We start from the raw sequence: 41,395 nt of genomic DNA, 5'->3' as shown, positions 1-41,395 counted from the left end.
CCACGAAACCCACCTCGCGGACCGCCAAGACCACATCACGCGCCACCAGATCCACATCACGCGCCGCAGGCACCACCTCGCGGACCGCCAGGACCACGTCACGCGCCGCAGGCACCACCTCACGGACCGCCAGGCCCACGTCACGCGCCGCAGGCACCACCTCACGGGCGACGACATCCCGGACCACGAAACCCACCTCGCGGACCGCCAAGACCACATCACGCGCCACCAGATCCACATCACGCGCCGCAGGCACCACCTCGCGGACCGCCAGGACCGCGGCGCGCGCCACCGGATCCGCGTCGCGGACCTCGGCGCCCGTTTCCCGTGCCGCGAGCTCCACCTCCAGGTCCACCAGGTCGGCCGCCCGCCAGAAGACCTCGACCCGCAGGAGCAGCTCCAAGTGATCACAGTGATGGGGCCGATCGGGCCACGTGTAACCACGGCCTGATCGGCCTTGTCATCTCGTCTACTGGAGACCCGGATGTTCGTACCCCGTCTGCTCTCGCTTCCCGCGGAAACTCTCTGGGGTGCCATGCCCGAGGTGATCCGCAACGCCCTGAGGCATTCCCGAGGGAGGCGAATCTGTCCCGGCGGGCTCCGTATCGACCTGTACGTGATCGGCGGTCCTGGCAGCGGGCGGGCGGCGCGACGGCTGGAGAGCTCGCTGCTGAAGGTGGAGGGGATCGAGCGGGCGGAGGTCAACGGCGCCCTCGGGACCGTGTTCGTGGGGTGCGACCCCGACTCGGTCGACCTGGAGGAGCTGGTGGCGGTCGTCGATTCGTTCGACAACGCTGACGGCGACGGCGACGGCGACGAGCCGGAGGTGGACGAGGACGCCGAGTTCGACGACTCACTGCCGGGCCCGGTGTCCCTCGCCTCCGAATACGCGGAGCACCGCATCGCCAACCCGGTGCGGAGCCACACGCGCATGGGCATCCGGCTCGGCGGGAGCCTGGTCGGAACGGGAATGGCGCTGGCCGGGCGTGTGATGCACGTGCTGCCGCTCACTCCGATCGTTCCCGCCCTGCTGAGCCTGGCCGAGTCCACCCCGAAGGTCCGCACCGAGCTGGACCGCCACCTCGGCGTCCCGACCGCCGCCGCCCTGCTCGAAACGGCGGACATCGTCGCCTACACGCTGGCGCTGCGTCCGCTGGGAATGCTCGTCCAGTCGGCCACCGCGGTCGGCCGCTACCTCGAGACGCGCGACACGCGACGGGCCTGGGAGAGGCACGAGCACGAACTGGGTTCGTGGGAGGGCTCCTACCACCACATCCGGGTGGCCAGGAAACCACGCCCGGCCCCCATGACCACCAGCCCCGTACGACGGTTCGAGCACGTCGCGAGCCAGGTGACGGTGGGCGCCACCGGGCTGACGTACCTCCTCGGCAAGAACCGGGAACGGACCATCGCCATGCTCACCGCGGCGACCCCCAACGCCGCGAAGCTGGGCCGTGAATCCTTCGCCTCCGCGATCGGGCGCGCCCTGGCGCGGCGCGGGGCGGTCGTCCTCAACAGCCGCGCCCTACGCCACATGGACGGCGTCGACACGGTCATCCTCGACGCCGACGTGCTCGACACGGGTTCCTGGGAGATCGACCGCATCGTGTCCCTCGGCGACGCCGACACCGACGGGCTGCACGCGCGGCTCTACGCCCTGCTCGACCTCACCGACCCCGGCGCGCGGCGGGAGCACGAGGAGTGGACCGCCGAGCCGGTGCCGGGCCCGGCCGGGCTCATCGCGGCGGACACCGAGGAATGGGAGGCTCGGGGACTCCGGGCCGTCCGCGTGGCGAGGCGGGGCGAGCCCGTCGCCCTGGTCGGCATGGCACCGCAGGTGGACCCGCTGGCCGACGCGATCGTCACCGCGGCCAAGGCCGCGGGCACCGTGCTGCTGGCGGGAGGCGATCCGGGGCTCGGTCGGCGGCTCGGCGTCGACGAGTTCGTACCGGACGCCTCCCGGCTGACCCGGTCGGTCCGCGCGCTCCAGGCGGACGGCCGCGGGGTCGCCGTGGTGTCGGGACGCCACATGACCGCACTGGCCCACGCCGACCTGGGTATCGGCGTGCTGTCCCGCTCGGCCCGGGTGCCCTGGGACGCGGACGTGATCGGCGAACTCGAGGAGATCCACCTGCTGCTGAGCTGCCTGGCGCCGGCGAGGAGGACAAGCGAGCGGTGCGCCTGGCTCGACGCCACGGGAGCGACCGCCGGAGGCGTGCTGACCGCCCTCGGGCCGCCGTCGCGGTCACTGGGCAGGGCGCAGCTCTCAAGTGACTGCACGGCGATGGCCGCCATCGTCACGGGTGTGTGGACAGGCTGGCACGCCGGGCAGGAGACGCCGCCGGTCCGGGTGGACCAGACCCCCTGGCACGCGATGTCGACCAAGGACGTCCTGTCCCTGCTGGGATCCTCGCCCAGCGGAATCACCGAGGCCGAGGCCGTCCGGCGCAGGACCTCGGCGGGAGCCTCGGAGTCCGAGCGTCCCGCCTCGCTGCTCCGCGCGTCCGCCGAGGAACTGGCCAACCCGCTGACCCCGGTCCTGGCCGCCGGGGCGGGCCTGTCGGCCCTGGTCGGCTCGATCTCCGACTCGGCGATGATAGCCACCGTGGTGCTCGCCAACGCGCTCATCGGAGGAGGCCAGCGGTTCAGCGCCGAACGGGCGTTGCATCGCCTGACCGAGTCGGTCGCGATCCGGGTCCGGCTTCGCCGCCCCAACGAGGGCGTGAGCGTGACGGCCGAGGACCTGGTGCCGGGCGATGTGCTCGAATTGCGCGCGGGCGACACCGTGCCGGCCGACTGCCGGGTGCTCAGGGCGACGGGCCTGGAGATCGACGAGGCCGCGCTGACCGGCGAGTCCCAGCTCGTCACCAAGTCACCGGCGCCCGTCGACGCGCCCGCCGTCGCCGACCGGAGCTCGATGGTCTACGAGGGTACGACCGTCGCGGCCGGTAGCGGGCTGGCCGTGGTGGTCGCGGCGGGCGAGGCGACCGAGGCCGCCAGGACCGCCAGGCTCGCCAAGGAGCGGCCACCCGTCTCGGGCGTGCAGCTGCGACTGCGGAAGCTGAGCCGCCGGATCCTTCCGGTCGCGATCGGCTCCGGCTTCGTCCTGCTCGCCGCCGACCTGCTGCGCGGCAGGTCGATGATCGAGGCGCTCGCGCCCGCGGTGAGCCTCGCCGTCGCGGCCGTGCCCGAGGGGCTGCCTTTCGTCGCCTCGGTCGCGGAACTCGCCGCCGCCCGGCGGCTGTCGACCCGCGACACCCTGGTGCCCAACCCCTCCACGATCGAGGCCCTCGGCCGGGTGAACGTGCTCTGTTTCGACAAGACCGGGACGCTCACCGAGGGGCGCATCAGCCTGCGGTGCGTCTCGGACGGGCAGGACGAACGTCTCGTCGAGGCGTTGACACCCGAGATGAGGCACATCGTGGCCGCGGGGCTGCGCGCGTGCCCGCGGCACGATGAGGGGCGTCCCATCGCGCACCCCACCGATCGCGCCGTGGTGAACGGGGCCGAGCGGCTGGGCGTGGTGCCCAGGGAGGGCGCGGGAAGCTGGGAAAGGGTCGACGAGCTTCCCTTCGAGCCCGGACGCGGCTACCACGCGGTACTCGGCGCGAACGACTCGGGGCCGCTGCTGAGCGTCAAGGGCGCTCCGGAGGTCGTGGTCACCCGCTGCACGTCCGTACTCCGCGACGGCGAGGTGGTCCCCCTCACGGATTCCCTCGAGGCGGAGCTGGAGAAGGAGCTCGACCAGCTCGCCCGGCAGGGCTACCGGGTGCTCGCGGTCGCGGAGCGCGCCGCCTCCGACCGTCGCGACCTCGACGAGTCCCGTATCCAGAGCCTGTGCTTCCTGGGCTTCCTCGGCCTGGCCGACCCGGTGAGGCCCACGGCGGCCGAAAGCGTCGGCCGGCTGACCCGGGCGGGCGTACGCATCGTCATGATCACGGGTGACCATCCGAGCACGGCGGAGGCGATCGGCGTCGAGCTGAACGTGCTGAACGGCGGGCAGATCATGACGGGGCCCGAGCTGGACGGGATGGACGACGACACCCTGCTGGAGGCGCTGCCGGACGTGACGGTCTTCGCCAGGACCACTCCGGCCCACAAGGCCAGGATCGTCGGCTGTCTGCGCCGGGCCGGCAAGGTCGTGGCGGTCACCGGGGACGGCGCCAACGACGCCCCCGCGATCCGGCTCGCGGACGTGGGGATCGCCCTCGGCTCCCGCGCGACCCCGGCGGCCAGGGCAGCGGCCGACATCGTGGTGACCGACGACCGCATCGAGACGATCGTCGACGCGATCATCGAGGGCAGGGCCATGTGGGGGTCGGTCCGCGACGCCCTGAGCATCCTGCTGGGCGGCAACATCGGTGAGATCGTCTTCGCGGTCGGATCCAGCCTGATCAGCGGCCGGAACGTGCTGAACGCCCGGCAGCTGCTGCTGGTCAACCTGCTCACCGACATGCTGCCCGCGATGGCGGTGGCCTCCCGGCCGCCGGCCGCGGCCAGTCCGGAGAAACTGCTGGAGGAGGGCCCGGAGGCCTCGCTGGGGGCCTCCCTGACCCGGGACATCTACCTGCGGGCCGCCACCACGGCGAGTGCGGCGGGCGCGGCCTGGGCGATCGGCCGGATGACCGGCACGCGTGGGCGGGCGGACACGATGGGACTGGTCGCGCTGGTGTCGACGCAGTTGCTGCAGACCCTGGCCCTGGGCAGCCGGGACCGCACCGTGGTGCTGGCCTCGCTCCTGTCCCTCGGCGTTCTGGGCATGAGCGTCTCGGTTCCCGGGTTCTGCCACTTCTTCGGCTGCCGTCCCCTCGGGCCGGTGGGGTGGTTCATCGCCCTGAGCAGTGCCGCCGCGACCACGGCCGCCGGAGTCGTCTTCCAGGCATCCAACCGACAGGTGTCACCCAACGTTCACCAAACGGTAATCTCCTAGAGGGTGACTTAGTCCTGTTTGGTATGGATTATCGCATTAAGCGATCCTTCTCCCTATGAGGTTGTTATGTACGGATTCTTCTCCACGGTGCTCGCCAAGGCGACGGTCATGCTGATCGAGGCCCTTCTCACGCGCGTCATCCAGTCGCTCGTCGTCTCGCTGGCCAGGACCGGCAGCCTCCAGGCCGCCTGACCCGGTCCTGCGGCACGGGCCCGGCCGTGCCGTGAGCGGATCATGACCGGGAACGCGACCACGGTGACCGGGGCCCAGGCCACGGTCACGACCGGAAGCCCGCTCAGCGGGCCCGCGAGTTGATGAGCCGGGCGACCTTGAGGTGCCCGGCCGAACGCAGTACCCGCTCAGCCTTGGCCGGGTCGGCGACCGGCGCCCTCTCCAGCAGGCCACGGGCGGCCTTCAGCTTCAGCAGGCGCCGGACGGACTGGTCGAGCCGCGCCTCCGAGATCTTCCCGGACTTCACGGCGGCCAGCAGCGCCCCACGGGCCTCTCGGTAGTCCGGCGGCATGAGCAGCAGGTCGACCCCGGCCTGGATCGCCCGTACCGCCACCTCACCGTCGTCATACCTCTTGCGCACCCCCGCCATGTCCAGCGCGTCCGTCGAGACGACCCCGTCGAAGCCGAGCCTCTCCCTGAGCAGCCCGGTCAGGATCGGCCTGGAGAGGGTGGCCGGGTCGCCGGAGGGGTCGAGCTTCGGCATGACGACGTGCGCACTCATGATCGCGTCGACGTCCCTGCCGATGGCGGCGGCGAAAGGCGGGGCGTCCAGCCTTTTCCACTGGGACAGGGAGTGCCTGATCACCGGCAGACCGGTGTGGCTGTCGACGTTGGTGTCACCATGGCCGGGAAAGTGCTTGGCGGTGGCCGCGATCCCCGCGTCGTGGAAGCCGCGGACCGCGGCGGCGACCATCGGCGCGACCTTGTTCGGATCGGAGCCGTAGGCACGCGGGCCGATCACCGGGTTGCGCGGGTTGATGTTGACGTCGGCGACGGGGGCGAAGTCGAGGTTGATGCCCAGGACGCGCAGCTCGCTACCGGTCACCTCCGCGGCCCGGCGGGCCAGCGAGGGGTCGCCGGTCGAGCCGATGACCGAGGCTCCCGGCAGGTTGGTGACCAGCGGGGCGAGCCGGGAGACCTGGCCGTTCTCCTGGTCCGCGCCGATCAGCAGCGGGATCTCCGGCGACGCCTTCTGCAGCCCGTTGGTCAGTGCCACGACCTGCCTGACGTTCTTGACGTTGCCCGCCCAGGGGAACAGGATCACCCCACCGGGGCGGTAGCGGGCGACCATCTTCGCCGGGGTGTCCACGCCGAACCGCGCCTGGTTCTCCCCCGACACCGTGTCGGCCGCCTGACCGTAGAGCACCGGCATGAAGAGCTGGCCGACCTTCTCCTCCAGGCTCATCGAGGCGAGCACGGCCTCCACATCGGCCGGCTTCGCCGTTCCCGGTCTCGCCGTCCCGGGCGTGGCCGTCTCGGCGCGCGTGGCCGCCGGGCTCGCGCTCGCGGAGGACTCCCCGCCCCCGACCGCGCCGGACGCCGGTGGAGCGGCCCTTCCGGTGCCGACACACCCGGCCGCCATCGTCGCGATCACTGCGATCCCCGTCACACACATCCACCGAGCCATGCCCCTTACGCTATCCGGGCGGACGCCCCGGTGCCCGCGCGGCGAACCGGCCGGTGAATCAGAGGCACCTCGGCTCACGGCGCCGACGCGATGCCCGCCAGCTGGTCGAGAAGCTCCTCGGCGCCCTCACCCTCGGCCCTGATCACCACCACGTCCCCTCTCCTGACGTCGAGTGCGAGGACCGACAGGATGCTCTTGGCGTTCACCGGCGAGCCGGCCCCCTTGGCGATGGTGACGTCCAGGGACGCCTTGGTCGCCGCCTGCACGAACGTCGCGGCGGGCCGGGCGTGCAGACCGACCTCCGCCGTGACGGTGACATGGCGCTCGGCCACGTGCTCCTCCTTGAGAATCGACGCTGCGGTCTAGACCACACGGCGTGTTTGCCGGCCTTTGGCCATCCGATGGCTCAACACCATTTCACATTCTTCGCCATCTCCCGGCCCCGCGGGCCGTCAGACCGGATCGCTCCACTCGAAAAGCCGGTCACCGGCGTCCACGGTCCCCTCGGCGAGGCCGGTCACGGCGCCCGCGGTGGCGTCCAGCGCCACGACCGGGCAGATCGGGCGGCGCCCGCCCGCTTCGATCCCGGCCGGGTCCCACGCCACCACCGGCTGCCCGGCGCTCACCCGATCACCCTCCGCGACCAGCAGCTCGAAGCCCTCGCCCCTGAGCTGAACCGTGTCGATGCCCAGGTGGACGAGGACTCCCCTGCCGTCGTCGCCGACGACCACGAACGCGTGCGGGTGCAGCTTGACGATGGTGCCCGCGATGGGAGAGAAGGCCCGGCCGGGCGCCCTGTCCGGCTCGATCGCCATGCCGGGCCCGACCAGGCCCTCGGAGAAGACCGGGTCGGGTACCGAGTCGAGTCTCACCGCCACCCCCGCGACCGGTGCCAGAACCGTGGTCACCGCACTCCCCTCGGCATGCCCCCGTCCGCGAGAGCACCTCCCTCAGCCGATGATGTCCTCGATGTCGCCGGCGATCATGTCGGCCTCGGGGCCCACCACCACCTGCACGACACCGCCGGCCACCATCACGCCGTGCGCGCCGGCCGCCCGCAGGGCCACCTGATCGACCTTGGAGGCGTCACGCACCTCGGTGCGGAGCCGGGTGATGCACGGTTCGATCTCGATGATGTTGTCCGCACCACCGAGTCCAGCGATGATCGCGTCGGCGTCGGCCGCCATGTCGCCCTCCAGTTGTGATCACCCTGTCCCCAGGGCTATGGGCAGGCTAGAGGAGGTATCGCGATCATTCGGTCTGGGTCACCTTGTTGAGACCACGCGGAGCGTCCGGGTCGATCCCCAGTCTGCGCGCGAGCGCCTCGGTGAGCAGCTGACCGGGGACGATCAGGCCCAGCGGCGCGACCCACTCGGGCAGGTCGGGGCCGTTCAGCGCGGCGGTGGAGACCGAGGAGAGCGCGGTACCGCCGCCGACCGTGTAGGCCGAAGCTCCCGCACCGGTCACCCGCTCGGCGAGCGCCACGGTGCCGGCCAGGGTCGGGCCCTCACCCGCCGCGACCAGGATCGCCGGGGTGTCCGCGTCGACCACGGCGATCGGGCCGTGCAGCAGGTCCGCGTACGACAGGCCCATGGCGTGCAGGTAGCACGCCTCCTTGAGCTTGAGCGCCAGCTCCAGCGCGGTGGAGAAGGCCAGCCCCCGGCCGGAGACCACGACACCGGGCTTGTCCGCCAGCCCTTCGACGATCGCCTCCAGGTCGCCCGGGTCACCCACCAGCTTCTCCACCGCGTCCGGAACCCGCCGCAGGTCGCCGGGGTCGACGTCCGCGCCGAGACCGAGGGCGAGCACGGCGAGGGCGGCGAGCTGGGTGGTGTAGGTCTTGGTGGCGGGGACGGCCTTCTCCTCGCCCGCCACCGTGCACAGGGCGAGGTCCGCGGCCTGTGCCAGCGGGCTCTGCTCTCCGCCGTTGGTGATGGCCACGGTCCGGGCGCCACAGTCCTTCGCCCAGGCGAGGGTCTCGACGATCTCCTCGGTCCTGCCCGACTGGGAGAGGGCGACGGCCAGCACGCCGTCGAGGTCCAGCCTGCGCCGGTAGGTGGTGGCGATCGAGGGGGCGGCGAGCGTGGAGAGCCTGCCCGTGTGCGCCTCGGCCAGGTAACGGCCGTAGACTGCGGCGTTGTCGGAGGTGCCACGGGCGATGAACAGCAGCTGGCGAGTCTGCCCCGCGAGCCGCTCCACCTCCCCGGTTCTGGGGAGAAGGGCGTCGAGCGTGGCTCGCAACGCGGCGGGCTGCTCGGCTATCTCGCTGCGCATCTTGGTCGTCATCTCGCGCTCATCCTTCAGCTCGGACGGACGAGATCGGGCCGTTATCGATCCGTCTCCGGTCCGTACGTTGACACCCTTTTCCGGCCTGTGGTCTAGTCCGGACTAGACCAGTACGAACCATAACTCATCAGACACCTCAGATCGAGGGGGGAGGATCCCGTGGCCCAGATCGACCCGGACAGCCCGGTGCCCAAGTACTTCCAGCTGCGGGAGATCCTGCTCGACCTCATCGAGAACAACGAGCTGGCGATCGGCACCGCGATCCCGTCCGAGCGCGAACTCTGCCAGCGCTTCGGCCTGTCCCGCATGACCGTCCGGCAGGCCGTCGACCACCTGGTCTCCGAGGGCAGGCTCCAGCGGGTCGCCGGCAAGGGCACCTTCGTGGCCCGCCCCAAGATCGAGATGGCCCTGCGGCTGACCTCCTTCAGCGAGGAGATGCGCGCCAGGGGCATGGAACCCGGCTCCCGCGACCTGGACCGCCGGGTGGTCAGGGCCAGCGCGCACCTGGCCAGGGAACTCGGCATCCAACCGGGCGACGAGGTCCACTTCATCGAACGGCTGCGGACCGCGGCGGGCGAGCCCATGTGCATCGAGCGGGCACACATTCCCGTCTCCATCGCACCCGACCTCGACACCCACGACCTGACAGGCCGCTCCCTCTACGCCCTGCTGGAGACCCGCTACGGCCTGGTGCTCGACGCCGGTGAGCTCACCATAGACGGCGGCATCGCCGATCCCGGCGACGCCGATCTGCTGAAGCTGCCCCGCGGCGGGGCCGTGCTGCTGCTGCAGCGACGCTCCTACGCGGGAGGCGTCTGCGCCGAACTCGGGGTCTCCACCTATCGCGCCGACCGCTACCAGCTCCGTACGATCCTGGAGCTACCGACCCGCCGCGCCTGACCCCGCCCTTCGCCGCACTCCTCCCCCTCACCCCCTGGAGGAAAGCCCGATGAGTCCCCCCTCGGCGGACGCGGGCCTGTCCGCCGTCCACCGGCCCGGATCCGCCGCGATGAGCGTGCTCCAGCGCCTGGGACGTTCTCTGATGCTGCCGATCGCGGTCCTGCCCGCCGCGGGCCTGCTGTTCAGGCTCGGACGGGACGACCTTCTCGGCCGGACCGACAGCGCCCTGCTCGACGATGTGGCCCGCGTCGTCGGCACCGCGGGCGGCGCGCTCTTCGACAACCTGCCCATCCTGTTCGCGATCGGTGTCGCCATCGGGTTCGCCCGCAAGGCCGACGGCTCCACCGCCCTGGCGGCGCTCGTCGGCTATCTGGTCTTCCACGCCGTCAGCATGAACATGTTCTTCATCCTGTTCGACGCCGACCTGAGGGAGTCCATCACCACCGAGGTGTTCGAGCGGGCCACCCCCGGCGTTCCCAGCGTGGTACTCGACCTCGGCGCGCAGAACCCGACCAGGGTGCTCGGCGGCATCATCATGGGCCTGGTCTCGGCGCTGCTCTGGCAGCGCTACCACCGCACCAGGCTGCCGACCTGGCTGGCCTTCTTCGGCGGGCGCCGTCTGGTGCCGATCCTCACCGCCTTCGCCGGACTCGTGATCGGGGTGTTCCTCGGCTTCGTCTGGCCGGTGCTCGGCGGCTGGGTCCGCGCCTCCGGAACCTGGCTCGCCTCCAACAGCGAACTCGGCGCCGGGATCTACGGCATGGTCAACCGCGCCCTGCTCCCCCTCGGCATGCACCACATCGTCAACAACGTGATCTGGACCCAGGTCCCCGAGTGCGTGGTCGACGGCAAGAAACTCGCCGGGGACATGATCTGCTTCAACAGCGGCGCCGTCGGCTACGGCGGCTTCGAGGCCGGCTTCTACCCGGTCCTCATGTTCGGCCTGCCGGCCGCCGCGATCGCCATCTGGCGGGCCGCACCGCCGCACCGGCGTACCGCGGTCGGCTCGATCATGATCTCCGCGGCGCTCACCGCCTTCCTCACCGGGATCACCGAGCCGATCGAGTTCGCCTTCATCTTCGTGGCTCCGGTGCTGTTCGTGATCCACATCGTGCTGACCGGCATCTCCATGGCCCTCGCCTCCGCCCTGGGCGCCAAGCTCGCCTTCAGCTTCTCCTCAGGGCTGATCGACCTGGGCCTGTACGGGACCGCGCCCAACGCCCGGGGGATACCGATCGTCATCGTGATGGGGCTGGTCTACGCGGTGATCTACTACTCCGTGTTCAGCTTCCTGATCAGGAAGCTGAACATCATGACCCCCGGCCGCGAGCCCGAACCCGACATCGACTCCGGCGAGCCGGCCGCGCCCCCCGGCGCGGCGCCTGGCGGCCCTGACTCCGGACCGCCCGGCTCCTGAAGTGGTTTCGGCCGTCCAGCGAAGATCACAGCTCGGGCCGTAACCCGCTCCCCTCGGGGATGGACCACTCCAGCTCAAGGTCACCTTCTCCGCCCGAAGGGACGAACCAACCGGGATTTTCAGAAAGTTGGCGGACCGCGTATCTGGGCAGTGGGCCGGAAACTCCTTCATGTGTCAGTCTCTCCGCCCGCAAGCCGAGCCCCATCGGAGTCACCCATGTCGCCCCCACGACGTCCGGCGCCGCTCCCCCGGATCGCGCCGTCCCCCGCCGCCGAGCCCCCCTACGACGAGGACCGCCCCGCGACGGACATCCCGGCCATGCCTCCGTACGTGCAGGGAACCCTCGCCCTCTCCCTCGAACCCGAGACTCCGGCACCTCCGACCGGGAGGCCACTGATCTGGGGCCCGCCGGGGGCGATCCCCGACGAGCGGCGGCTGCGCGCCCTCGCCCAGGCCGTCGCCGAGATCCTGTCCGGCAGGCGGCCGCCGGCGAGCGTCTCCTGTCACCTGACCGGCAGGGCCCAGGCCGAGCTGGCCAGGAGCGGGAAGATCATCAACAGCGCGCGCCCGCCCCGGGCGGGCAGGGCCCACATCTCCCAGCCCGAGGACGGGGTGGTGGAGATGTGCGCCGTGGTCGACTGCGGCGACCGTTCGCGCGTCCTGGCACTCAGGCTGGAGCGCAGGGGCGTGCGGTGGCTCTGCACCGAGTTCGAGACGACTCCCTGACACGCCGGAGGGCCCGCACCCATGGGTGCGGGCCCTCCGATCAGCGATCAGACCTCGACGTTCTTGGGGTCGCCGTGGCAGCGCTTGTACTTCTTGCCGGAACCGCAGGGGCACGGCGCGTTGCGCTCGACGTTGCCGTACGCGTCACGCTCGGCCTTGGTCCTGATCCGGGTGTGCTCCACCTCACCGCTCTCCCCCGGAGCCGTGTACTCCAGCTCGGCGGGGCGCTGCGGGCCACGCAGGCCACGGGCGATGATCGAGCGGGTCTCCGCGATCGCCACGTCCTCGGAAGGCTCGGCCTCCTCGACGATCGGGTTGCTCTGCACCTCGACCTCGAGGTTGAACAGGTAGCCGACCGACTCCTCCTTGATGCCCTCGAGCATCTGGGAGAACATCTCGAAGCCCTCACGCTGGTATTCGATCAGCGGGTCGCGCTGGGCCATCGCGCGCAGGCCGATGCCCTCCTGGAGGTAGTCCATCTCATAGAGGTGCTCGCGCCACTTACGGTCGAGAACCGACAGGATGACGCGGCGCTCCAGAACCCGCATGCCCTCCGGGTTCATGGCCTGCGCGTTGATCTCCTCCTCGCGACGGTCGTAGGCGGCCATCGCGTCGGCCTTCACCCGCTCGTTGAGGAACTGGGCGGTGAGCTCCTCGCGGCCCCCGGCCTCCTCGATGAGCTCGTCGGCGGTGATGCTGATCGGGTAGAGCTGGCCGAGCGCCTTCCACAGCTTGTCGAGGTCCCACTCCTCGGCGAAGCCCTCGGCGGTGGCACCCGCGATGTACTCGTCGATCACGTCGTTGACGAAGCCGCGGATCTGCTCGTGCAGGTCCGCGCCCTCCAGCACCCGGTGACGCTCGGCGTAGATCACCTTGCGCTGCCGGTTCATGACCTCGTCGTACTTCAGAACGTTCTTGCGGATCTCGAAGTTCTGCTGCTCGACCTGGTGCTGCGCGGAGGCGATGGCCTTGGAGACGATGCCCGACTCGATCGGCACGTCGTCCGGGATGTTGAGGCGCGTCATGATCATCTCGACCCTGGCCGAGTTGAACAGGCGCATGAGGTCGTCCTCGAGCGAGAGGTAGAAGCGCGACTCACCCGGGTCTCCCTGACGGCCGGAACGGCCGCGGAGCTGGTTGTCGATGCGCCGCGACTCGTGCCGCTCGGTGCCCAGGACGTAGAGGCCGCCGAGTTCGGTGACCTCGTCGTGCTCGGCCTTCACGGCCTCCTTGGCCTTCTCCAGCGCCTCGCCCCAGGCCTTCTCGTACTCTTCCGGGGTCTCGACCGGGTCGAGGCCGCGGCTGCGCAGCTCCAGGTCGGCACGGAAGTCGGGGTTGCCGCCGAGCATGATGTCGGTGCCTCGACCGGCCATGTTGGTGGCCACGGTGACGGCGTGCTTGCGGCCCGCCTCGGCGATGATCGCGGCCTCACGGGCGTGGTTCTTCGCGTTGAGGACCTCGTGCTTGATGCCCTTGCGCTTGAGCTCCTTGGCCAGGCGCTCGGACTTGGCGACGCTCGTGGTGCCGACCAGGACCGGCTGGCCCTTCTCGTAGCGCTCCTTGATGTCCTCGACGCTGGCCAGGAACTTGGCGTCCTCGGTCTTGTAGACCACGTCGGCCTGGTCCTTGCGGATCATCGGCCGGTTCGTCGGGATCGGGACGACGCCGAGCTTGTAGGTCTGGTGGAACTCGTTGGCCTCGGTCGCCGCGGTGCCGGTCATGCCGGAGAGCGTCTCGTAGAGGCGGAAGTAGTTCTGCAGCGTGATCGTGGCGAGAGTCTGGTTCTCGTCCTTGATCTTGACGCCTTCCTTCGCCTCGATGGCCTGGTGCATGCCCTCGTTGTAGCGGCGGCCGTGCAGGACGCGACCGGTGAACTCGTCGACGATCAGGACCTCACCGTCGACGACGATGTAGTCCTTGTCCTTCTTGTAGAGCTCCTTGGCCTTCAGCGCGTTGTTGAGGAAGCCGACCAGGTGGGTGTGCTCGGGCTTGTAGAGGTTCTCGATGCCGAGCCAGTCCTCGACCTTCTCCACGCCGGACTCGAAGATGCCGACCGTGCGCTTCTTCTCGTCGACGGCGTAGTCGCCGGTGTTCTCCTCGCCGTCCTTGCCCTCGGTGCCCCTGCGGAGCCGAGGAACGATCTTGGCGAACTCGGAGTACCACTTGCCGGACTGCTCACCGGGCCCTGAGATGATCAGCGGCGTCCTGGCCTCGTCGATGAGGATCGAGTCGACCTCGTCGACGACGGCGAAGTGGTGGCCGCGCTGGACGCACTCCTCCAGCGACCATGCCATGTTGTCGCGCAGGTAGTCGAAGCCGAACTCGTTGTTCGTGCCGTACGTGATGTCGGCGTTGTACTGCTTGCGGCGCTCGTCGGAGGGCATGTTGGCCAGGATCACGCCGACCTCGAGACCGAGGAAGCGGTGGATGCGGCCCATCTCGTCGCCGTCGCGCTTGGCCAGGTAGTCGTTGACCGTGATGACGTGGACGCCCTTGCCCGAGATGGCGTTGAGGTAGGTGGGCAGCGTACAGGTGAGGGTCTTGCCCTCACCGGTGCGCATCTCCGAGATGTTGCCCATGTGCAGGTTGGCCCCGCCCATGATCTGCACGTCGAAGTGGCGCTTGCCCAGCACCCGCCGGGACGCCTCGCGAACGGTGGCGAAGGCCTCGGGAAGCAGGTCGTCGAGAGACTCGCCGTCGGCGTAGCGCTGCTTGTAGTCGGCGGTCAGTGCGCGAAGCTCGGCATCGGTCAGGCTCGTGAAGTCGTCTTCAATGGAGTTGACCTGGTCGGCGATCCGCTTGAGCTTACGCAGAAGCTTGCCTTCGCCGGCGCGAAGAATCTTATCGAGAAAGGCTGGCACTTTAGGTAAAGCTCCTCGCAGGTCTTCCGCGGCCGGACCGGCCCGGCTGAGGACGAGACATGGTTCTCCGCTGCCATCGTAGGCGGTTCCGCCACCAGACACAGCCACCCTGAAAGACGCTCTTGTGGCCTGTGGAGTTCCTTGCCCGCTTCTTTGAGAGAGTACGGCCAACTTCAAAGGGTATGTCGTCTTTTGTCATGTTCGTATCAGGTGATCATGTGAATTCGACACAGCCCTCTCGGAGGGAGAGGCCGTGACGGCGAGGGATGACCACTGGGGCAGGGCGTCGTCCTGGCTGGCGGTGACCGTGATCATGTTGGGTTCCGCCATCGCCGGAACCGGCCTCTGCACGGGTCCCAACTGGTTTCTGCTGTGGGCGGGCGCGGCGGTCTGCGTCATCGGGGCCATCCTGGTGCTGGTCTTCCGGGTCTTCCAGGACGTCGTCGTGGACAGGCCCCGCACGACGCGCGACCGGACCGCCCGGGGCGTCCTCGGCTGACGCCGGCCGGAGTCGCCGTCACCGGATCCGGGTCCCCCTGCCCGGCGACGCCCTGACACCGGCATAGCATTTTTGTCGGTGTCAGGCGCTAGCCTCAGCCGCACACCGTGTTGTCTCCTCCCGGGGCGGTCATGAAGCTCTCCCTCTCCTCAGACGAGGCCCGTCGTATCATCCTCCGTGCTCAGGGGTTCCTCGGCGCGGAGTCCCGACGCGGCGGCGCCCCCGCGGCCCTGCGCCGCCTGGGTGCCGTCCAGCTCGACACGATCTCCGTGCTGGCCCGCTCCCACGAACTGGTCGCGTACGCCCGCCTCGGCGCCGTCGGCAGGCGGGAGGTCGAGCGGGCCTACTGGGACGAGCCCGCGAGGGCCTTCGAGTACTGGTGTCATGCCGCCTGCGTCCTGCCGATCGACGACTGGCCGCTGTACGCCTTCAGGCGGAGGTACTTCCGGGCCAGGAAGTTCCGCTGGCACGAGGTGCCCGACAGTGTCGAGGCGGTGCTGCAGCGGGTCCGCGAGAGCGGCCCGATCACCACCGCCGACATCGGCGGAGCCAAGAAGGGCGGCCCGTGGTGGGACTGGTCCGACTCCAAGATCGCCATTGAGTGGCTGCTCGACACCGGCGAGGTCGTCTGCACGCGCAGGGTGGGCTGGCGCCGTGTCTACGACCTGGCCGAGCGCGCGGTCCCCGGGCACCTGCTGGCCGAGGAGCCGTCCGACGCCGAGTGCGTCACCCGGCTCGCCGGCATCGCCGGGCGCGCGCTCGGGGTGGCCACCCGCGCCGACCTCGTCGACTTCCTGCGGCTGAAGGCACCCGAGGCGCTGCTGCTCGACAGCTGCCTGCGCGACGGGTCCGCCGGGCTGGTCCCCGTCCGCGTCCCCGAATGGCCCGAGCGTGCCGCGGACGCCTGGGCCGATCCCGCCGCGCTGGAGACCGAGCCCAGAGGCCGGCACCGCACGACCCCGCTCTCCCCGTTCGACTCCCTCGTCTGGGATCGCGCGCGCACCGCCCGCGTGTTCGGTTTCAACCACCGCCTTGAGGCGTACGTTCCCAGGGAGAAGCGCGTCCACGGCTACTTCACGATGCCGGTCCTGGCCGGAGGCCGGCTGATCGGGCGCGTCGACCCCGCCCGCGAGGGTGCCACCCTGGTGGCCCGCCAGGTGAGCCTTGAACCCGGCGTCACGCCCGGCAGGGGCGCGGCCTCGCTGGCCGGGGCGCTCTGGGAGGCGGCGAGCTGGGTCGGCTGCGACGCCGTCCGGGTCGAGCGGGTGGATCCCCTGCTGGCCGGCCCCCTTCAGGACGCCCTGAGCCGGGTGCCCTGAGCACGGACGCACCGAGTCGATCTCGCCGAGCCGCGACGCCGGACCGTGACGCCGGACCATGACGCTGAGCCCCGCTGGGCCGCCCGGGCGCCGCAGGGCCCCGGCCGCCGCACCCGTACGGCGGCACGGGTGCGGTGACCGTCCCGCGGTCACCGCACCGGGGGCGGGTCAGGTGATCTCAAGCATCCGCTCGCGGACCGCGTAGACCACCGCCTCCATCCGGGAGTGGAGCTGCAGCTTGTCCAGGATGTTCCGGACGTGGTTCTTCACCGTGTTCTCGGAGATGAACAGCTGCTTGGCTATCTCGCGGTTGTTCATCCCCTTCGCGACCAGGCGAAGCACTTCCATCTCCTGGTCGGTCAGGCGCGGGACGGGGAGCTGCGGGGGCCGCTCGGCCTCCTTGCGGCTCATGCTGGCGAACTCGCTGATGAGTTTGGCGGCCATCGCCGGATTGATCAGCGACTGTCCTTCGTGGACACCGCGTACGGCCTCCGGCACCTCGTCGAGCTGGACGTTCTTCAGCAGGTAGCCGGTGGCGCCCGCCTTGATCGCCTCGAAGAGGTCCTCTTCCTCGTCACTCACGGTCAACATGATGATCCGCGTGCTCGGCACCGAGGCCTTGATCTCACGAGTGGCCTCGATACCGCTTCTCCGTGGCATCCGGACGTCCATGAGCATGACATCCGGAGTGAGGCGGTCGGCGAGCTCGACCGCCTCTTGTCCGTCGCTCGCCTCGCCGACAACCTCGATGTCCGTCTCCGCGGCCAGCGCCATCTCCAGGCTGCGGCGGATCAGCGCGTGATCGTCAACGATCAGCACGCGGATCGGTTCGCCGCGTCCGGTCGGGCTGGTTGCGTCGTCGGGTTCCGTCACGCCTCCTCCTCGGGGGGCCAGAGCCGGTGGACCGCCATGATTACACGGGTTTCATGGTCCTCGGTTGGTCGGAGAGGATCTTTGAGCGCGTTCGTCAGGGCTCGACGAGCCGCAGCACGCCGTAGTTGTACCCCTGACGCAGGTATACGACGCTCGGCTGCCCGCTCTCCTTGTCACGGAACAGGTAGAAGTCGTGCCCCACCAGTTCCATCTCCAGAAGTGCCTGGTCGATCGTGATCGGATCGGCCTTGTGGAACTTCTCCCTGACCATCAGCGGCCCATCCCCGTCCATCTGGATCGGGATGATGGTCTTGTCCTCGGAAAGGTCGGTCTCGGCCTGCTCGGTGAGCGACCGGTCCGGGGCGCTCTCGAACGTCTCCGCGAGCGCGGTGGCCGTCAGTTCGGCGACCGAGGGGGGGCAGTGGTTGCCGTGGTGGATCTTTCTCCGGTCGGCGAGACGCCGCAGCCGTCCTTCGAGCTTGCCGAGTGCGATGTCAAGGGCGGCGAAACGGTCGTCGGCCGAGGCCTCCGCCCGGACCGCTGGACCACGTGAATGAATGGTGAGCTCGACACGCTCTCGCTGATCGACGATACGGGGATTACGTTCTTTGGACACCTCCACGTCAACGCGAATGAGCTTGTGGTCCAAACGCTCGATCCTGGCCAGCTTGGTGTTCACGTGGTCACGGAATCGGTCACTCACTCCGGTGTGCCGACCCTTGACGATGATCTCCATGCACGGCCCCCCTTCGAATCTCGACGGTGGTACTGCGGCACCCGCTCGGCCGACCTGGTCTTCGTCCCCACATCCGCCTGCTGAGGGTTTCGCAGCTCTTTGCCACTACATGCCCTTCTCTTCTGGCGAGGAACATCTGGCTCCCCGGGAAGGCAGGACTTACCTCTAAGCCGCACCGTGATCGATCGACGAAAAGTCGTCTTACGTGGACCGTTTGGCCTGCGGCTGGCATCGGCTAGCCGTGCCGGCCCCCTGTCGGGGGTCGGTCCGGCGCAACCACGGACCCGAGCGGGTGCCATGGCTCAGACGCTATCCGCATCCCGGCCGAATGTCAGCTTGGCGATCGTGTCAAGGATCACTTTGTGTGCTTCACCGCCTGGCGGCCGATCACCGAAGACCCTGTCCCACGGGTGGGCGGCGCCGGAGGCGAGGGCCGTTCGCCACCGTTGAGCAGCCCAGAAGGCACGATGGGGACAGTGAGGTGTGGCCTCGGAGTGAGGTGGGGCGCCGAGACCGTTCTTTACCCTCCGTCACGTTCACCGGTTCGGACTCTCCGGCGTGTCGCGGCGAGGGCCGGCCTGGCGGAGGCGACCGGCCACCGGCTCCGCGAGCCTCTCACCCTCCGTCGCGTCCGCCGGTTCGGACTCTCCGGCGTGTCGCGGCGACCGTGGCGGCGAAGGACGGCGTCACGCCGACCTCGCGCATCGCCCTCGCGGCCTCCGCGAGCGTCGCTCCGGTGGTGACGATGTCGTCGACCAGCACAATCGCCTCTGTGCCACCCCAGGAACGCGGCACAGGCGCGTTGCGGCCGATCGTGACAGAGAAGGCCGTGGACAGATTCGCAGCCCGCTGGAGCGAACTCAGCCCCGCCTGGTCGGCGACCCGCCGCCGCTGGGCGAGGACCCTCGCCACGGTCGCGGGCCAGCCGGCCTGGCGGAGGCAACCGGCCGCCAGCTCCGCGAGCCTGGCCACCGGATCGTGCCCGCGGCGCCGGTGGGCCGGCCGGGCGCTGGGCACCGGCACGAGCAGCACCGGCCGCTCGCCGGCCGCCGTGGCGACGGCCAGGGCCAGGGCCCCGGCCAGGGGAGGTGCCAGGACCGTGCGGCCGCGCTCCTTGTAGGCGATGACCGCCCGCCGTACGGCGGGGGTGTATTCGGCCGCCGACCAGCACTCCGGCAGGCCCGGCGGGGCGGGGTCGGGCATCCGGCGCGCGGGCGTTCCGTGCAGCTCCGCCGCGCAGCGGGGACAGACGAGGGAGCCCGGCGCGTCGCATCCGGCGCAGCGGGGCGGCAGGATCAGGTCGAGCATGGCGGTCGTCACCACCCCAATGTGTCATCTCGCACCGACAAAAAGCCCAGCCCAGAGCATCGGCCGGGAGCCCGCCCCCGCCGCGGGAGGCCCGGGGCGGCCCGGGACCGGCCCGCGGTCAAGGCGGCTCAGCCCAGGGGGAAGGCCGGCGCGGACGGGCCGTTCTCGGTGAAGTCCGTCGAACCGGTCTCGTTCTTGACCAGTGGCTCCCACTTGGTGGAGGTCCAGTAGAGGACCTGCCGGTTGCCCTGGTCGTCCTTGGCCCCGGCCAGCAGGATGCTGTCCAGCGCGGTGATGCTCTCTATCCCTATCCGCGAGTCGAAGGCCAGGGGTTTCGGCTCCGCGGTGACCGACGCCTCCAGCAGTTCCGACTTGCCGGTGAGCGCGTAGAGGGTCTTGCCGTCCTTCCAGGCTATGTCCTTGATCGTCCGCTTGCCCTCACTGTCCACCACGGTCTGGAGGTTGGCGATGCGCGTGTTCTCCCGCTCACCGATGACGGTGCCGATGTGGACCTGCTCGCCCAGCCCGTCCTTGACGACCACCGCGACGTGCACGCCGTCCCGCGCGACCTTCAGCGACTTGACGTAGGCCGTCTCCAGGTCGGGGGCCGACACCCGGTAGCGGTGCTTGTTGTCACCGTCGTGCCTGGTCACGATCGAGGTGTGGTCGTTGGGCCGGTCGACGGTCCAGAGCGTGTTGTAGCGGTCCCAGGACGGCTGGATGAGGGATTCGCCGGTGGCCCACACCCGCCATTCGCCGCCCGCGGCGAGCGGCGCGACGGAGACGCTCCTGCCGTCCTGGGCGAGCGCCGCCACCTGCTGCACCGGCTGGCCGCTGATCGCCGGGCGGGTGAGCGCGTTCTTCTTCTGGCCGGCCCTGCCCGGCACCGGCCGTCCGACGTTCTCCTTGTCCAGCAGCCACAGGGCGCCGTCGGCGAGATAGAACGAGGTGACGGTGTCGGGGGTCGTCCACGGGTCGAAGTTCGACTGCTCCTGGGCGTCGATCTGCAGCGGCGTGTCGGCGTAGTACGACTCGCCGTTGACCTTGACCTCGAAACCCCAGCCGCCCTTGGTGAGCGCGGTGAGCGTCGCGGCGAGCTGGGCCGACATCGGGTCGATCAGGTCGGGGTCCACCCGCCTGGTGAGGTCGACGACGACCCGGTTGTTCTCGGTGGTGACGTCGATGAGCTCGGTGTCGGCGAGGGCGGAGCGCACCGAGCCCTTGAGGGAGCTGCTCGGTCCCTGAAGCAGCCGCTCCACGGTCGTCTTGGCGAAGTTGGCGGCCGGGTCGATCGGTACCCGCACCTGATCGACCACCAACCCCTTCCAGTGGGAGTCGAGGAAATAGAGATCCACGGGGAGGTAGCCGCGGGCGACGTCGGCCTCGGAGAGCAGGAGCCCGTCGGGGGCCGCGCTGATGCGCCACTCCCCGCCCGCTTCCTTGGCGAGCGTGAAGGGTTGGTTCAGCGGGCCGCCGCTCGGACGGTAACGGCCGTCCTGATCGATGATGGCGGTCTTGGTGCCCTTGAGTGTGACCTGGGCGTGCTTGTCCCCCTCCCGGAGCGGCGCGAACTTCTCGTAGTCACCCTGCCGGTAGACCGTGACACCGCTGTGCGGGTTCCAGTTGTTCGCGAAGTCGCCGGTGAGGTATTGCCGGGCGATCTGGAAGTCGGGGTCGTCGGGGCTCGCCATCGCGGCGCGGAAGCCGGTGACGACCTCCTCCGGCGACCAGGCGGCCTTCGGCGGCATGGCGATGACCCGCGCGTACGGGTCGCCCAGCGGGTTGCCCTTGCGCTCGTTGTCGACGGCGACGACGGACTTGCCGCCGGTGGGGATGACCGAGCAGGCCGACGCCCCACAGACCAGGGTGACGGCCAGGATCGCCGTCCCCGCCTTCCGCGCGCGCTCAGTCGGCATCGCGTCCCCCGTCGGCCACCGCCGGCGACAGCACCGGCGTCATGTGCCCGCGCCACGTGCGGCGCATCTCCACCTCCGGCGGTACCAGCGGCAGCGGCGAGCCCCGCAGGACCGCCCCCGCCACCCTGGGCAGCGAGAGCCGGAACTGCGACCCCTCCCCGTGCGAGCCCCAGGCCTGCAGCCAGCCGCCGTGCAGGATGGCGTCCTCCCTGGAGATCGCCAGGCCCAGTCCCGTACCGCCGATCGTGCGCGCCCTGGACGGGTCGGCCCGCCAGAACCGGTCGAAGACCAGGTTCTCCTCGCCGGGTTTCAACCCCACCCCGTGGTCGCGTACGGCCACCGCCACCGCGTCCCTGTCGGCGGCGACCGAGACGACGATGTCCCGGCCCTCGCCATGCTCTATCGCGTTGAACAGCAGGTTGCGCAGGATGCGCTCGACCCTGCGGCTGTCCATCTCCGCCATGCAGGGCTCGCCGGGCAGGCGCAGGTCGAAACGGGTGGAGTGGCGCTCGGCCAGCGCCTCGGAGTCGGCGACGGCGCGGAGCACCACATCCCTGACGTCCACGGAGTCGACGTCGAGATCGGCCGCGCCGGCGTCGTAGCGGCTGATCTCCAGGAGGTCGGCGAGCATCGCCTCGAACCGGTTGAGCTGGTTCTGCATCAGCTCGGCCGACCTGGCCGCCATCGGGTCGAAGTCCTCGCGGGCGTCGTAGAGCAGGTCGGCGGCCATCCGCACGGTGGTCAGCGGGGTGCGCAGCTCGTGTGAGACGTCCGAGACGAACTGCCGCTGGACCTGGGAGAGCTCCTCCAACTGGTGGATCTTCAGTGCCAGGTTGGCGGCCATCTCGTTGAAGGAGGTGGCCAAGCGGGCCAGGTCGTCCTCGCCGCGGACCTTCAGGCGCTCGTCCAGGCGCCCTGCGGCCAGCCGCTCGGCGGCCTGCCTGGCCAGCCGCACCGGCGTGACGACCTGGCGGGTGACCAGGGAGGAGATCGCGGCCAGCAGCAGCACGAGGCCGGCGCCGACAAGGATGATCATCTGCTGGACGGAGGCGAGCGTCTTCTCCTCCTTGTCCAGCGGGACGAGGTGGTAGATCTCATACGACGAGTCGAGCCTGGTCCCCCAGGTGTCGAGGCGGGTGCCGATGATCATCCCGGGCACCGGCTGGTCGGGCTGCCCCTTGTAGTACAGCGGGGTGTACCAGGTGCTGTCCTCGCCCGCCTCCTTCTTGAACAGCTCGTCGCGCTGCCTGGCCGGGATGCTGACGGGGTCGATGTTCGTGGTGCCGTAGAACTCCCCCGACAGCCCCTCGTTACGGATGATCACCGAGTAGCGGCTGGCCGACCCGGCCCGGCGGGCGAGCGCCTCGGTGGCCTGGCTGAGCGGGCTGCTTCCCCCCGGCTGGAGCGCCTGGCCCGACTCGACGGGCTGCTTGGCGGCCTCGGCCGGCTGGTTGAGATAGCCGAGCACCGCGTTCCGGTCGGCCTGGGCCTCGCTCTTCGCCGCGCTCTCCCTGGTCTCCAGGGTGGTCCTGACGATCTGCTGCATGAGGAAGACGCCGAGCACGGCGACGACCACGATGGAGATGACCATCGTGCTGGTGACCACGCGCAGCTGGAGCGAGCGCCAGAAGACGCGGCGCACCCTTCCGGCCGCCCGCCGGGTACGACGCCGGACACCCCGCAGCAACTGGCGCGGGGTGCGGCGGCGTTTCTTCGGCGCGGGAGGCATCTCGGGCTCCGGGGGGAGTCTCGGCTAGGCCGGGCCGGCCTTGTAACCGACCCCCCGGACCGTCACCACGATCTCGGGATGCTCCGGGTCCTTCTCGATCTTCGCTCGCAGTCGCTGGACGTGCACGTTGACCAGGCGGGTGTCGGCCGCGTGGCGGTAGCCCCAGACCTGTTCGAGCAGGACCTCGCGGGTGAAGACCTGGCGCGGCTTGCGGGCGAGGGCGACCAGCAGGTCGAACTCCAGCGGGGTGAGGTTTATGGTCTCCTCCTCCCGCTTGACCGAGTGTCCGGCGACGTCGATGGTGATGTCGCCGATCTGCAGGATCTCCGGCGTCGGCTCGTCGGTGCGGCGCAGCCTGGCCCGCACCCTGGCGACGAGTTCCTTGGGCTTGAAGGGCTTGACGATGTAGTCGTCGGCCCCGGACTCCAGGCCGAGCACCACGTCGATGGTGTCGCTCTTGGCCGTCAGCATGACGATCGGCACCCCGGACTCGGCCCGGATCCGGCGGCAGACGTCGATCCCGTCGGCGCCGGGCAGCATCAGGTCGAGCAGTACAAGATCCGGCCGAGTGTCGCGGAACGCGTCGAGCGCCTTGTCACCATCGGAGACGAAGGAAGGTTCGAAACCCTCCCCGCGCAGCACGATACCGAGCATCTCGGCGAGAGCGGCGTCGTCGTCGACGACCAGCACGCGTCCTTTCATGGCCCCTCATTCGTTTTACGCAGTTCGGGAGTTATTGGGATAAACCGCTCGGTCGTCGAAGATTACCCTTGCCCGTCGAGTAGATGACACCGGCCAACGACCAGCCTTCCAAATGACGAACTTTAGGCGTACACAACGCGAAGCGCGCAATGGTGCCCCCGCACGATCACCACCGGTCCCGGCGACTGCGAACGCCGGGCGGCGATGACCACGCTCCCAGTCTGCGGTAAACGACGGCGTCTCGGCCATCCCTCTGGCATCTCCGCCGCTCTTCGGGGAGATGAAACGTCCGCGTGATCACCCGATCACCACGAACGGTGTGACCACATGCCAGGATTGGGATATGTCAGACGGTCACGGCTCCGCTCCCGGTACGCCCCCGGGCTGGGCGTCCAACCAACCTCCGCCGTACGGCGATGCCCCGGGATCGCCGTGGACCGCACCCGGCTCGGCCCCCGGCTCCCCCGCAGGCCCGCCGCCTCCCGGGCCACCCCACGGCCAGGCACCGCACCAGCAGGGCCCCTACGGCCCGCCGCCCCATGGCTCGCCGCCCTACGGCTCGCCGCCCTACGGCGTGCGCCAGGAGCCCCCCGCGATGCGCCCCGGGATCATCCCGCTGCGCCCGCTCGGCCTGGGCGACATCCTGGACGGCGCGATCAAGCTGATCCGCTCCAACCCCAAGAGCGTCCTGGGCCTGTCCGCGATCGCCGCGGCGCTGAGCGCGATCCCCGTGGCGATCGGGCAGGCGCTCCTGCTGGGCGACACCGCGGTGACCCTGGAGAGCCTGAGCGACCCGGAAGCGTCGGCGAACCTTCCGGAGATGAGCTTCCTCTCCCAGTACGGCGGCACCCTGCTCTCCTACGCGGTGCAGCTCGTGGCGGTGACGCTGCTGACCGGCGTGCTGACGCGCATCCTGGGCCGCGCCGTCTTCGGCGGCAAGATGACGACGGGCGAGGCCTGGGCGCTGACCCGGAGCCGGGTGCCCACGCTGTTCGGGCTGGTGATCGTCAGCACGGTGGCCGTACTCGCCCCGATGCTCCTGTTCGTCGGACTGTTCGCCGCGCTCGACGCGGCCGGTGCCGGACTCCCCGCGGTGGTCATCGTGGGCCTGCTGGCGCTGCTGTCCTACGTGGCGTACGCCTTGTTCATCACCACCCGGCTGGCGCTCGCCCCCGCGGCCGCGGTGCTGGAACGGCGCGGCGTCGTCGACTCCCTGCGCAGGTCCTGGAACCTGGTCTCCGGCGGCTTCTGGCGGACACTCGGCATCCTGCTGCTCACCCAGATCCTCGCCGGTCTGGTCGGCACGTTGCTCTCCTTCCCGTTCACCCTGGGCGGGAGCCTCCTGGGCCTCCTGGGCGGAGGCTCCCTCGGGGCGCAGATCGCCACGGCGGTCCTCATCGCCGTGGGCGCGACCGTCGGCGCGATGATCACCTACCCCTTCCAGGCCGCGGTCAACGGCCTGCTCTACGCCGACCGGCGGATGCGCACCGAGGCGTTCGACCTGGTGCTCCAGACCGCGGCGATCGAGCAGCGACGGCAGGGCTGGGTGCACGCCTCGGCCGACGATCTGTGGGATCCCTCCGTCACGCCCCCCGGCCCCGCGCGGCACGGGTCCCCCGATCAGGGAGCTCCGTGGTCCCACTCCTGACGTTCCCGTTCCCGGCGTCCCCGATCGACATCGGGCGCGAGGAGGCTCGACGCCGGGCGATCCAGGAGCTGCTCGGAGCCGAGTACGCCAAGGAACCCCTGGTCGACCGCCTGTGGCGAGGGGTGAACCAGTTCCTCGGCGACCTGCTCGACCAGGAGTCCGCGGGCGTCGTCGGCAGCCTGGCGGCGCGGGCCGTCCTCATCGTGATCGTGATCGGGATCGCCGTCGCGGTGTTCCTGGTCGCCCGCAGAACCGCCAGGAGTACCTCCACGCGCGCGGAGGGTCTCTTCGGTGACCGCCGCCTCACCGCCGCCGAACACCGCGAGGCCGCCGAGCGGCTGGCCGCGGAGGCGCGGTGGGCCGAGGCGGTCCGCGAGCGGCTCCGGGCCGTCGCCCGCGACCTGGAGGACCGCGTGATCGTCGACTCCACGCCCGGCCGCACCGCCGGGGAGCTGGCGGCCGAGGCCGGGCTCGCGCTACCCGCGCTCGCCGCCGAACTGGCCGCGGCGGCCCGGGTGTTCGACGACGTCACCTACGGCGAGGTGCCCGGCACGCCCGAGGCGTACCGGGTCATGTGCGCTCTCGACGAGCACCTGCGCGCCGCCCGCCCGGCGTCGCCCGTACGGATGGGGACACCATGAGCCTGGCCGCGCCCGAGCGAGCCGGGTCGACCTCCACCTCGCCGACCGCCCGCGGCCTCTGGCGCGGCGGCAGGGGGGCCCTCCTGGTGGCGATCCTGGTGGTCGCCGTCGCCGTCGTCGGCGTGCTGCTCGGCGGCTCCGGCCCGGCGGGAAGGCCCCTCGACCCCGCCGACACCTCACTGTCCGGCGGCAAGGGCCTGGCCCGGCTGCTACAGGCGCGGGGCGTGCGGGTCGCGCGGGTCACCTCGGTCGCCGAGGCCGAGTCCCAGGCCGGGCAGGCCGGTTCCACCGGCAGCACCCTGCTGGTGAGCGACGCCTTCCCGCTCGACGAGGCGAAGGCGGATCGGCTCGCCGCGACACCGTCGGACCTGCTGCTGGTGGGCGTACGGTCACATCTGGAGCGGCTCGCACCGGGGGTGGGCCCGGCGCGGGAGGTGCGGGCGCGCTCCCGCGAGCCCCGGTGCGCGCTGCCCGCCGCGGCGAGGGCGGGCAGCGCCTACCTCGGCGGCACGGCGTTCACCCTGCCCGCCGGGGCGACCGGCTGCTACCCCGCCGACGGGCGGCCCACCCTGGTCTTCCACCCCACAGGGGACCGGAAGGTCACCGTCACGGGCGACGGGCAGTTCATGACCAACCTGCGGCTCGCCGAGGACGGCAACGCCGCGCTGGCGATGAACCTCGCCGGCGGGCGCCCCACCCTGATCTGGCTGACGCCCCCCGAGACCACCTCGGCGGCACGTGGTGAGGCGGATTTCTACGATCTGATCCCCGCCGGGGTCAAGTGGGCCGTGGTGCAGGTGCTCGTCGCGGTGCTGCTGCTGGCGCTCTGGCGGGGCCGCAGGCTCGGGCCCGTGGTGGCCGAGCGGCTGCCCGTCGTCGTCAGGGCGGCCGAGACCGTCGAGGGACGTGCCAGGCTCTACCGTGCGAGGCGTGCCCGCGATCGGGCCGCCGCGGCCCTGCGCGCCGGCTTCATCGACCGGGTGACCCCCCGTCTCGGGCTGCCCTCAAGGGCGGGAGCCGACGCGCTGGTGAACGCGATCGCCGAGCGGACCGGCCAGCCGGCGCCACATGTGGGCGCCGCCCTGTACGGACCTCCGCCACTCGACGAGGCGGGGCTGGTAGCCCTGGCCGAATACATGGACATCGTGGAAAGGCAGGTCGGAAAGTCGTGACCACACCACCGGGGAACGGCGATCTCGCCGAGGCGACCTCCGTCGTCAGGACCGCGCCCGGCGCACCCGCCGCACAGAGCGCGGACGGCGCCAGGGAGGCGCTGGGAGCCCTGCGCGCCGAGGTCGCCAAGGCGGTCGTCGGCCAGGACGCCGTGGTCACCGGGCTGGTGATCGCGCTGCTCTGCCGGGGCCACGTGCTGCTCGAAGGCGTGCCGGGCGTCGCCAAGACCCTGCTGGTGCGCACCCTGGCGGCGGCGCTCTCTCTCGACTTCAAGCGCGTGCAGTTCACCCCCGACCTCATGCCGGGCGACATCACCGGTTCGCTGATCTACGACGCGAAGACCTCGGAGTTCGAGTTCCGCGAGGGGCCGGTCTTCACCAACCTGCTGCTCGCCGACGAGATCAACAGAACCCCTCCGAAGACGCAGGCCGCGCTGCTGGAGGCGATGGAGGAGCGCCAGATCAGCGTGGAGGGGACGGCGCGCGGGCTGCCGGACCCGTTCATCGTGGCCGCCACCCAGAACCCCGTCGAGTACGAGGGCACCTACCAGCTGCCCGAGGCGCAGCTCGACCGGTTCCTGCTCAAGCTGACCGTCCCGCTGCCGCCCCGCGACCAGGAGATCGCGGTGCTGGAGCGGCACGCACTCGGCTTCGACCCGCGCGACCTGTCGCACATCAGGGCCGTGGCCACCGCCGCCGACCTCGCCGCGGGACGCACGGCGGTCAGCCAGGTGCACGCGGGCCCCGAGGTGCTCGGCTACATCGTGGACATCGCCAGGGCCACCCGCCAGTCGCCCTCGCTCCAGCTCGGCGTCTCACCGCGTGGCGCGACCGCGCTGCTGGCCGGGGCGCGGGCCTGGGCATGGCTGTCGGGCCGCGCCTACGTGACGCCCGACGACGTCAAGGCACTGGCCAGGCCCGCGCTGCGGCACCGGATCCAGCTGCGCCCCGAGGCCGAACTGGAGGGCGCGACCGCCGACGGCCTCATCGACGCCGTCCTCGCCTCCGTCCCCGTACCCCGCTGACCCATGGCGCTGACAGGACGGGCCGCGCTGCTGGCCCTGCTGGGCACCCTGGTCGTGCTGTTCGCCCCCCGCGGGGGGCCCGCCGTGGCCGGGGTGGCGCTGCTGATCGCGGTGCTGGTCGTGATCGACCTGCTGCTGGCCGGAAGCGTGCGCCCGCTGCGCTTCACCCGCTCGGGCGAGCGGCTGGTACGGCTCGGTGAGTCGGTCGCGGTCGAGCTGATCGTGGAGAACCCCGGTCCCCGCAGGGTGCGCGGCGTGCTCAGGGACGCCTGGCCCCCGTCCGCCGGGGCCGCCCCCCGGCACCTGCCGCTGGACGTGCCGGCCGGCGAGCGCCGCCGGCTGGTCACGACGCTCACCCCCACCCGCAGGGGTGACCGCGAGGCGGTCACGGTGACGGTGCGGGCGCTGGGGCCGCTGGGCATCGCGGGCCGCCAGGGCTCGCACCGGGTGCCCTGGTCGGTCCGGGTGCTGCCGCCCTTCCTCAGCCGCAAGCACCTGCCCGCCAAGCTGTCCAGGCTCAGGGAACTGGAGGGCCGGCATCCGTCGATGGTCAGGGGGCAGGGCACCGAGTTCGACTCGCTGCGGGAGTACGTGGTCGGCGACGACGTACGCTCGATCGACTGGCGGGCCACCGCGCGCCGCAACGACGTCGTGGTCCGCACCTGGCGGCCGGAGCGCGACCGGCGGGTGCTGATCGTGCTCGACACCGGCCGTACCTCGGCCGGGCGGGTGGGCACCGCCCCGATCCCGCTGGCCGGCGAGGTACCGAGGAGCGGTCGGCAGGGCAGGTCGCGGGTGGTGCCCGGCTGGCCCCGCCTCGACTGGTCGATGGACGCGGCACTGCTCCTGGCCGCGCTGGCCTCCCGCGCGGGCGACCGGGTCGACTTCCTGGCCCACGACCGCGCGGTGCGCGCCTGGGTGTCCGGCGCCGGCCGTACGGAGCTGCTGTCCTCGCTGGTCAACACCATGGCTCCGATCGAGGCCGAGCTGGTCGAGGCCGACTCGGCCTCGATGGTCGCCGCGGTCATGTCACGGGCCAGGCGGCGCTGCCTGGTCGTCGTGCTGACCGACCTCAACCCGGCGGCACTGGAGGAGGGCCTGCTGCCGGTGCTCCCCCAGCTCTCCGCCCGGCATCTGGTGCTCCTGGCCGCCGTCTCCGACCCGCAGGTGGCCGAGATGGCCGCCGGGCGCGGCACCTCCGAGCTGGTCTACGGCGCGGCGGCGGCCGAGCGGCTGAGCGCGGGGCGGCGGCGGATCACCGCCCTGCTGCGCCGCCAGGGCGTGGAGGTGGTGGACGCCGCCCCCGAGCAGCTCGCCCCCGCCCTGGCCGACGCCTACCTGGCGCTGAAGGCGTCCGGGCGGCTCTGATCGTCGTCCCGGTGCCCTGGAGGCGCGTCCGGGGGTCCGAGTCCGGGGATCGTCATGTTCGGCGAGGCCGGCGGGCCCGGGAGGCCCGGCGGGGCGCTCAGCCGGCGCTCGGGGCGAGGTCGGGGGCGCGCTCCACGTCGCCGGTCTCGCCGGCGGCCACGGCCCGGCGGCCAAAGAAGATCACATAGGCCAGGAAGGCGGCCTCCGCGACCACCCCGATGCCGATCCGCGCCCAGGTGGGCAGCCCCGAGGGGGTGACCAGCCCCTCGATCAGCCCGGAGACCAGCAGCACCACGACCAGGCCGAGCGCCACGCTCATCACGGCCCTGCCCTGCTCGGCCAGGGCCTCGACGCGCCTGCGCGGGCCGGGGTCCACGACCGTCCAGCCGAGGCGCATGCCGACGGCGGCGGCGAGGAACACCGCGGTCAGCTCCAGCAGGCCGTGCGGAGTGATCAGGCCGAAGAAGATGTCGAGCTTGCCGCGCGAGGCCATCAACCCGGCGGAGACGGCCACGTTGGCCGCGTTCTCCCACAGGACGTACGGGATCGGCAGGCCGAGCAGGATGGACATGATGATGACCTGCATCGAGACCCAGGCGTTGTTCACCCAGACCTGGCCGGCGAAGGAGGTCGCCGGGTTCTCCGAGTAGTAGTCGGCGAAGTCGTGCTCGACGAGCTGGGTGATCTGTTCCGGGGTGGCGATCGCCGCCTGGACGCCGGGGTTTCGCGCCACCCAGACGGCGACGACCGTGGAGACCAGCAGGAAGGCGGCGGCGGTGGCCATCCACCACCAGCGGGCCCGGTAGGCGACCACCGGGAAGGAGACGGTGAAGAAGCGGACGAACTCCCGCCAGGCCGGGGTGTGCGCCCCGGTCACCGCCGAACGGGCGCGGGCGACGAGCGCCGACAGGCGGCCCACCAGGATCGGGTCCGCCGAGGCCGAGCGGACCAGGGACAGGTGCGTGGCCACCCGCTGGTAGAGGTCGACGAGCTCGTCGACCTCCGCGCCGTCCAGCGAGCCACGCCGCCGGACCAGATCCTCAAGGCGGTCCCAGGCGGGCCGGTGCGCGGTGACGAAGGCGTCGATGTCCACGCGGGCAGCCTATCCAGTCACGGGTAGGGTGCTGATTGTGTCCGATGTCGTAACCGGCGAGGCCGTGGTCGTCGAGGTCCGCGTCGCCCAGCTCCCGAGCAGGGCCGCGGCGCTGCTGATCGACATGACGGTCCAGGTCCTGATGCTGCTGGGGATCTCCCTGCTGGTCGGCAGCCTGGGCCTGCTGAGCGACCCGGCCCTGACCACGATGGTCTACCTCGTGCTCACCGTGCTCGTGATCGTGGGATACCCGGTGGTGTTCGAGACGCTCACGCGCGGGCGCAGCCTGGGCAAGCTCGCCCTCGGGCTTCGGGTCGTCAGCGATGACGGCGGTCCCGAGCGGTTCCGGCAGGCCCTGTTCCGCGGGCTGGCCGGGGTCCTGGAGTTCTGGATGCTCAGCGGCGCCCCCGCGCTGATCAGCTCGCTGATCTCGGAGAGGGGCAAGCGGCTCGGCGACGTCTTCTCCGGCACCATCGTGATCTCCGAGCGTGCCCCGCGGCAGTACGGGCCTCCGCTGGACATGCCGCCGCAGCTCGCCTCCTGGGCGGCGACGCTGGAGCTGTCGCGGCTGCCCGAGCAGGTCGCGGCCACCGCGCGGCAGTACCTCATGCGCTGGCACGATCTGGCCCCCGCGGTGCAGCACGGGATGGGGGTGCGCATCGCCACCGAGATGTCGGCCTTCGTGTCCCCGCCCGCCCCGCCCGGCGTGCCGCCGTTCGCCTACCTCACCGCCGTCCTGGCCGAACGCCGGCGCCGCGAGCAGGCGCGCCTGGCGCAGCGGACCGGCGCGCCCCGGCCCGCCCAGCAGTGGCCCGGCCACGCCTCGCCCCAGCCCTATGCGCCTCCCGGAAGCGGAGAGCGGCCGTACGCCCCTCCCGGGGCCGCCCCCGAGCCCTACGGCCGGCCGGCCTACCGGCCGTCACAGCCGAGGATCCCGCTCCCGCCCCCGGCCGGGCCGTCGTATCCGGCGCCCCCGCCCCGCACCCGGCCCGTCGAGCAGGCCCCCGGCCCCACGCCGGGCGGTTTCGTCCCTCCGGCCTGACCGTCCCGGACAGGCACCTCGTACGGGCGGCGAGACATCGCCTTCGCCGTTCCCCGACGACGACCGCTCGTACGCCGTCCGCGGGCGAGTCAGGGGAACGCGGTGCCACCGGTGCCCGGCAGGCGAAGAGGGATGGCGGGAGACCCGCCATCCCTCTTCTCAGCAGACCTGCGAACTCACCTCAGGACGTTCAGTGACCGCCCTGGTAGGAGGCCTGGGTCTGCACGTTCAGCCGGTCCAGGCGCACGTTCCTGGCCGGGTCGGTACGGCGGTCGTCGATCTTGATGACCTCCAGGCCCCGGTAGAAGTCGCTGGCGTAGACATAGCCGTTGTAGTAGTACGCCGACCAGATGCCGCCGCCCCCGCCGTTCGGCTCGGGGCCCCGCTCGAAGAAGCCGAACTCCTGCGGGCGGGCCGAGTCGGTGAAGTCCACGAAGGAGACGCCGCCCTGGTACCAGGCCTGGACCAGGATGTCCTTGCCCTTGACCGGGATCAGCGAGCCGTTGTGCGCGACACAGTTCTCGGTGTCGGCCTGGTAGCGGCCGATCTTGAAGTAGCTCTTGAAGACCAGCTTGCCGCGGACGATGTCGTAGATGGCGTCGGCACCGCGGTTCGGGCCGATCGCCTCGTTGCAGGTGGCCGCGCCACCGCCGCCGAGCTCGTCGGTGAAGATGACCTTGGTGCCCCGGTTGTTGAACGTCGCCGAGTGCCAGAACGCGAAGTTCGGGTCGGTGGTCCGCGCGGTGACCACCGGCTTCTCCCGGTCGGAGATGTCGAACAGGACGCCGTCCCCCATGCAGGCTCCGGCCGCGATGTCCTTCTCCGCGTAGACGGTGATGTCGTGGCAACCGCTGGTCGGGCGCAGCAGGCCGGGCTGCGTCTCGTTGCCTCCGTCGGGGAAGACGACCGGCGTGCTGACCACGGCCGCGTCGGTCGGCTTGCGCAGCGGCACCTTGATGATCGAGATCTTGTCGTGCGGCGGCAGGCAGTCGGGGAACGAGTCGCTCGGGGCGTAGGAGGAGACGTACAGGTAGACGTTCTTCTTGTCCCTGCCCTTACCGGGAACCAGCGTCAGGGTGTGCGAGCCACAGGCGGTTTCCACCGCCTTGATGTACTTGGGGTTCTTCTTGTCGCTGATGTCGAAGATCCGGACGCCTTCCCACGACTCCTTGATGTCGGCGCCCTGACCGACGCTGTTACAGGAGTCGTCGCTGCGGGAGTTGTCGACCGCGCCGAACAACAGGTCGCCGTAGACGGAGACGTCCATTTGGGAACCGGGGCACAGCACGCCGCTGACCAGCTTGGCCCGCTTCGGGTCCCTGATGTCGTAGATCGAGAAACCGCCGTAGTTGCCGACGTAGGCGTAGTCGCCCTGGAAGGCGATGTCGCTGTTGACGGTGGTCTCAAGGCCGGGAAGCTTGGGCAGGGTGGCCACGTGCGTCACGTTGGGACTGGTGACGACCTCACCGGGCGGGGGAATGTCGGCGGCCTGCGCGGAGACCGTGGTCATCAGCATCGCGGCGGCCGTCGCCGCCACGACCAATGCCCTGACGGTCCTTCGTGGAGCGAACACTCGGGTGCCTCCTTGGAACGGACATAAGGCATGCATAAATTAGCAAATTGTCCGCACTGACACCCGGGTCAACAAGCCATGACTTTGTCACAATAAAATATGATTCAACGTCTTTACTGAGGCCTTGAAAAAGTTTACGCTCTACCTCCTTTTCTCGATTCGCCCCGGCGCTCCACCCCGTCACCGGTGATGGCCACCGGGCGCCCGTCGGGTGCCCGGTGGCCATCACGTCAGAGGTCAGTGACCCTTGTTGTCGGGCTGGTAGGAACCCTGGGTCTGCGGGTTCAGGTCCTTGAACTTGACCTTGCCGGCCTTGTCGGTGAGCTTGTCATTGATCTTCAGAACGTCAAGACCAAGGTTGAAGTCACTGCCGTAGATGTGGCCGTTGTAGTAGTACGCGGACCAGAAGCCACCGCTGAGCCGGTGGGCGCTGTCGGGGCCGCGCTCGAAGAAGGCGATCTCCTTGGCGTTGGCCGAGTCGGTGAAGTCCACGACCGAGATGCCACCCTGGTACCAGGCCTGGACCATGATGTCCTTGCCCTTGACCGGGATCAGCGAGCCGTTGTGCGCGACACAGTTCTCGGTGTCGTCCTGGTGGCGGGGAATCTTGAAGTAGCCCTTGAAGGCGAACTGGCCGCCCTCGATGTCGTAGTAGGCGTTGGCGCCGCGGTTCGGGCCGATCGCCTCGTTGCAGGTGGCCGCGCTGCCGCCGCCGAGCTCGTCGGTGAAGACGACCTTGGTGCCCTCGTTGTTGAAGGTCGCCGAGTGCCAGAACGCGAAGTTCTCGTCGTCACGGACCGTGGCGGTGACCTTCGGGTCGACCGGGTTGGAGATGTCCATCAGGATGCCCTCGCCCATGCAGGCGCCGGCCGCGATGTTCTTCTCCGGGTAGGCGGTGATGTCGTGGCAGCCGCTCGTCGCCGAGGTGCGGTAGGGGTACGGCAGGCTCTCGCCGGGGTTACCGCCGTCCGGGAACAGGACCGGCGTGGCCACGACCGAGGCGGACGCCGGGTCCTTCACCGGCACCTTGATGATCGAGATCTTGTCGTGCGGCGGCTGGCAGTCGGGGAACGACGCGCTCGGGCTGTAGGAGGAGACGTAGACGTAGACGTTCTTCTTGTCCCTGCCCTTGCCGGGAACCACCGTCAGGGTGTGCGAACCACAGTTGGTCTCGACCGCCTTGACGTACTGGGGGTTCTTCTTGTCGCTGACGTCGAAGATCCGGACGCCCTCCCACGAGTCCTTGTTCGCGGCGCTCTGGCCGACGCTGCTGCAGGAGTCGTTGTTGCGTGAGGAGTCGACCGCGGCGAAGAGCAGGTCGCCGTAGACCGACAGGTCCATCTGGCCGCCGGGGCAGACCACCGAGCTGACCACCGAGGTCTTCTTCGGGTTCTTGATGTCGTAGATCGAGAAGCCGCTGTAGTTACCGACGAAGGCGTAGTCGCCCTGGAACGCCATGTCGGTGTTGATGTCCGTCAGGTTGGCAGGCTTGGGCACGTTGGTGACGTGCTCGATGTTCGCGCTCTTGGCGATCTCGCCGGGCGCCGGGATGTCGGCGGCCTGTGCGGGCACCGCGGCCAGCACCGTGGCGACGGCGACCCCGGCCACGAACAGGAAACGGCCGGTCAGGCCCTTCCCAGAGGGGGTGGACACTCGTGAACCTCCTAGCTACATGCACTGATAAAGCGTGCATAAATACCTAAATCGTTCATCCTGCGCAGTCGGTCAGGCAAGCCGTCACAGTGTCAGCAACTGTTTTCGACATGCGGCCTTTACGGACCACCCCAAGAGGGTTTACGGTCTTGCGGCACTGGACAGACCGTCCGAAATGCCGCGTATCTTCGGTGACGAGCCCCCTCTCGTCACATCGGCCCGACCCGTTAGGGTTGGGGTGTTCCGCGGCGGCCACGTTGGACATGGCGTTCCAGATGCCGTGTCCGTGCGGGGCGGCTTCGGGCGCGCCGGCCTGCGGATCGACAGATCCGACCGGCAGATCGGAAGCCGAGATCCCCGGCCTTCCGGCCGTGGAAGGACGTCAATGGACATTCAGCAAGGAGACCGGGTGCGCGTCGCGCTCATCGCCGTGATCGCCGCACTGTCTCTCAGCGCGTGCACCTCGGAGCCGAAACCGTCCGCGGCCCCCCAGGCCTCGGCGCCGGTGATCGTCCCAGGCAGGCCGGGTGAGGTCGCCAGAACCGTCGACCCGAGCGAGGCCGCCACGCTCGTGCCCCTGCCCACCCCCAACGCGGCCGACGTGAAGTACGTCCAGGACATGATCGTTCACCACCGTCAGGCCCTCGACATGTCCTCCCTGGCCCCGACCCGGTCCGAGCACACCAAACTGAAGGGCCTGGCCTCTCGCATCAAGGACGCGCAGGGGCCGGAGATCCAGTTCATGACCACCTGGCTCCAGCAGCAGGGTCAGCGGGTTCCCGAACACCACGCAGGGCACGGCGACATGCCCGGCATGGCCACACCCGAGCAGATGGAGGCGCTCAAGGCCGCCTCGGGCAAGGATTTCGACCGGCTCTTCCTCCAGCTCATGACCGCGCACCACCAGGGCGCCATCACGATGTCCGAGCAGGTCCTGACCTCCGGCTCACACGTACGGATCGAGGAGCTGGCCAACGACGTCTCGGTCACCCAGAGTGCCGAGATCCGCAGGATGCGGGAGATGCAGGCCGAACTCTGAACCGCTCCCCTTCGTGAACGGCTCCGTCGCCAGGGCGACAGGGTCATGAATCCTCGCGCGGCCCGCCCGATGCGTTCAGGGCGATGCGTGGAGCGCGGGCGTTACTACGAGCCGAGCCGCCACGAGTGGAGGTACTCCCCCTGCTCGGAGGTGAGCTCGTCCATCTCGATCCCGGCCGCGGCCAGCTTGAGCCGCGCCACCTCCACGTCGATCTCCCCCGGCACGTCGTAGACCCCAGGCTCCAGCCGAAGCCGCTCACGGGCCAGCCAGGCCACCGAGAGCGCCTGCGCGGAGAAGGACATGTCCATGACCGCGGCGGGATGCCCCTCGGCGGCCGTCAGGTTCACCAGGCGGCCCTCGGCGAGCAGCAGGATCCTGCGACCGTCCACGAGAACGTACTCGTCGGTGTTGGGGCGTACCCCCCGGTGGATCTCCTGCGCCAGGCCGTCCAGGGCGCGGACGTCGATCTCGACGTCGAAGTGTCCGGCATTGGCGAGGATCGCGCCGTCCTTCATCTCCGCCAGGTGTTCGCCCCTGATCACGTCGCGGTTGCCGGTGACCGTGACGAACACGTCTCCGGCGCGAGCGGCCGCCGCCATCGACCGTACGTCGTAGCCCTGCAGCAGGGCGTCCAGCGCCTTGACCGGGTCGATCTCGGTCACCACCACCCGCGCGCCCAGGCCCCTGGCCCGCTCTGCGACGCCCCGGCCGCAGTAGCCGAAGCCGGCGACCACCACGGTCTTACCCGCGAGCAGCGTGTTCGTGGCGCGCATGATGCCGTCCATGGTCGACTGGCCGGTGCCGTAGCGGTTGTCGAACATCCGCTTCGTCCGCGTGTCGTTGACCGCCACCACGGGGAACCTCAGTGCCCCCTCAGCGGCCATCTGGCGGAGCCTGATGATGCCGGTGGTGGTCTCCTCGCATCCCCCGGACACCGTCCGCAGCAGCTCGGTCCGCTCGGTGTGCAGGATGTTGACCAGATCGCAGCCGTCGTCCAGGACGATGTCGGGGGCGATGTCGAGCGCCTGGTGGATGTGCTGGTAGTAGACGTCCCTGGTGACCCCCGCCCGCGCGTGCACGACGACGCCGTAGTCACGGAGCGCCTCGGCGACGTCGTCCTGGGTGGACAGGGGGTTCGACGCGGCCAGGGCGATCTCAGCCCCGCCCGCCCTGAGCGTGCCCATGAGCACCGCGGTCTCGGCGGTGACGTGCAGGCACGCGGCGATCCGCAGCCCTTCCAGCGGCCGCTCGGCGGCGAACCGCTCACCGAGGGCGGTGAGCACCGGCATCGCCCGCGCCGCCCACCCGATCCTCCGCTCACCCGCGGCCACCAGAGCGCTGTCCACGTCTCTCCCCAGATCGCCCACCAGATCGCCCGAAGGCCCCCGCGACGCCGCGGGGGCCGATGAGACCTGACCGCAGGTGTCAGTAACGGTAGTGCTCGGGCTTGTAGGGACCCTCGACGTCCACGCCGATGTACTCGGCCTGCGCCTTGGTGAGCTTGGTGAGCTTCACCCCGAGGGCGTCGAGGTGGAGGCGGGCGACCTTCTCGTCCAGGTGCTTGGGCAGCACGTAGACGCCGATCGGGTACTCACCGGTCTTGGTGAACAGCTCGATCTGCGCGATCACCTGGTTGGTGAAGGAGTTGGACATGACGAACGAGGGGTGACCGGTGGCGCAGCCCAGGTTCATCAGGCGGCCCTCGGCGAGCACGATGATCTGCTTGCCGTCGGGGAAGCGCCAGGTGTGGACCTGCGGCTTGACCTCGGTCTTCTCGATGCCGGGAATCCTGGCCAAACCGGCCATGTCGATCTCGTTGTCGAAGTGACCGATGTTGGACACGATCGCGTTGTGCTTCATCTGCGCCATGTGGTCGGCCGTGATGATGTTGAAGTTGCCGGTCGTGGTGACGAAGATGTCGGCGATGCCGACGACCTCGTCCAGCGTGGTGACCTGGAAGCCATCCATGGCGGCCTGAAGCGCGCAGATCGGGTCGATCTCGGTGATGATGACCCGGGCCCCCTGGCCCTTGAGCGCCTCGGCACAGCCCTTGCCGACATCGCCGTAGCCGGCGACGACCGCCACCTTGCCGCCGATCAGCACGTCGGTGGCGCGGTTGAGGCCGTCGAGCACCGAGTGACGGCAGCCGTACTTGTTGTCGAACTTGGACTTGGTCACCGAGTCGTTGACGTTGATCGCCGGGAAGAGCAGCGTGCCGGCCTTGAACATCTCGTACAGGCGGTGCACACCGGTGGTGGTCTCCTCGGTGACGCCCTTGATGCGCGAGGCGATCCGGGTCCAGCGGCCCTCGTCGGTGACCGTGCGGCGGAGCAGGTCGAGGATGATGCCCCACTCCTCCGGGTCGTCCTCTCCCGTGCTGGGCACGGCGCCGGCCTTCTCGTACTCGGCCCCCTTGTGGACGAGCAGGGTGGCGTCGCCGCCGTCGTCGAGGATCATGTTGGGGCCGTCACCGCCGGGCCACGCCAGTGCCTGCTCGGTGCACCACCAGTACTCCTCCAGCGTCTCGCCCTTCCAGGCGAAGACCGGGACGCCCTTGGGGTCCTCGGGGGTGCCTTCGGGGCCGACGACCACGGCGGCGGCGGCGTGGTCCTGGGTGGAGAAGATGTTGCAGCTCACCCAGCGGACCTCCGCGCCGAGCGCGACCAGGGTCTCGATGAGCACGGCGGTCTGGATGGTCATGTGCAGCGAGCCCATGATCTTCGCCCCGGCCAGCGGCTGGGCCTTGGCGTACTCCTCGCGGACGGCCATCAGACCCGGCATCTCGTGCTCGGCGAGCTGGATCTCCCTGCGCCCGAAGGCCGCAAGGGAAAGGTCGGCGACCTTGAAGTCCATGTGTGGTTACCCCTCTGGTTGATGGGCGGCGTCCGCCTCACACCCTCGCCGATCGCGCTCGTCTCGCGATCACGCTTCGCTCTCGGGCCGGGCTCGCCACTCCACCGGAAAAGTCGACGGTTGCGAGTTTAGGCGTCCGGGGAGCCTCCGCGCACCCTCTGAGCGGGTAACCTGACACAAGAATGTAAGCTTTCCCGAAAATTCATCAGAGAGGGGCGGCGATGCGGATCACCGAGGCCGCCAGGAGGCTGGGCATGTCCCCCCGGATGCTCCGCTACCGCGAGGCGCTCGGCCTGCTCCCGGAGATCAGAAACCAGGGCGCGCACCGGCGGTTCGGCCCCGAGGAGCTCTCCGCCGTCGCCCAGAGCGTCGAGTTGGAGAAACGGTTCGACATCTCCCCCGCCGAACTGGCCTTCGCGCTGCGAACGCTGAGCGAGCCCGCGGTCGCCCAGGCGGTAAGGGACCTGGGGCTGCGGATCGGCCGTCTCCAGGCACCCCGCAGGGCCCTGGACTTCGAGAAGGAGAAGGCGCTGCGACTGCTCCAGCGTCCTCAGGCGTCCCGTCCGGGTTCAGACTGAGTCGTTGACCCTGGCTCTGTCCAGGTCGGGCTCCAGGTAGATGACCCGGGCCTCGGGGACGGCGGCGCGGACGCGCTGCTCGGCCTCGTCGATGCCCCTGGCCACCTCGGCGGCCGTGTCGTCGTGATCCACCGCGATCTTGGCGGCGACCAGGATCTCCTCCGGGCCCAGGTGGAGCGTGCGCATGTGGATGACCCGGGTCACCTCGGGCGTGCTCTCCAGGGCCTGCGCGATGCGCACCTCGACCTCGGGACCGGCGCCCTCGCCGATCAGCAGCGACTTGGTCTCGATCGCCAGGATGACCGCGATGACGGCCAGCAGCACACCGATCATCAGGGTGCCGATGCCGTCCCAGACGGGGTCGCCGGTCACCACGGCCATCGTCACGCCGAAGAGCGCGAAGAGCAGGCCGAGCAGCGCCCCCAGGTCCTCAAGCACGATGACCGGCAGTTCGGGCGACTTGGCGCGGCGGATGAACTGCACCCACGACTGGTTCCCCCGGACCGTGTTGGACTCGATGATCGCCGTCCTGAACGAGAACGCCTCGGCGATGATCGCGAAGATCAGCACACCGAAGGCCCATATCGGGGAGGTGAGCTCCTCCGGTTCGGAGATCTTGTGCCAGCCCTCGTAGAGCGAGAACACCGCGCCGATGGTGAACAGCACGACCGCCACCACGAACGCGTAGAAGTAGCGTTCCCGGCCGTACCCGAAGGGATGCTGGGGCGTGCGCGCGCGCTGCGCGCGCTTCCCGCCCACCAGCAGCAGGGCCTGGTTGCCCGAGTCGGCCACCGAGTGGACCGACTCGGCGAGCATCGATGACGAACCCGTGAAGAGAAACGCCACGAATTTGGCCACCGCGATCGACAGGTTGGCGGCCAACGCCGCGATGATTGCCTTGGTACCGCCGCCCGCGCTCACGGCAGCCTCCGCTCAGCTCATTTGCTCTGGTAAAGATGAGACAGGATCCTATTGCGAAATCCTCGACCTGACTTCTGTGATCGCCGACACAGTGGCCGGGTCGATCCCGTACCCGAGAGCGAGGTAGGTACTCGCGAAGTCTCCGAGTGCGACCAGCGTGGCGAGCCGCTCCAGCGGGTGCTCCCCCTCGGCGGCGATCTGCGTGACCGGAACGCCACGATCCTCCGCCAGCCGCACCGACGCCTCCCGGTGCCGTACGACCCGGGGGTGCTCGTCCACGTCGCGCAGCACGAACAGCCGGAGCGACCTGCCGCTCTCGTCGGCGAAGATGTCGCGGTGGGCGAGCGGGCCGTCGAGGGCGGCCACCTGGTTGTGGTCGACCTCGGGGAGTTCTCCCCACATCGCCGGATACTTACCGTTCATGTTGAGCCCGCAGGCCCACCAGTGGGCCGCGACGGCCGCCACCGGGGAGGATCCCCAGATCATCGGCACGGTCTCGGCGATCTCCATGGCGAGCGACTTGCCGGGATTGATGAACGACTCGCTCGTCGGACGGCAGCGGTGCGCGAGGTCCTCAAGGCGCTTGGCCACCCCCTCGAACACCTGCTCGCCCGCCTCGACCAGACCGAATCCGGCGGCGGCGACGACCAGCGGGACCGACAGCGCCCACAGCGAGGCACGCGGCCGGCCGCCGGCCGTGACGGGCACGAACGGCGCTCCCGCCTGCCTGGCGATCGCGTGGAGCGGAGATTCGGGGGCGCCGACGGCGAGCAGGCGACAACCGCGGCGGACCGCCTCGGCGGCAACCGTGAGCGTCTCCTCGGCTCTGCCGGAGTGCGACACCGCGATCACCAGGTCGGTCGCGCCGATCCAGCCGGGCAGCCGGTAGGACCTGACCGTCACGATCGGCAGCGGGGCACCGTGGCCGCACACCACGTCGAGGACGTC

The 41,395-nt window shown here is 70.2% G+C and carries 35 protein-coding genes (1 of these 35 running past the window's edge); 15 read left to right on the top strand and 20 right to left on the bottom strand.

Annotation, left to right across the window (positions count from 1 at the left end):
- Positions 1-403 (bottom strand): hypothetical protein (locus tag AB0K21_RS03080; protein ID WP_364147368.1); only part of this gene is annotated, 403 nt, incomplete at its 3' end.
- Positions 404-484: 81 nt separating this feature from the next.
- Here AB0K21_RS03080 and AB0K21_RS03075 point away from each other — a divergent pair.
- On the top strand, positions 485-4,930 hold the full coding sequence (locus AB0K21_RS03075; protein ID WP_364147367.1) for an HAD-IC family P-type ATPase: 4,446 nt from the start codon (positions 485-487) through the stop codon (positions 4,928-4,930).
- A 66-nt stretch (positions 4,931-4,996) separates the two neighbouring features.
- Entirely contained in the window at positions 4,997-5,122 is a 126-nt protein-coding gene (locus tag AB0K21_RS03070) for a hypothetical protein (protein ID WP_364147365.1), read from the top strand.
- Positions 5,123-5,225: 103 nt separating this feature from the next.
- On the opposite strand, the gene AB0K21_RS03065 is transcribed toward AB0K21_RS03070, so the two are convergent.
- The 5 genes from AB0K21_RS03065 to AB0K21_RS03045 all read right to left on the bottom strand — a co-directional run bounded on the left by AB0K21_RS03065 (position 5,226) and on the right by AB0K21_RS03045 (position 8,855).
- Complete coding sequence (locus AB0K21_RS03065) at positions 5,226-6,569, bottom strand: glycoside hydrolase family 3 protein (protein ID WP_364147363.1); 1,344 nt, start codon at positions 6,567-6,569, stop codon at positions 5,226-5,228.
- A 74-nt stretch (positions 6,570-6,643) separates the two neighbouring features.
- Positions 6,644-6,901: an HPr family phosphocarrier protein gene (locus AB0K21_RS03060; RefSeq protein WP_343978993.1), complete on the bottom strand. Its 258-nt coding sequence runs from the start codon at positions 6,899-6,901 to the stop codon at positions 6,644-6,646.
- A 120-nt stretch (positions 6,902-7,021) separates the two neighbouring features.
- Positions 7,022-7,477, bottom strand: coding sequence for a PTS glucose transporter subunit IIA (locus tag AB0K21_RS03055; RefSeq protein ID WP_343978990.1), 456 nt, complete (start codon positions 7,475-7,477; stop codon positions 7,022-7,024).
- A gap of 42 nt (positions 7,478-7,519) precedes the next feature.
- Positions 7,520-7,756 carry a glucose PTS transporter subunit EIIB gene (locus AB0K21_RS03050; protein ID WP_343978987.1) on the bottom strand — a complete coding sequence of 79 codons (237 nt, stop codon included), beginning with the start codon at positions 7,754-7,756 and terminating at the stop codon, positions 7,520-7,522.
- Between the two features lie 64 nt (positions 7,757-7,820).
- Positions 7,821-8,855, bottom strand: coding sequence for an SIS domain-containing protein (locus tag AB0K21_RS03045; RefSeq protein WP_364147359.1), 1,035 nt, complete (start codon positions 8,853-8,855; stop codon positions 7,821-7,823).
- A 159-nt stretch (positions 8,856-9,014) separates the two neighbouring features.
- Here AB0K21_RS03045 and AB0K21_RS03040 point away from each other — a divergent pair, with 159 nt between their 5' ends.
- From AB0K21_RS03040 to AB0K21_RS03030, 3 genes are all read left to right on the top strand, one after another.
- A complete protein-coding gene (locus tag AB0K21_RS03040) occupies positions 9,015-9,755 on the top strand; it encodes a GntR family transcriptional regulator (protein WP_030907291.1) in 741 nt (246 codons plus the stop codon).
- 49 nt (positions 9,756-9,804) lie between these two features.
- Positions 9,805-11,172 carry a PTS transporter subunit EIIC gene (locus tag AB0K21_RS03035; RefSeq protein ID WP_364147357.1) on the top strand — a complete coding sequence of 456 codons (1,368 nt, stop codon included), beginning with the start codon at positions 9,805-9,807 and terminating at the stop codon, positions 11,170-11,172.
- A 216-nt stretch (positions 11,173-11,388) separates the two neighbouring features.
- Complete coding sequence (locus tag AB0K21_RS03030; RefSeq protein WP_364147354.1) at positions 11,389-11,898, top strand: Rv3235 family protein; 510 nt, start codon at positions 11,389-11,391, stop codon at positions 11,896-11,898.
- A gap of 47 nt (positions 11,899-11,945) precedes the next feature.
- On the opposite strand, the gene secA is transcribed toward AB0K21_RS03030, so the two are convergent.
- A complete protein-coding gene (gene secA / locus AB0K21_RS03025) occupies positions 11,946-14,759 on the bottom strand; it encodes a preprotein translocase subunit SecA (protein ID WP_343978975.1) in 2,814 nt (937 codons plus the stop codon).
- 253 nt (positions 14,760-15,012) lie between these two features.
- On the opposite strand from secA, the gene AB0K21_RS03020 reads away from it, so the two are divergent.
- Positions 15,013-15,258 carry an HGxxPAAW family protein gene (locus tag AB0K21_RS03020; protein ID WP_343978972.1) on the top strand — a complete coding sequence of 82 codons (246 nt, stop codon included), beginning with the start codon at positions 15,013-15,015 and terminating at the stop codon, positions 15,256-15,258.
- A 107-nt stretch (positions 15,259-15,365) separates the two neighbouring features.
- Positions 15,366-16,577, top strand: coding sequence for a crosslink repair DNA glycosylase YcaQ family protein (locus AB0K21_RS03015; RefSeq protein ID WP_364147351.1), 1,212 nt, complete (start codon positions 15,366-15,368; stop codon positions 16,575-16,577).
- Positions 16,578-16,745: 168 nt separating this feature from the next.
- Here the strand turns inward: AB0K21_RS03015 and AB0K21_RS03010 are convergent, their stop codons facing one another.
- From AB0K21_RS03010 to mtrA, 6 genes are all read right to left on the bottom strand, one after another.
- Positions 16,746-17,450 carry a response regulator transcription factor gene (locus AB0K21_RS03010; RefSeq protein ID WP_364147348.1) on the bottom strand — a complete coding sequence of 235 codons (705 nt, stop codon included), beginning with the start codon at positions 17,448-17,450 and terminating at the stop codon, positions 16,746-16,748.
- A 94-nt stretch (positions 17,451-17,544) separates the two neighbouring features.
- The gene (gene raiA / locus AB0K21_RS03005; protein ID WP_343978963.1) at positions 17,545-18,186 is read right to left on the bottom strand and encodes a ribosome-associated translation inhibitor RaiA; all 642 of its coding nucleotides are present in this window, start codon (positions 18,184-18,186) and stop codon (positions 17,545-17,547) included.
- Between the two features lie 615 nt (positions 18,187-18,801).
- Entirely contained in the window at positions 18,802-19,506 is a 705-nt protein-coding gene (locus AB0K21_RS03000) for a phosphoribosyltransferase family protein (protein WP_364147344.1), read from the bottom strand.
- 116 nt (positions 19,507-19,622) lie between these two features.
- The gene (locus tag AB0K21_RS02995; protein ID WP_343974445.1) at positions 19,623-21,410 is read right to left on the bottom strand and encodes an LpqB family beta-propeller domain-containing protein; all 1,788 of its coding nucleotides are present in this window, start codon (positions 21,408-21,410) and stop codon (positions 19,623-19,625) included.
- On the bottom strand, positions 21,400-23,139 hold the full coding sequence (gene mtrB / locus AB0K21_RS02990; RefSeq protein ID WP_343974448.1) for an MtrAB system histidine kinase MtrB: 1,740 nt from the start codon (positions 23,137-23,139) through the stop codon (positions 21,400-21,402). Before mtrB ends, AB0K21_RS02995 begins: the two co-directional genes overlap by 11 nt.
- Before the next feature lie 24 nt (positions 23,140-23,163).
- Positions 23,164-23,841 carry an MtrAB system response regulator MtrA gene (gene mtrA, locus AB0K21_RS02985; RefSeq protein ID WP_030907316.1) on the bottom strand — a complete coding sequence of 226 codons (678 nt, stop codon included), beginning with the start codon at positions 23,839-23,841 and terminating at the stop codon, positions 23,164-23,166.
- Between the two features lie 343 nt (positions 23,842-24,184).
- Between mtrA and AB0K21_RS02980 the strand changes: the two genes are divergently transcribed.
- From AB0K21_RS02980 to AB0K21_RS02960, 5 genes are all read left to right on the top strand, one after another.
- Positions 24,185-25,489: a hypothetical protein gene (locus AB0K21_RS02980; protein ID WP_364147338.1), complete on the top strand. Its 1,305-nt coding sequence runs from the start codon at positions 24,185-24,187 to the stop codon at positions 25,487-25,489.
- Positions 25,474-26,130 (top strand): DUF4129 domain-containing protein, encoded by a 657-nt coding sequence (locus AB0K21_RS02975; protein ID WP_343974466.1) that lies wholly within the window; start codon positions 25,474-25,476, stop codon positions 26,128-26,130. The genes AB0K21_RS02980 and AB0K21_RS02975 overlap by 16 nt, the downstream gene beginning before the upstream one ends.
- Positions 26,127-27,302, top strand: coding sequence for a DUF4350 domain-containing protein (locus AB0K21_RS02970; RefSeq protein ID WP_364147335.1), 1,176 nt, complete (start codon positions 26,127-26,129; stop codon positions 27,300-27,302). Before AB0K21_RS02975 ends, AB0K21_RS02970 begins: the two co-directional genes overlap by 4 nt.
- Positions 27,303-27,403: 101 nt before the next feature.
- Positions 27,404-28,327, top strand: a complete 924-nt coding sequence (locus tag AB0K21_RS02965; protein WP_343980396.1) for a MoxR family ATPase — start codon at positions 27,404-27,406, stop codon at positions 28,325-28,327.
- Positions 28,328-28,330: 3 nt separating this feature from the next.
- Positions 28,331-29,695, top strand: coding sequence for a DUF58 domain-containing protein (locus tag AB0K21_RS02960; RefSeq protein ID WP_343980268.1), 1,365 nt, complete (start codon positions 28,331-28,333; stop codon positions 29,693-29,695).
- Positions 29,696-29,792: 97 nt separating this feature from the next.
- On the opposite strand, the gene AB0K21_RS02955 is transcribed toward AB0K21_RS02960, so the two are convergent.
- On the bottom strand, positions 29,793-30,788 hold the full coding sequence (locus tag AB0K21_RS02955) for a stage II sporulation protein M (RefSeq protein WP_343980271.1): 996 nt from the start codon (positions 30,786-30,788) through the stop codon (positions 29,793-29,795).
- 37 nt (positions 30,789-30,825) lie between these two features.
- Here AB0K21_RS02955 and AB0K21_RS02950 point away from each other — a divergent pair, with 37 nt between their 5' ends.
- The gene (locus AB0K21_RS02950) at positions 30,826-31,830 is read left to right on the top strand and encodes an RDD family protein (protein ID WP_364147333.1); all 1,005 of its coding nucleotides are present in this window, start codon (positions 30,826-30,828) and stop codon (positions 31,828-31,830) included.
- A gap of 190 nt (positions 31,831-32,020) precedes the next feature.
- Here the strand turns inward: AB0K21_RS02950 and AB0K21_RS02945 are convergent, their stop codons facing one another.
- Both AB0K21_RS02945 and AB0K21_RS02940 read right to left on the bottom strand, forming a co-directional pair.
- Positions 32,021-33,346, bottom strand: a complete 1,326-nt coding sequence (locus tag AB0K21_RS02945) for a hypothetical protein (protein WP_364147609.1) — start codon at positions 33,344-33,346, stop codon at positions 32,021-32,023.
- Positions 33,347-33,640: 294 nt separating this feature from the next.
- Positions 33,641-35,056, bottom strand: a complete 1,416-nt coding sequence (locus AB0K21_RS02940) for a hypothetical protein (protein ID WP_364147330.1) — start codon at positions 35,054-35,056, stop codon at positions 33,641-33,643.
- A 385-nt stretch (positions 35,057-35,441) separates the two neighbouring features.
- Here AB0K21_RS02940 and AB0K21_RS02935 point away from each other — a divergent pair, with 385 nt between their 5' ends.
- Positions 35,442-36,095 (top strand): DUF305 domain-containing protein, encoded by a 654-nt coding sequence (locus tag AB0K21_RS02935; RefSeq protein WP_364147327.1) that lies wholly within the window; start codon positions 35,442-35,444, stop codon positions 36,093-36,095.
- Positions 36,096-36,199: 104 nt separating this feature from the next.
- On the opposite strand, the gene AB0K21_RS02930 is transcribed toward AB0K21_RS02935, so the two are convergent.
- Together AB0K21_RS02930 and ahcY are read right to left on the bottom strand one after the other, a co-directional pair.
- Positions 36,200-37,441 (bottom strand): adenosylhomocysteinase, encoded by a 1,242-nt coding sequence (locus AB0K21_RS02930; protein WP_343980285.1) that lies wholly within the window; start codon positions 37,439-37,441, stop codon positions 36,200-36,202.
- Positions 37,442-37,520: 79 nt separating this feature from the next.
- Complete coding sequence (gene ahcY, locus AB0K21_RS02925) at positions 37,521-38,948, bottom strand: adenosylhomocysteinase (RefSeq protein WP_343980288.1); 1,428 nt, start codon at positions 38,946-38,948, stop codon at positions 37,521-37,523.
- Positions 38,949-39,169: 221 nt separating this feature from the next.
- Here ahcY and AB0K21_RS02920 point away from each other — a divergent pair, with 221 nt between their 5' ends.
- Positions 39,170-39,526 (top strand): MerR family DNA-binding transcriptional regulator, encoded by a 357-nt coding sequence (locus AB0K21_RS02920; RefSeq protein WP_037969490.1) that lies wholly within the window; start codon positions 39,170-39,172, stop codon positions 39,524-39,526.
- On the opposite strand, the gene AB0K21_RS02915 is transcribed toward AB0K21_RS02920, so the two are convergent.
- Together AB0K21_RS02915 and AB0K21_RS02910 are read right to left on the bottom strand one after the other, a co-directional pair.
- Positions 39,518-40,447: a cation diffusion facilitator family transporter gene (locus AB0K21_RS02915; protein ID WP_343980296.1), complete on the bottom strand. Its 930-nt coding sequence runs from the start codon at positions 40,445-40,447 to the stop codon at positions 39,518-39,520. The genes AB0K21_RS02920 and AB0K21_RS02915 overlap by 9 nt on opposite strands.
- Positions 40,448-40,495: 48 nt before the next feature.
- On the bottom strand, positions 40,496-41,395 hold the 3' portion of the coding sequence (locus tag AB0K21_RS02910) for an SIS domain-containing protein (RefSeq protein WP_364147322.1). 207 nt of this gene lie beyond the right edge of the window; the window shows 900 of its 1,107 coding nt (coding positions 208-1,107); its start codon lies beyond the right edge, outside the window — the gene reads right to left on this strand; its stop codon occupies positions 40,496-40,498.

The sequence above is a fragment of the Streptosporangium sp. NPDC049248 genome, assembly GCF_040678965.1.
Lineage (GTDB): Bacteria > Actinomycetota > Actinomycetes > Streptosporangiales > Streptosporangiaceae > Streptosporangium > Streptosporangium fukuiense.
The sequence above is the reverse complement of the archived record's forward strand: the minus strand, read 5'-3'. Positions and strand labels throughout refer to the sequence as shown.

Bases quoted from the DNA above. Each gene is read 5' to 3' on its own strand.
- AB0K21_RS03075 (WP_364147367.1), top strand. From the start codon at position 485: ATGTTCGTACCCCGTCTGCTCTCGCTTCCCGCGGAAACTCTCTGGGGT.
- AB0K21_RS03070 (WP_364147365.1), top strand. From the start codon at position 4,997: ATGTACGGATTCTTCTCCACGGTGCTCGCCAAGGCGACGGTCATGCTG.
- AB0K21_RS03065 (WP_364147363.1), bottom strand. From the start codon at position 6,569: ATGGCTCGGTGGATGTGTGTGACGGGGATCGCAGTGATCGCGACGATG.
- AB0K21_RS03050 (WP_343978987.1), bottom strand. From the start codon at position 7,756: ATGGCGGCCGACGCCGACGCGATCATCGCTGGACTCGGTGGTGCGGAC.
- AB0K21_RS03045 (WP_364147359.1), bottom strand. From the start codon at position 8,855: ATGACGACCAAGATGCGCAGCGAGATAGCCGAGCAGCCCGCCGCGTTG.
- AB0K21_RS03035 (WP_364147357.1), top strand. From the start codon at position 9,805: ATGAGTCCCCCCTCGGCGGACGCGGGCCTGTCCGCCGTCCACCGGCCC.
- AB0K21_RS03030 (WP_364147354.1), top strand. From the start codon at position 11,389: ATGTCGCCCCCACGACGTCCGGCGCCGCTCCCCCGGATCGCGCCGTCC.
- raiA (WP_343978963.1), bottom strand. From the start codon at position 18,186: ATGGAGATCATCGTCAAGGGTCGGCACACCGGAGTGAGTGACCGATTC.
- AB0K21_RS02995 (WP_343974445.1), bottom strand. From the start codon at position 21,410: ATGCCGACTGAGCGCGCGCGGAAGGCGGGGACGGCGATCCTGGCCGTC.
- mtrB (WP_343974448.1), bottom strand. From the start codon at position 23,139: ATGCCTCCCGCGCCGAAGAAACGCCGCCGCACCCCGCGCCAGTTGCTG.
- mtrA (WP_030907316.1), bottom strand. From the start codon at position 23,841: ATGAAAGGACGCGTGCTGGTCGTCGACGACGACGCCGCTCTCGCCGAG.
- AB0K21_RS02980 (WP_364147338.1), top strand. From the start codon at position 24,185: ATGTCAGACGGTCACGGCTCCGCTCCCGGTACGCCCCCGGGCTGGGCG.
- AB0K21_RS02970 (WP_364147335.1), top strand. From the start codon at position 26,127: ATGAGCCTGGCCGCGCCCGAGCGAGCCGGGTCGACCTCCACCTCGCCG.
- AB0K21_RS02960 (WP_343980268.1), top strand. From the start codon at position 28,331: ATGGCGCTGACAGGACGGGCCGCGCTGCTGGCCCTGCTGGGCACCCTG.
- AB0K21_RS02945 (WP_364147609.1), bottom strand. From the start codon at position 33,346: ATGCTGATGACCACGGTCTCCGCGCAGGCCGCCGACATTCCCCCGCCC.
- AB0K21_RS02935 (WP_364147327.1), top strand. From the start codon at position 35,442: ATGGACATTCAGCAAGGAGACCGGGTGCGCGTCGCGCTCATCGCCGTG.
- ahcY (WP_343980288.1), bottom strand. From the start codon at position 38,948: ATGGACTTCAAGGTCGCCGACCTTTCCCTTGCGGCCTTCGGGCGCAGG.
- AB0K21_RS02920 (WP_037969490.1), top strand. From the start codon at position 39,170: ATGCGGATCACCGAGGCCGCCAGGAGGCTGGGCATGTCCCCCCGGATG.